This window comes from Aeromonas sp. R1-2 (assembly GCF_040908505.1).
Lineage (GTDB): Bacteria > Pseudomonadota > Gammaproteobacteria > Enterobacterales > Aeromonadaceae > Aeromonas > Aeromonas veronii.
The window spans coordinates 1-41561 of record NZ_JBFODU010000022.1; the positions used below are offsets into that span (position 1 = coordinate 1).

Annotated in this window: 38 protein-coding genes, 1 rRNA gene, 2 pseudogenes and 1 riboswitch; of the genes and pseudogenes, 22 read left to right on the top strand and 19 right to left on the bottom strand. The window is 59.6% G+C overall.

What is annotated here, in order from left to right:
• A pseudogene (locus AB5Y76_RS08675) lies at positions 1–389 on the bottom strand (IS3 family transposase); the annotation flags it as partial.
• A gap of 100 nt (positions 390–489) precedes the next feature.
• Complete coding sequence (yfbV, locus tag AB5Y76_RS08680; protein ID WP_005339116.1) at positions 490–930, bottom strand: terminus macrodomain insulation protein YfbV; 441 nt, start codon at positions 928–930, stop codon at positions 490–492.
• 304 nt (positions 931–1234) lie between these two features.
• Here yfbV and AB5Y76_RS08685 point away from each other — a divergent pair, with 304 nt between their 5' ends.
• The 5 genes from AB5Y76_RS08685 (at position 1235) to AB5Y76_RS08705 (ending at position 7990) form a co-directional block, all read left to right on the top strand.
• A complete protein-coding gene (locus tag AB5Y76_RS08685; protein WP_263718355.1) occupies positions 1235–2437 on the top strand; it encodes an acetate kinase in 1203 nt (400 codons plus the stop codon).
• A 54-nt stretch (positions 2438–2491) separates the two neighbouring features.
• The gene (pta, locus tag AB5Y76_RS08690) at positions 2492–4672 is read left to right on the top strand and encodes a phosphate acetyltransferase (protein ID WP_005339119.1); all 2181 of its coding nucleotides are present in this window, start codon (positions 2492–2494) and stop codon (positions 4670–4672) included.
• 378 nt (positions 4673–5050) lie between these two features.
• A complete protein-coding gene (locus AB5Y76_RS08695; protein WP_076495364.1) occupies positions 5051–5371 on the top strand; it encodes a ComEA family DNA-binding protein in 321 nt (106 codons plus the stop codon).
• A gap of 96 nt (positions 5372–5467) precedes the next feature.
• Entirely contained in the window at positions 5468–6379 is a 912-nt protein-coding gene (gene galU, locus AB5Y76_RS08700; protein ID WP_167570525.1) for a UTP--glucose-1-phosphate uridylyltransferase GalU, read from the top strand.
• Positions 6380–6592: 213 nt separating this feature from the next.
• The gene (locus AB5Y76_RS08705; RefSeq protein WP_005339123.1) at positions 6593–7990 is read left to right on the top strand and encodes a peptide MFS transporter; all 1398 of its coding nucleotides are present in this window, start codon (positions 6593–6595) and stop codon (positions 7988–7990) included.
• A 74-nt stretch (positions 7991–8064) separates the two neighbouring features.
• Here AB5Y76_RS08705 and AB5Y76_RS08710 read toward each other — a convergent pair whose 3' ends face one another.
• On the bottom strand, positions 8065–9036 hold the full coding sequence (locus AB5Y76_RS08710) for a response regulator (protein ID WP_263718354.1): 972 nt from the start codon (positions 9034–9036) through the stop codon (positions 8065–8067).
• 238 nt (positions 9037–9274) lie between these two features.
• On the opposite strand from AB5Y76_RS08710, the gene AB5Y76_RS08715 reads away from it, so the two are divergent.
• From AB5Y76_RS08715 to AB5Y76_RS08725, 3 genes are all read left to right on the top strand, one after another.
• Positions 9275–9973 carry a DnaT-like ssDNA-binding domain-containing protein gene (locus AB5Y76_RS08715; protein ID WP_263718353.1) on the top strand — a complete coding sequence of 233 codons (699 nt, stop codon included), beginning with the start codon at positions 9275–9277 and terminating at the stop codon, positions 9971–9973.
• A 71-nt stretch (positions 9974–10044) separates the two neighbouring features.
• A complete protein-coding gene (locus AB5Y76_RS08720; protein WP_019445022.1) occupies positions 10045–10899 on the top strand; it encodes a DnaA/Hda family protein in 855 nt (284 codons plus the stop codon).
• A gap of 133 nt (positions 10900–11032) precedes the next feature.
• Entirely contained in the window at positions 11033–11668 is a 636-nt protein-coding gene (locus tag AB5Y76_RS08725) for an NAD(P)-dependent oxidoreductase (protein WP_263718352.1), read from the top strand.
• Positions 11669–11778: 110 nt separating this feature from the next.
• Here AB5Y76_RS08725 and AB5Y76_RS08730 read toward each other — a convergent pair whose 3' ends face one another.
• The 4 genes from AB5Y76_RS08730 to AB5Y76_RS08745 form a co-directional block, all read right to left on the bottom strand.
• Entirely contained in the window at positions 11779–12975 is a 1197-nt protein-coding gene (locus AB5Y76_RS08730; RefSeq protein WP_263718351.1) for an ABC transporter permease, read from the bottom strand.
• Positions 12975–14129, bottom strand: coding sequence for an ABC transporter permease (locus tag AB5Y76_RS08735; protein ID WP_263718350.1), 1155 nt, complete (start codon positions 14127–14129; stop codon positions 12975–12977). Before AB5Y76_RS08735 ends, AB5Y76_RS08730 begins: the two co-directional genes overlap by 1 nt.
• A complete protein-coding gene (locus AB5Y76_RS08740) occupies positions 14129–15133 on the bottom strand; it encodes an HlyD family secretion protein (RefSeq protein WP_263718349.1) in 1005 nt (334 codons plus the stop codon). Before AB5Y76_RS08740 ends, AB5Y76_RS08735 begins: the two co-directional genes overlap by 1 nt.
• A gap of 73 nt (positions 15134–15206) precedes the next feature.
• Positions 15207–16622, bottom strand: coding sequence for a TolC family protein (locus AB5Y76_RS08745; protein ID WP_236372487.1), 1416 nt, complete (start codon positions 16620–16622; stop codon positions 15207–15209).
• Positions 16623–16914: 292 nt separating this feature from the next.
• On the opposite strand from AB5Y76_RS08745, the gene dusB reads away from it, so the two are divergent.
• The 6 genes from dusB (at position 16915) to AB5Y76_RS08775 (ending at position 21901) form a co-directional block, all read left to right on the top strand.
• Positions 16915–17880, top strand: coding sequence for a tRNA dihydrouridine synthase DusB (gene dusB / locus AB5Y76_RS08750; RefSeq protein ID WP_019445016.1), 966 nt, complete (start codon positions 16915–16917; stop codon positions 17878–17880).
• Between the two features lie 26 nt (positions 17881–17906).
• Positions 17907–18203, top strand: coding sequence for a DNA-binding transcriptional regulator Fis (fis, locus tag AB5Y76_RS08755; protein ID WP_005309538.1), 297 nt, complete (start codon positions 17907–17909; stop codon positions 18201–18203).
• A gap of 112 nt (positions 18204–18315) precedes the next feature.
• Positions 18316–19197, top strand: a complete 882-nt coding sequence (locus tag AB5Y76_RS08760; RefSeq protein ID WP_069526611.1) for a DMT family transporter — start codon at positions 18316–18318, stop codon at positions 19195–19197.
• Between the two features lie 258 nt (positions 19198–19455).
• The gene (locus AB5Y76_RS08765) at positions 19456–20274 is read left to right on the top strand and encodes a DUF3100 domain-containing protein (protein WP_005339140.1); all 819 of its coding nucleotides are present in this window, start codon (positions 19456–19458) and stop codon (positions 20272–20274) included.
• Positions 20271–20720, top strand: coding sequence for a hypothetical protein (locus tag AB5Y76_RS08770; RefSeq protein WP_033114935.1), 450 nt, complete (start codon positions 20271–20273; stop codon positions 20718–20720). Before AB5Y76_RS08765 ends, AB5Y76_RS08770 begins: the two co-directional genes overlap by 4 nt.
• On the top strand, positions 20720–21901 hold the full coding sequence (locus AB5Y76_RS08775; protein ID WP_368177711.1) for a M20 family metallopeptidase: 1182 nt from the start codon (positions 20720–20722) through the stop codon (positions 21899–21901). Before AB5Y76_RS08770 ends, AB5Y76_RS08775 begins: the two co-directional genes overlap by 1 nt.
• Before the next feature lie 90 nt (positions 21902–21991).
• Here AB5Y76_RS08775 and AB5Y76_RS08780 read toward each other — a convergent pair whose 3' ends face one another.
• The 8 genes from AB5Y76_RS08780 to AB5Y76_RS08815 all read right to left on the bottom strand — a co-directional run bounded on the left by AB5Y76_RS08780 (position 21992) and on the right by AB5Y76_RS08815 (position 28967).
• A complete protein-coding gene (locus tag AB5Y76_RS08780) occupies positions 21992–22951 on the bottom strand; it encodes a LysR substrate-binding domain-containing protein (RefSeq protein WP_204419595.1) in 960 nt (319 codons plus the stop codon).
• Between the two features lie 135 nt (positions 22952–23086).
• The gene (locus AB5Y76_RS08785) at positions 23087–23713 is read right to left on the bottom strand and encodes a LysE family translocator (protein ID WP_263718347.1); all 627 of its coding nucleotides are present in this window, start codon (positions 23711–23713) and stop codon (positions 23087–23089) included.
• 104 nt (positions 23714–23817) lie between these two features.
• Positions 23818–24312, bottom strand: a complete 495-nt coding sequence (gene ilvN, locus AB5Y76_RS08790; RefSeq protein ID WP_005311605.1) for an acetolactate synthase small subunit — start codon at positions 24310–24312, stop codon at positions 23818–23820.
• Positions 24312–26030 (bottom strand): acetolactate synthase 3 large subunit, encoded by a 1719-nt coding sequence (locus AB5Y76_RS08795; protein WP_043823044.1) that lies wholly within the window; start codon positions 26028–26030, stop codon positions 24312–24314. Before AB5Y76_RS08795 ends, ilvN begins: the two co-directional genes overlap by 1 nt.
• A gap of 390 nt (positions 26031–26420) precedes the next feature.
• The gene (locus AB5Y76_RS08800) at positions 26421–26573 is read right to left on the bottom strand and encodes a hypothetical protein (protein WP_005339147.1); all 153 of its coding nucleotides are present in this window, start codon (positions 26571–26573) and stop codon (positions 26421–26423) included.
• Positions 26574–26610: 37 nt separating this feature from the next.
• Positions 26611–27720 (bottom strand): MJ1255/VC2487 family glycosyltransferase, encoded by a 1110-nt coding sequence (locus tag AB5Y76_RS08805; RefSeq protein ID WP_263718345.1) that lies wholly within the window; start codon positions 27718–27720, stop codon positions 26611–26613.
• A complete protein-coding gene (locus tag AB5Y76_RS08810) occupies positions 27717–28220 on the bottom strand; it encodes a phosphatase PAP2 family protein (RefSeq protein WP_263718344.1) in 504 nt (167 codons plus the stop codon). Before AB5Y76_RS08810 ends, AB5Y76_RS08805 begins: the two co-directional genes overlap by 4 nt.
• Before the next feature lie 126 nt (positions 28221–28346).
• The gene (locus AB5Y76_RS08815; RefSeq protein WP_005349170.1) at positions 28347–28967 is read right to left on the bottom strand and encodes a TetR/AcrR family transcriptional regulator; all 621 of its coding nucleotides are present in this window, start codon (positions 28965–28967) and stop codon (positions 28347–28349) included.
• 408 nt (positions 28968–29375) lie between these two features.
• Here AB5Y76_RS08815 and leuA point away from each other — a divergent pair, with 408 nt between their 5' ends.
• The 5 genes from leuA (at position 29376) to AB5Y76_RS08840 (ending at position 35306) form a co-directional block, all read left to right on the top strand.
• Positions 29376–30938, top strand: coding sequence for a 2-isopropylmalate synthase (gene leuA / locus AB5Y76_RS08820; RefSeq protein ID WP_058057212.1), 1563 nt, complete (start codon positions 29376–29378; stop codon positions 30936–30938).
• Positions 30939–31130: 192 nt separating this feature from the next.
• Positions 31131–32216, top strand: a complete 1086-nt coding sequence (gene leuB / locus AB5Y76_RS08825) for a 3-isopropylmalate dehydrogenase (RefSeq protein ID WP_263718343.1) — start codon at positions 31131–31133, stop codon at positions 32214–32216.
• Between the two features lie 33 nt (positions 32217–32249).
• Complete coding sequence (gene leuC, locus AB5Y76_RS08830) at positions 32250–33647, top strand: 3-isopropylmalate dehydratase large subunit (RefSeq protein ID WP_263718342.1); 1398 nt, start codon at positions 32250–32252, stop codon at positions 33645–33647.
• Positions 33648–33659: 12 nt separating this feature from the next.
• Entirely contained in the window at positions 33660–34259 is a 600-nt protein-coding gene (gene leuD / locus AB5Y76_RS08835) for a 3-isopropylmalate dehydratase small subunit (protein ID WP_139493761.1), read from the top strand.
• Between the two features lie 117 nt (positions 34260–34376).
• Positions 34377–35306 carry a transglutaminase domain-containing protein gene (locus AB5Y76_RS08840; RefSeq protein ID WP_129504711.1) on the top strand — a complete coding sequence of 310 codons (930 nt, stop codon included), beginning with the start codon at positions 34377–34379 and terminating at the stop codon, positions 35304–35306.
• A 30-nt stretch (positions 35307–35336) separates the two neighbouring features.
• Here AB5Y76_RS08840 and AB5Y76_RS08845 read toward each other — a convergent pair whose 3' ends face one another.
• Entirely contained in the window at positions 35337–35627 is a 291-nt protein-coding gene (locus tag AB5Y76_RS08845; RefSeq protein ID WP_005339160.1) for a PilZ domain-containing protein, read from the bottom strand.
• A gap of 89 nt (positions 35628–35716) precedes the next feature.
• Positions 35717–35807, top strand: a riboswitch (TPP riboswitch).
• A gap of 60 nt (positions 35808–35867) precedes the next feature.
• Between AB5Y76_RS08845 and thiB the strand changes: the two genes are divergently transcribed.
• Genes thiB through thiQ form a run of 3 tightly spaced genes read left to right on the top strand, consistent with a single transcriptional unit; the run spans position 35868 to position 39146 of the window.
• The gene (gene thiB, locus AB5Y76_RS08850) at positions 35868–36848 is read left to right on the top strand and encodes a thiamine ABC transporter substrate binding subunit (RefSeq protein ID WP_263718341.1); all 981 of its coding nucleotides are present in this window, start codon (positions 35868–35870) and stop codon (positions 36846–36848) included.
• A complete protein-coding gene (gene thiP, locus AB5Y76_RS08855) occupies positions 36845–38464 on the top strand; it encodes a thiamine/thiamine pyrophosphate ABC transporter permease (RefSeq protein ID WP_263718407.1) in 1620 nt (539 codons plus the stop codon). Before thiB ends, thiP begins: the two co-directional genes overlap by 4 nt.
• Positions 38451–39146 carry a thiamine ABC transporter ATP-binding protein gene (gene thiQ / locus AB5Y76_RS08860; RefSeq protein WP_263718340.1) on the top strand — a complete coding sequence of 232 codons (696 nt, stop codon included), beginning with the start codon at positions 38451–38453 and terminating at the stop codon, positions 39144–39146. Before thiP ends, thiQ begins: the two co-directional genes overlap by 14 nt.
• Before the next feature lie 80 nt (positions 39147–39226).
• On the opposite strand, the gene AB5Y76_RS08865 is transcribed toward thiQ, so the two are convergent.
• The 3 genes and pseudogenes from AB5Y76_RS08865 to rrf all read right to left on the bottom strand — a co-directional run bounded on the left by AB5Y76_RS08865 (position 39227) and on the right by rrf (position 41561).
• Complete coding sequence (locus tag AB5Y76_RS08865) at positions 39227–40597, bottom strand: PhoH family protein (RefSeq protein WP_005358170.1); 1371 nt, start codon at positions 40595–40597, stop codon at positions 39227–39229.
• A 428-nt stretch (positions 40598–41025) separates the two neighbouring features.
• A pseudogene (locus AB5Y76_RS08870) lies at positions 41026–41286 on the bottom strand (NrdJb); the annotation flags it as partial.
• 170 nt (positions 41287–41456) lie between these two features.
• Positions 41457–41561, bottom strand: a 5S ribosomal RNA gene (gene rrf, locus AB5Y76_RS08875).

A 41561-nucleotide genomic window follows, 5' to 3' on the forward strand; every position in this document is an offset into this window, starting at 1 on the left:
GACTTGCCGCTGCGAGAGGACTTGCCGGGTCGCTTTTTTACGATGGAGACGCCGTAGTCATTCTTCAGTACATCGACGACGGCCTCAAAGAACTGTGCTTTCTGACTCATCAGCGCCAGCTGTTGCTCGAGTTCCTTGATACGCTGTTCGGGCGTCTGGTTGTCGGGGTCAGGCATGGTGATGCTCCTGCCGGCACGCACAGAAGCCCCCTTGCTCCAATCTTGCCGACCATGTTTACGCAACCATACCAGAACAGTGGAGCGGCCCTGAATGCCATAACGCACCTGAGCCTGTTTGTAGGTGAGCTCGCCTTTTTCAATCTGCTCGACCAGTGCCAGTTTAAAAGTCAGCGAGTAATCGCGCTGTGTCCGTTTCACATCTTGTCCCATCGGGTTCTCCATTTATTGGGGGAAAGGTGTAAACCATATTCAGGACGGGACAACCGCAACAAAAAAGGCGCCACTGGCGCCTTTTTGCATCTGAAACGGGTTATTCGTAGAGAAAGGATTTATCGAGCTGCTGAAACGCAGCCTTGAGGGTATCGGCCAGCTCTTCATAGCGCGGCTGAGACACCAGCTGACGACGGCCACCCTGCTCGTTCATCTTGCCGTTGATCTCCCGATACCAGCTCGCCAGCGACGGCGGCAAGCGGGTGTCGGCACGCTGGCCGAGCCAGTAGTAACCTTGCAGCGGCAAACTGAGCAGAAACAGCACGGAAGTGATGACGGAGGGCCAGTAGTGCAGCTCGCCAAACTGGAACTGCAGCATCACGCTCAACACCGCCAGCGCGGGGATCACCTTGAGGGCGAACTCGGTCGCCTTGATCACCCGATTTTCAGGAAACATCGAATTGAGCTCGGGACGGCGCGGCCAAAGCGTCATATAATGGCGGCCTTGCTGTAACTTAGTTCCAAAAATGTTCATGCTCATACTACCTCCGAGCGCTTTTTGAACGTACTAACGGCAAAACCTCGACAAAATTTGATGCAAAGTAACAAAGGTTGAGGATGACTTTGTTATTTTTCAACAATCGGGTTATCCTTTGTACGCCCATTTTTGCGTCAAAAGCTTCTTGCTATTGACCTGTCAGGGACGTCTGGATTTCGGGTCTTGTATCACTATACAAGGGGCAAGCAACAGATTGCCAACCCTCATAAGGATAAGTTGAAAGTTTTTGGCCGCACCGCGTCCAACGCATCCGCCTACACAACCCAATCTGCGATAGGATTTATTCATGAGTAAGCTGGTTCTTGTTCTTAACTGTGGCAGCTCTTCCCTGAAGTTTGCCGTCATTGACGCAACCACCGGTGATGACCTGCTGTCCGGCCTGGCCGAGTGCTTCAACCTCGACGACGCCCGCATCAAGTGGAAACTGAATGGCGAGAAAGGCAGTGCCGATATGGGCGCGGGTGCCGCTCACCAGGAAGCGCTGGACTTCATCGTCAACAAGATCCTGCCGCTCAATCCGGAACTGTCCAAGAACCTGATCGCCATCGGTCACCGTGTTGTTCACGGTGGCGAGCGCTTCACCTCTTCCGTTGTCATCTGCGAAGACGTGATCGCCGGCATCGAAGCTGCTGTTCCGTACGCACCGCTGCACAACCCGGCTCACCTGATCGGTATCCGTGAAGCTCGCCGCGTATTCCCGGCGCTGGCTGACAAGAACGTGGCCGTATTCGATACCGCGTTCCACCAGACCATGCCGGAAGAAGCCTTCCTGTACGCCCTGCCGTACAAGCTCTACAAAGAGAACGGCATCCGTCGCTACGGCGCTCACGGCACCAGCCACTACTACATCAGCCTGGAAGCTGCCAAGCAGCTGAACAAGCCGGTTGAAGAGCTGAACATCATCAACTGCCACCTGGGCAACGGCGGTTCCGTCTGCGCCATCAAGAACGGCAAATCCGTTGATACCTCAATGGGCCTGACTCCGCTGGAAGGTCTGGTGATGGGTACCCGTTCCGGTGATCTGGATCCGGCCATCATCTTCTTCCTGCACGACAAGCTGGGCATGAGCGTTGCCGATATCAACACCATGCTGACCAAAGAGTCCGGCCTGCAGGGTCTGACCGAAGTGACCTCCGACTGCCGTTTCGTTGAAGACAACTACGACAGCAAAGAAGAAGCCAAGCGTGCTATGGACGTTTACTGCTATCGCCTGGCCAAGTACATCGGCGCCTACGCTGCCGCCATGGACGGTCGTCTGGACGCCGTTGTTTTCACCGGTGGTATCGGTGAAAACTCTGCCCCGATCCGTGAAATCACCCTGAACAAGCTGGGTCTGCTGGGCTTTGACGTTGATCACGACGCCAACCTGAAGGCTCGTTTCGGCAAGGGTGGCGAGATCACCAAGGCTGGATCTACCAAGGCCCTGGTTATCCCGACCAACGAAGAGTGGGTTATCGCCCACGACGCGCTGGAACTGGTCGGCGCTTAATTGACGCAGTAACTCGAGGCCGCCCACAGGGCGGCCTTTTCCTGATCCCAAAAAATGAACAAGGGGTATAAAGTGGCACGCACTATTATGCTTATCCCGGTCGGCACTGGTGTCGGCGTAACTTCCGTGAGTCTGGGCGTTGTTCGCGCCATGGAGCGTCACGGTGTCAATGTCAGCTTCTTCAAACCGGTTGCCCAGCCGCGTCCGGGTGAAACCGGTGCCGAGCGCTCAACCGCCGTTATCCGCGCTGCTGCCAACATCAACCCGCCCGAGCCGTTCACCCTCTCCTACGCCGAGAACATGATCAGCTCAAGCAACACCGACATCCTGCTGGAAGAGATCGTTGCCCGCTTCGAAGAGCACGTAAAATCCAGTGGTGCCGAAGTGCTGGTTGTCGAAGGTATGGTGCCGACCGACAAGCAGCCCTTTGCCAACAAGCTGAACTACGACGTTGCCAAGGCGCTGGACGCTGACATGGTATTCGTGACCCACCCGGGCCATGACTCCAGCCAGAAACTGAAAGAGCGCATCGAACTGGCCTGCTCCAACTTCGGTGGTGTCAACAACCCCCGCATCGTTGGCTGCGTGATCAACAAGGTGGGCGCGCCGGTTGACGAGCATGGCGTAACCCGCCCTGACCTGACCGAGATGTTCGAAGCCCATCACCACGCTTCTGACGCGGCCCACAACCTGGAAGTGCTGCAGGTATTCGGCAAGAGCCCGCTGCGCATCCTGGGTTGCATCCCCTGGAACACCCAGCTGATCGCCCCGCGCGCCAAGGATCTCGCCAAGCATCTGGCTGCCAAGATCCTGCACAAGGGTGAGCTGGACAGCCGCCGTCTACAGACCGTGACCTTCTGTGCCCGCTCCATCCACAACATGGTCGAGCACTTCCGTCCGGGCAGCCTGCTGGTGACCTCCGGCGACCGCTCTGACGTCATCGTCTCTGCCTGCCTCTCCGCCATGAACGGCGTCAAGCTGGGCGCCCTGCTGCTGACCGGTAACTATCATCCGGAGCCGCAAGTCATGGCGCTGTGCCAACAGGCGATGGCCACCGGCCTGCCGATCATGATGACCGGCACCAACACCTGGCAGACCGCCGTCAGCCTGCAGAACTTCAACGTCGATATTCCGGAAGATGACCGCGAGCGTATCGAGCTGGTGCAGGACTATGTGGCTGGCCACATCGACAAACACTGGATCGAGTCGCTGACCGTCAGCTCTACCCGTTCCCGTCGCCTGAGCCCGCCGGCATTCCGTTATCAACTGACCGAGCTGGCGCGTCAGGCCAACAAGCGTGTCGTGCTGCCGGAAGGCGACGAGCCACGCACCATCAAGGCTGCCGCCATCTGTGCCGAGCGTGGCATTGCCCGTCCGGTACTGCTGGGTAACCCGGAAGAGATCCGTCGCGTTGCCGAACAGCAGGGTGTGGTACTGACCGATCGCGTCGAGATCATCGATCCGGCCGTTGTTCGCGAGCGCTATGTGCCGCGTCTGGTCGAGCTGCGCAAGAACAAGGGCATGACCGAAGTGGTTGCCCGCGAGCAGCTGGAAGACAACGTGGTACTGGGTACCATGATGCTGGAGCGCAATGAAGTTGACGGCCTGGTATCCGGCGCGGTGCACACCACTGCCAACACCATCCGTCCGCCGATGCAGATCATCAAGACCGCTCCGGGCTCTTCCCTGATCTCCTCCATCTTCTTCATGCTGCTGCCTGACCAGGTGCTGGTCTACGGTGACTGCGCGATCAACCCGGATCCGACTGCCGAGCAGCTGGCCGAAATCGCCATCCAGTCCGCCGACTCTGCTGCCGCGTTCGGCATTGAGCCGCGCGTAGCCATGATCTCCTACTCTACCGGTACCTCTGGCGCCGGTGCCGATGTAGAGAAAGTGCGTGAAGCGACCGAGCTGGCCAAGGCCAAGCGCCCCGATCTCATCATCGACGGCCCGCTGCAGTACGACGCGGCCATCATGGAGAACGTGGCCAAGTCCAAGGCACCGAACTCACCGGTTGCCGGTAAAGCTACTGTGTTCGTCTTCCCTGACCTGAACACCGGTAACACCACCTACAAGGCGGTACAGCGTTCCGCTGACCTGGTCTCCATCGGCCCGATGCTGCAAGGCATGCGCAAGCCGGTCAACGACCTCTCCCGTGGCGCCCTGGTTGACGACATCGTCTACACCATCGCCCTGACCGGTATCCAGGCTGCCCAGGCTGACGAACAAGCCTAATCAGTGCCTGTCTGAAAAAACCGATCACAAAGGCTGCTCACCCCAGGTGAGCAGCCTTTTTTATTGATTCTCTCTTTGAAGACCAGTGAAACATGCCATCCGCACCTTGTTGCGCAGAATAATGCCATCCGGCACCTCCACAACAGTTTGAGCAGAGCATCTCGGGGAGGTCTGCTCGTCAAATCAAAGATGCATCTGAAATACATTCCAGATCATAAGGTTGGCTATACGGCGGCATTCATGGCTAAGCGCTTATAGCAAATCCGCCACCATCGGCATGAGAATTTGACCTGTTAGAAATAGCAGTGAAAAAGACCCGTTCGATACGCTATTCATCAATGTGCCACTCGGCAATATCCACATCATGGAGGAATGGAAATGCTGATGAAGAAGCTCTCTGCAATCATGCTGTTAGCCTGCTTGCCCCTGTTCAGCCAACCCGTGCTGGCCGCAGATAAGGCAGCACCCAAGCAAACAACCACAGCCGAGGTCGCCAAGGAGTCCGGCAAGCTGAATATCAATACGGCCACCCTTGCCGAACTCACCAGCCTGAAAGGGATTGGCGACAAGAAGGCACAAGCCATCGTCGACTATCGGGAAAAACAGGGAAAGTTCACCTCGGTCGATCAGCTGGCAGATGTCAATGGCATTGGTCCGGCCACGCTGGAAGCCAACCGTGACATGATCATCGTCAAATAACGTCCGAGCTCTGCATATACGAATGGGGTAGCCTGTGGCTGCCCCATTTTTCTTGGAGTATCATGGCCGCACTTTAATCCCGCTGGATAGTTTTCCATGAAAAAGACTCCTCTGACAGTTCGCAAGGCCGTGCTCCCGGTAGCCGGTCTGGGTACCCGTATGCTGCCAGCCACCAAGGCCATCCCGAAAGAGATGCTGCCGGTGGTCGACAAACCGCTGATCCAGTACGTAGTGCGCGAAGCCATCGCCGCCGGTATCAAAGAGATCGTGCTGGTCACCCACTCGAGCAAGAACTCCATCGAAAACCACTTCGACAAGAGTTTCGAACTGGAAGCGACCCTAGAGAAGCGGGTCAAGCGTCAGCTGCTGGAAGAGGTGCAACAGATCTGCCCGAAAGACGTCACCATCATGCACGTCCGCCAGGGCGAGGCCAAAGGTCTGGGCCACGCGGTGCTCTGCGCACGCCCGCTGATCGGTGACAACCCGTTTGCCGTGCTGCTGCCGGATGTACTGATTGATGAAGTAGCCAGCGACCCGAAAAAAGACAACCTGGCCGAGATGGTGCACATGTTCGAAGAGAACCAGATCAGCCAGATCATGGTGGAAGCGGTTCCGGAGAGCGAAGTGGACAAGTACGGCATCGCCGACATCAAGGGCGAGGCCCTGAGCGAGGGGATGTCCCTGCCGATGCAGGCCATTGTCGAGAAGCCGCCCCGTGACGAAGCCCCCTCCAATCTGGCGGTGGTGGGTCGTTACGTCCTCTCCTCCAATATCTGGCCGCTGCTGGAGAAGACCCCGGCCGGTGCCGGTGACGAGATCCAGCTGACCGATGCCATCGCCATGCTGATGGAGCAGGAGCAGGTCAACGCCTACTTCATGAAGGGCAAGAGCCACGATTGCGGCAGCAAGCTGGGCTACATGAAAGCCAATGTGGAATATGCCGTGCGCCATCACGAACTGAATGGTGAATTTATCGGTTGGCTGAAGCAGTTCGTCAAGCAGTTGTAATCGCTGATAAATCTGTTTTTTATAGACGTATTTAAGGGGCATCAAATGATGCTCCTTTTTCATTTTTGCAACAAAAAATCAATCAAGAGTAAATAAAATCTCAGCAAATCATAATGTTGTAATTTATTCACACATGCTCTATAAGGATTGAGGCGTGTTTCTCGCCCTTGCATAAAAAACTCAAAAAAATATAAGACACAGGTGGAAGTTCCAATGAATAACCCGTCAAAAGGGACCTTTTTAGGTCACCCTAAAGGGCTTTTTTTGCTCTTTAGTACCGAACTGTGGGAGAGATTCTCCTATTACGGCATGCGTGCCGTACTGGTGCTCTATCTGACCGACCTGACTGCCAACGGCGGTCTGGGCTGGAGTCAGGCAGATGCCCTCAAACTCTACGGTATCTATACCGGTCTGGTTTATATCACTCCGCTGATCGGCGGCTGGCTGGCTGACACCTTCCTGGGTCAACGTCGCGCCATCCTGATCGGTGCCGTGCTGATGGCCGCAGGTCAGTTCACTCTGGCACTGCCCCACGCCATGTTCCCTGATATGGTCAACACCATGTTCTACGCGGGCCTCGCGTTGCTGATCGTGGGTAACGGCCTGTTCAAACCGAACATCTCCACCATGGTGGGTGACCTCTATGAAGAGGGCGATCACCGCCGTGATGGTGCTTTCACCATCTTCTACATGGGTATCAACCTGGGTTCCCTGCTGGCAGGCGTGATCTGTGGTGCTGCCGCTACGGCCTACGGCTGGCAAGCAGCCTTCGTCGGCGCCGGTATCGGTATGCTGCTCTCTCTGGTGATCCAGGCCACCATGGCCCAGCGTTTCCTGGGTGACATCGGTCGTGTCACTGCTGCCCAGCGCGCAGCAGCCCTGCGTACTACCGAGCAGAAAGCACCGCTGACCAAGCAGGAAGTGGATCGCATCAAGGTTATCCTGGTACTGGGTCTGTTCACCATCATCTTCTGGGCTGGTTTCGAACAGGCCGGTGGTCTGATGAACCTCTACACCCAGGAGTATACCGACCGCATGATCGGTAGCTTCGAAGTGCCGACCGCCTGGTTCCAGTCCCTGAACCCCTTCTTCATTATCACCCTAGCACCGGTCGTTGCGGCCATCTGGATCAAGCTCGGCAAGAAAGAGCCGAACTCTCCGGTGAAATTCGCCATGGGTCTGCTGTTCCTGGCTATCGGCTTCCTGTTCATGGTCGGTGCCGTGCTGCAGCAGGGTGGTGACAACACCGTCAAGACCTCCATGTTCTGGCTGGTAGGTGCTTACCTGTTCCACACCCTGGGCGAGCTCTGCCTCTCCCCGATCGGCCTCTCCATGGTGACCAAGCTGGCTCCGCTGCGTCTGGCCTCCCTGATGATGGGTGCCTGGTTTGGCTTCGTTGCCCTGGCCAACTACGCTGCGGGCTTTATCGGCTCCTTCGTAGGTGAAGCCGGTCCGATCGCCATCTTCGGTGGCATCGCACTGGCTGCGATACTGAGCGCCCTGATCCTGCTGACCATGGCCAACCGCCTGGTTTACTGGATGCACGGTGCCGAAGGCCCGGCCAAAGAGCCGCAAGCTCAAGAGAAAAAACTGCATTCCGCCACAGTCTAAACGGTCAGGATTGCAAACAACAAACAGGGCGCCCATCGGCGCCCTGTTTGTTTTAGCCTGTTTATCAGGCGGCATCAGTGATGACGAACCTGCACATCCAGCGAGCCGCCGCTGTCGCTGCGAAACTGCAGGGCGAACGGTTCATGCCAGCTACGTTTGTGCAGGGCGTAGTGGCTACTGCGCATCAGGCCAAGGGGCAAGCCACCGGAGCGCATCAGCCAATGGGGAGAAGTGAGCCCTGCGTTGGCAAACACCAGCCCATCATGCTGATCAAACAGCAGCGCCGCCATGGCAAAAGAGTGGCGAAGCCCGGACGCCATCAACTGATGGTTGAGGTAGTCGAGCAACCGGTGCGGCTGGCTCAGCAACCGGCTCTCGTTCTGCTGAAACTGTCGGTAGGGGACATTCATCAAGGATCGCACCAGCGCACCACAAAATGCCGCATCCGTCCCCATGATCGGCAGCTCCATCACCAGCACCAGCAGTTTGTCTTCCACCTTGAAGGTATCGGGAATAAACAGCTGCCCCAGCCCCTTGAACGTGACCTGCCAGGGGCCCCACTCCTGCAAGCCCGGCGGCTTGAGCCCCGCCAGCAGACGGCTGGCTGCCTTGTCGTGGACACTGAAATAGTCGATGTGATCCATCAGCTCCAGCTGCTGCGCCCGGTTGGCGCTGCCGTTGAGACACTGTTCGATACTGCGCTCGACCAGCGCATAATCCTCGAGGGGTTTGAGCAGATAGTCCCGCGCACCGGCACGCAAGGCGCTGGCGACCGCCTCCATGGTGCTCTGGGCCGAAATAACGATCACCGGGATATGGGGATAGCGTGCAGAGAGGCAGGCGATCACCTCGTGGCCATCCATATTGGGCATATTGAGATCGCAGAGCACCACATCGGGATGGTAAAGGGCCGCCGCCGATAGCCCCTCAATACCATCTTCGGCCTGAAACACCGTTGCCCCGTCCCGTGCGAGGTAACTCACTAACGAGTGGCGAAAAACAGCTTCGTCCTCCACCATCAGGATCCGTAGCCCGGCTCTTAACATCTTGATAAAGCTCTTATTAGTCAATTGGTTATTTAGGTATTAAGACTAGTTCAAAAGTCCGGTATCCGCGGAAACGATGTGTCAAAAATAGACCTTGGTCAGATTCTGAAATACAGATAGCTCTATTAACAACCACATAGCAGTGCCGTATCTCCTCGTTATGTCGCAACCCCATCCGAATTGTGCAAGTTGGCGCCATAAGGGATAATGCCCCCCACTCCAGCTCGTGAAGAAGACCATGACCCCAGCCGAATACAGCGCCCTTGCCCACCCAAGATTGTCCCATCCGGCTCGCAGTCTCTATACCCTGCAGCTGCGCCGACTGGTGCTGGAAAATCAGGCGGCCCGGCTCAACTATCCCGAGCTGGGCCGGGCGCTGGCAGTGGTCGATCCGGGAGATCCCTGCGGCTTTTCGTTTCAGGTCAATGCCCGCCAGCTCACCGAGCTGTTCGATGAACTGATGGAGGCGGGCCTGCTGCAAGTCGAGGCTCAGCCCGAGAGTGAGCACTACCATCAGTGCCCGTTCCAGTTGCCGCTGCTGACCCAGAAATTGCGCAGCCCGCTGCCGGAGCGCCCCTTCCAGATGCATCTGCAATGGCGACCGGACGAGGAGCTGCCCGCCCTCGCCCGTCTGTGCGGGGTGATCGATGCCAGCTATAGCGAAGAAGATCTGGGGGAGTTTATCGCCTACTGGCTGGGGCGCCCCGAGGTGTTCGACTCCCAGCATCAATGGATGCTCAAGTTCATTCGCGCCCTCAAGACCCGCCGCTATACCCGTCGCAAACCGATGGAGGTGCAGGGCTACCAGCAGGTGACGCCGGCACCGGCAGAGTCGGGCCCCAGCAAACGGGCCCAACAGATGATTGAAGAGGCCAAGCGACTGACCCAACAGCAGACGCAAGAACCCGCAGCGCAGCAGGAGCCGGATAATGATTGATAGCGGCCCCCGCCTGCAGGCAGAATCAATCCCCTGTCTACCCATCCCTGATCGAGCAGAAGGAGCATTCCATGACTGACCCGCAAGATCCCCTGCGCCAGGAGCTGGAAGAGATCGAAGCCAAGCGCCAGAAGATCGCCAAGGCCAAGCAGGATCACCGTATTCACGACCCGGAATTGAGCCGCCATGTGGGTGGCCTGCTGGAGCGCATTCGTCGCCTGCAGCAAGAGACCGGCGGCGGCCAATATGACTACGAGACCCTGCGCAAGGAGTATGACGCCAAGGCCAACGCCGAGGTGCGCGAGTTGCAGAAGGCAGCCCGTCAGGAGCGGATCCAGAAGCTGATCGCCCAGGCCGACCTCAACCCTGACTGGGTATTTGACAAAATGGATGCCACAGATCCGGCGCTGCAATATCCCATCGAGACCGCCCGTTACTTTATCAGCGGTTTCGAGCACTGGGAGAAGAGCGGTGGCGGCTGCATGCTGATCTACGGCGACTACGGCACCGGCAAGTCGACCCTGGCGGGGGCGGTAGCGCATGAGCTGATCGCCCGTCACCAGAAATCGGTGATCTTCCAGCAGTGGGCCTCCATCGTCGATCGGCTGTTCTTCAACGTGATCCCCGATCAGGACGAGCGCAACCAGTACCGCCGCGCGCTGGAAGAGGTGGATCTGCTGATCATCGATGAGGTATCGGCCAACCGCGCCAAAATGGCGGAGAGCCAGTCCAGCTTCCTCGGCCACCTGCTGCGCCGTCGTCGCAACCTGTCAAAGAGCGTCATCATCATCACCAACCACACGCCTCAGACCCTGCATCAGGCGATCGGTGATTTCAGCTATGAGGCGATCAAGGCGTTCAATCCGGTGGATATCCACCTGAGCGGCCCAAGCCGTCGCCCCAGCATCGGCAACTACAACGGCTGATGCCTCTCAAAGAGTGCGAGTCGCTGACGGCTCGCACCTTCTCCTCCTTGCTGCCTCACAAATAGAAACAACTCTCATTTACAGCAGGCGAACAAGCCACTAGGCTAGCCCCTTTTGCTAAGGGAACTCAGCTATGCCAACCACACTGATTTTCGGAGCCAGCCGCGGGCTGGGCCGCGCCTTTACTCATCACGCCCTGAGCCAGGGTCACCGGGTCGTTGCGCTGGTACGCAGCCCCGAGATGGCCACGGAACTGGGGGAGCTGGGAGTCGAGGTGATCGAAGGGGATGCGCTTGATCCGGCTGCGGTGCAGCAGGCATGTGTTCTGGCGGGGCAAGATGCACAAGTCGTCTCTACCCTCGGCAGCTTCCGTCAAGCCGCGCCGGTGGACTATCAGGGCAACCGCCATGTAATCGATGCCATGGAGCAGGCAGGCCTGAAACGGCTGCTGCTGGTCACCTCCCTCGGCTGCGGCGACAGCTGGCAATATCTGCCGGAGCGGGCACGCGCCGCCTTCGGTCACGAGGTACGTCTCAAGAGTCTGGCGGAGAGCTGGCTGCAGACCAGCGTCCTCGCATGGACCATTCTGCGCCCGGCGGGCCTGCAGGATGGCGATGCCACCGGCCGCGCCGAGCTAAGTCAGAACAAGGAGGTGCACGGACTGGTACGCCGCGCCGATGTGGCCGCCCAAGGGCTGCGCCTGCTGGCGGATGAGACAGCGGTGGGACAGATCTACGCCATCGGGGATCCCGAACTCCAGCGTGGCTAAAGCAGCAGTAAAACCGCTTAACCCCACCACATAACAAAACGGTCAGCCCAAGGGCTGACTGTTTTCGCTTTACCGCACACGCCATCTCACGGGCGCTTGCCCTATCCCGCTTAACCGGCGGTTGTTTCACCCTGCACGACTGACGGGCGAGCAACCGGCAGCGACTGCTGCCGCCAACGCAGCAGCAGGCAGGCCAGCGCGCCGTAGAGCAGCGCCAGTCCCCACAGCTGCCACCAGTAGCGGGAGACCTGCGCGAAGTCTGCCCCCATCTGGTTGAGGCGCAGAAAACCTTCGATGGCGGGGATAGTGGGCACCCACTGAGCCAGCCAGTTGAGAGGCGTCGGGATCAGCTCAAGCGGCCAGATAAAGCCCGCCAGAAAGACCAGCGGCAGGGAGGATATGAGTACCACCTGAGTGGGCAGATCCCGCCGGGTAAATATCGCGCCCAGCACAATCCCGAACCAGCAGGTCGCCAGCAGGAACGGCAGGGTAAACAGCCAAAGCTGCACCGGGTCGGCATGACGAGCGATATTGTAGTGATCGAAGCAGAAGCCGAGGAAGTAGCTCACCGGCAGCAGGAACAACCCCGCCAGCACCAGGGTTCTGGCCAGCAGCAGCGGCAACACCGGCGCGCTTTGCCAGTAACCATGCTCGCCGCGGCAACTGCGCTGGTTCTGGGTCGCCCCCAGGATCCCCGCCCCCATCAGCAACACCTGATGGAGGATCAGCACGAACACCGCCGGCACCACGTAATTCACATAGCCCATGGTGGGGTTGAACACCGGCACCACGTTGAGGGCCACCGCATTCCAGCCCATGGCTGCTTGTGGCAGTGCCTCGCCGTGGCTCAACAGCCGCGCCACCTTCACCTGCGCGGCGAGAGTGCCACCGGCCTGCGCCAGCCCTTCGGCAATGGTGCCGTAGATCAGAAAGTAGGAGGCATCACCGGCATAGCTCAGGGTGACGCTCTTGCCCAGCATCAGATCCCGATAGAAGTGGTTGGGGATATGCAGGATGCCGCTCGCCTCCCCGGCCATCATCAACTGACGCGCCTCGGCCAGCGAATTGGCTCGCGCCACCAGCTTTACCTGCGGCGTGGCATCGGCCATAAACTCCAGCTGACGCGACAGCTGACTGCCATCGTCGTTGACCACCACCACCGCCTCTTCCCGCGGCAGCTGATGCAGATAGGGCTGGGGATAGAGAAACGAGTAGAAGATCACCCCGCCAAACAGGGTGAGCATGATGGCGCGATCCGCCAGCAGGGCGCGCAGCTCTAGGCGCAACAGATCGACAAATCCCAGCATCACTCAGGCTCCTTTTCGGCAACGGCCACTACGGCTGATTGACGGGCCAGCTCGGCCTGCTGCTTGTAACGACGTACCACCAGCAGCAGGGGGAGCAGGAACAGCAGCAGCGCCCCCAGTTGCGGCAGCGCCGATGCGAGGGGCAGACCGTAGTTGCTCTGGCCAATTTGCAGCTCCACATAGTGAGAGACCGGCAACAGACTGCGCCAGAAGCGGGCGAAATCCCCCATGGCGCTCACCGGAAAGGTGACCCCCATAAAGGCAAAACCGGGCGCCGTGTAAGCCCCCGCCAGCGACAGGGCGCGGGCCGGATCCCGAATGATGCCGTAAAAGAAGGCCCCCATGGTGACGCAGGCGGCCGAGGCGAGTCCCAGCCCCACCAGCAATACCAGCCAGTTGCCGTGCATGGGGTAGGAGAAGCCCTTGAACAGCAGCAGCGTCCAGACAATCCCCCAGCCCCAGCCAACCAGCACGTGGGGCAGCAGGGTGCGCCAGAGACCAAACCAGACACCGCGAGTGGTCCAGTCCAGCCCCAGCCGATCGGTACGGGCCAGCGCATTGAGGCCGAACAGCACCACCAGGATCTGCCACACAGCAGGCAGAATGGCGCTCAACAGAAATTGGGCGTAGCTGGAGTTGAGGTTATAGAGCGCCGTCACCTGACTGCTGATGGGCACCGACTGCCCGAGCGCACCGGGCAGCGCCTTGCCATCGGCCATCGCCTCCAGCACACCCACCTGACCGTTAAGAGTGCCTACCACCTGCGCCAGCGCCGAGTTGACCAGCTTGGCGATGAGAATGAACTGGCCGTTGTTGAACACCGTCACCTGCGGCTGGGTGCCCTGACGGGCATCCCGCTCCAGATGGTTGGGGATCACCACCAGCGCATAAATGTCGCCGCCGCGCAGGGCGTGGGCACCGGCATCGATGGAGTCAAACTGTTGCGCCACCTTGAGCCCGGCCGAGCCATCCAGCGAAAAGGCGAGCTGACGCGAGAGCATGCTGTGGTCGAGATCCACCAGCCCCACCTTGAGGTCGCGGGCCAGCCCTGCCGAGAAGATCCAGCAGAGGATCCCCATCAGCAGCAGCGGCACCCAGCTCATCAGGGCACGACTGAAGGGATCCTGCCACAGCAGCCGAAATTCACGTCCCATCAGAGTTCAACCAGCACACTCATGCCAACCCGCAGCCCCTCAACCGGTTGCAGCGGGCGAGCCTCCACCTGGAAGCTCTTCATATCGAAGCCCTGGCGGGTATCGGTGGCGCGCCAGGTGGCAAAATCCCCCATCACGGCCACATGGGTCACCTTGAAGCGCACCATCTGATCGCCAAGACCCGGGATGCGGGCATCAAACTCGGTACCGACCGGGAAGCGGGGCAGCAGATCCTCGCGAACGTGGAACTGGGCCCAGGCATCACTCATATCAAGCAGGGTCACCACCGGGAAACCTTGTGGCGCCAGCTCGCCGCTGCGCAGCAGCACCTGACTCACTTCACCATTGTGGGGGCTGGTGATGCGGGTATCGGCCAGATAGGCCTCAACCTCGGCAACAGAACCCGCCGCCATCTTGGCCTTCTCGCGAGCGGCGATCTTGGTCTCTTCCCGCGCCCCTTCCAACGCCATCTGGTACTGTTGCCACGCCATCCCTTCGCTGTAGCGTGCAGCTTGCCAGGCCGTCCACGCCTCGTCGCGTTTTTGCAGCGGCATTACGCCATCGCGGTGCAGACTGGCCACCCGCTCATAGGTCTTGCCACGCAGCTGGGCGGCAGCCTTGGCTTTTTGCCACTGATCCTTGGCAGCGGCGATCTGCTGGGCTCGGGCCCCTTTCTCGGCCTCTTGCGCCATGGCGCCCGCAGCGGCCTCACCGGCCTTGGCCTGGCTCAGCTTGGCTTCGATCTCGGGGCTCGCCAGGGTAAAGACCAGCTGATCCTTGGCCAGCTGATCGCCCTTTTTCACCAGCACCTCGTCGATGCGACCCGGCACCTTGGAGGAGACCGAATACTGCTGTGCCTCAATCTGCCCTTGCAGATGCACCGGCTCGGGTTGATAGGCGAGCCAGAAGCGCCAGCCGAGCCAGACCACCAGGATCACCAGCACCAGCGGCAACAACAGCGGTTTACCCTGGCTCATCTTCTTTTTGATGGGGGGATGGCTCATCACTTCACCTCGACAAACGGGCGACCCTTGGCGGTCGAAACAGAGATAGAAAAAGGAACAGACAGGACCGGGATCATGAGTTCACCTCGATCACCTGACCATGCTGATATTGATTGAAACTGTTCATCTGGCCGGAGAGCGCCAGCAGGCGGGCCAGCGACACTACATATTGATAGGCCGCCGCCGCGCGCTGAGTCTTCACCCCCGCCAGCTGGTTTTGGGCATCCACCACATCGAGGGAAGTAGAGAGCCCCTGCCCGAAGGCCTTGTCCCGCAGCAGCACGTTCTCCTCTGCCAACGCCTGGGTGGAAGAGAGGGATTGATACTCCTCCAGCCCCTGCGCCGCTTCGCGCCAGGTCTTCTCGACCAGCAACTCCAGATCCTGACGGGTCTTGGCTTGCAGCAGATTGACCTGCAACTCGGCACTCTTGGCGGCCTGCACCGTCTCGGAGCGGCCATCACGGCTCACCAGCGGCATGCTGACCCCCACCCCCACCAGCCAGTCCGGCGCGGTCTTGGAGGCGAGCGAATCATCTTCATAGAGGTTGTAGTTGCCGAACAGGAACACCTCAGGGGCATATTTGCCCTGCTCGACCCGGATCAGCCCCTTGGCCTGCTCCTTCTTGGCAGTGAGCAGCTTGAGACCGGGGTGCACCTCCAGGGTCTGGCTCACCAACCCCTCGAGGCGCGGCAGCTCCTTGTTGACGAACAGGCCGCTGCCCGGCTGGGCATTTGGCAACTTCAGCATGCGGCCAAGGGCCAGCTCGGCGATCTCGAGGCTGCGGCGCGCCTTCTGGGTATCGATGCGCGCTCTGTCATAGGCCGACTGGGCGGAGAGACGCTCCACCCTGGCGATCTGGCCCTGCACTTCGAGCTTCTTGGCGTGATCCAGATGGTGGGCGAGCCCCTCTTCGATCTCCTGTTTGGTCTGCACCACCTGAGCAGCCAGCACCACGCCGAAATAGGTCTGGGAGAGGCTCTCGAAGGTGGATTGCTGCTTGAGCACCAGCAACTGCTGCGCCTCGCTCACCTGCGCCTGGCGGATATCCTGCGCCGCATCGATGCGACCACCGGCAAACAACGGCCAGAGCATCTTGACCGAGCTGCTCACCACATTCTGTTTGGTCAGGGGGGTAACGAAGTCATTGGGGGTAAGATGCGGGATCGGCAAGCCGCCCAGGAGCTGCTGCAGCGCCTTGAGCATCTCCGGATGGTTGGCGATGGGGTTGAGATCCATCATGTCGAGTTCAATCGGCTGATCAAGATGGGTATAGCTGGCCCCCAGATCCACTTTGGGCAGATACATGTCCTTGGCCGCCTCACGCAGCTGTTTGGCCCGATCGACCCCAGCCTGCTCGGCAGCCAGCCCTTCATCCTGCTGGATGACCCGGGTCCAGGCTTCGCCAAAACTGATGGTTTGCGCCTGCGCCGACCCCAGCACGGCCCCCATCAGACACGGCCAGAGTGATTTAATGAACCTTGACGTCATAGATCCCCAATCCGCTTTTGTTGCATAAATGTTTGGAGCATTTGCTCGATTTAAGCCAGCTATCATAACGCAAAGCGGGCCTGCAAGTGGACTGACAATTATGCAGGCGTCCGACCCGAATGGTACAGCGCTCACTCTCCGGCAATCTGGCCGTTTTTCAATAACTCCAGAATTTGCAAGCCTTGGCGCGACGTTTTTTTCAGAAAAAAATGGCTGACGCTCAAATACTAACCTTTTCTCCTGCCTAAAAAATGCGTAATATACGCCGCCCTAAGCCGATGGTAACCGTGGAATGCAGATAGGTCCCCACACGCTTGAAACTCCCTTGATTGTGGCTCCCATGGCCGGTGTAACTGACCGACCATTCCGTGAACTTTGTTTGCGATTGGGGGCTGGCATGGCCGTTTCCGAGATGCTGCTGGCCAACCCGGATGTCTGGGATACCCAGAAAACCCGGATGAGGATGGATCACTCTGCAGAAGGCGGATTGCGATCGGTCCAGATTGCCGGAGCCGACCCCGAGATGATGGCGTTTGCTGCCCGCTACAACGTGGAGCAGGGCGCACAGATCGTCGACATCAACATGGGATGTCCGGCAAAAAAAGTGAATAAGAAGTTGGCAGGTTCCGCCCTGCTGCGTGCCCCCGATCAGGTCAAAGCAATTTGCCGGGCCGTGGTGGATGCAGTGGAGGTACCTGTCACCTTGAAGATCCGCACAGGATGGGATCCGGATAACCGCAATGGCGTGGAGATCGCCCGAATCGCCGAAGATTGCGGTATCGCGGCCCTCGCCGTGCATGGTCGTACCCGAGCCTGCCTCTACAAGGGCGAAGCGGAGTACGACACGATCAGGGCGATTAAGCAGGCCGTATCGATTCCTGTTGTCGCCAATGGTGACATCAACAGCCCGGAGAAAGCCCGGTATGTCCTCGACTATACCGGTGTTGACGCCGTGATGATCGGCCGAGCTGCGCAAGGACGACCCTGGATTTTCCGGGAAATCCGTCATTTTCTTGAGACGGGCACCAAGCTGCCGCCTCCCGAGAGGGAAGAGGTCCGCACCCTGATGAACGAGCATGTAACCAACCTGCACCGGTTTTATGGTGCATATCTGGGAGCGCGCATAGCCCGTAAACACGTGGGCTGGTATCTGGATGAAGAAGAGACGGGCCGAGAATTCCGTAAGCACTTCAATGCCCTGGATTGCGCAGACGCGCAACTTGAGGCACTCGAAGCGTATTTCGATGGATTAGGTTAACAAGATAACTAAAGAGCCGACCGAATATGTTCGAACAAACCCTGACTTCTGATGCATTGGTAACAACTACTCACAATCACGCTGCCGAGCCGACCCAGCGCCCCCTGCGTGACTCTGTGCAACAGGCCCTGCGTAACTACCTGGCCCAGTTGAACGGTCAGGAAGTGATTGATCTGTACGATATGGTTCTCTCCGAAGTCGAAGCGCCGATGCTGGACGTGATCATGCAGTACACCCGTGGTAACCAGACTCGCGCTGCCGTGATGATGGGTATCAACCGTGGCACCCTGCGCAAGAAGCTCAAGCGTTACGGCATGAACTGATTGCTGGCCGCGAGCCGCGACGGCGGTTCAAGGCAGATGCGAAAGGCGCCAGGTAGCAATACCTGGCGCCTTTCCTTTATGCTCTCCCCTCCATTTCACCATGACGACCCCGATGAACCGCACTCCCCTGCTGCTGATGGTACTGGTCACCCTGCTGGCCGCTGCCGGCTGGCTCTTCTCGAAAGAGGCGATCCGCGAACTGCCCCCTGCCGCCTTTATCGGCAGCCGCTTTCTGCTGGCGGCGCTGCTTTTGCTGCCCTTGGCCTGGTTGCGCGAGCCACCGCCGACTCGCGCCCAACTGCTGCGCGCCGCCGGCTGCGGCACATTGCTCGGCGCCAGCCTGTTGCTGTGGGTCACCGCCATCAGCCAGAGCGATGCGCTGGGCAGCGGCGCCTTTATCATGAGCGTCGCGACCCTGATGGCCCCGCTGGCCGCCTGGGGAGCCTTTCAGGCCAAACCCGGCCGCCACTACTGGCTCACCCTACCCATCGCCATCGCCGGTTTGCTGCTGCTCTCCAGCAGTACCCACTGGGGCGTGTCACTCTCGCTGTTCTGGTTTCTGGCGGCGGCCACCACTCTCGGCATCCAGCTTGCCGTCCATCGCCACTTCGCCCAATCCATTGCCCCTACCTGGCTCACCTGTATCCAGCTGGCGATGACCGGCCTGCTCGGCACCCTGCTCTCCCTGCTGACCGAGCAGTGGCCAGAGGCTGGAGTCAGCCACGGCATCTGGGGCTGGTTTGCAGCGAGCGTCTTGATCGCCACCACATTGCGCTACTGGCTGCTCACCCACGCATTGAGCAAGATGACTACCGCCCACGCCGCCCTGATGATGCTGCTGGAACCGGTCTGGACTCTGCTCCTGAGCACCCTCTTCTACAACGAACCCCTCGGCGGCGCCAAACTGGCCGGAGCCGGACTGGTGCTCGGCGCCCTGGTGCTCTACCAACTGCCCCTGCTGCTGCGCAGTGCCCGCCTCAAAACGCCAGCCTGATACGCGTCACCGCCCTGCGGGGCGGTGTCACCATTTCCCTCCTGTTTGCTTATCTTGTCCTGCCAATGCTGACGTTCTGTTAACGGCATTTAACCCTTGGTATCCATAGGGTTAAAGGGCATACCCCATGAAAAAATGCCATATGGCCAGCTTGATGAAGGTCACATTCCTCCCCCGCGACCCTCCCTATCATGCCCCCATCATCGGTCTGGACAATCCTGACGATGGCCACACATGGGAATAACAAGAGAAAAAACTATGCAGCAAACCAGCCCCCTCAAGACGGTCACGGTCAGCATATTGGCAACCGCCATGCTGATCTTTGTGGCCCAGTACCTGATAGGCAAACAGGAGATCAAGATCGGCATCGCCATCATCCCGATCCTGCCGATGCTCTTTGCCGTCATCATCGGCATGATTGTCTCCGCCAAACCGGTCAAGGATCGCATCCCCGGCTGGAAACAGCTCTTCACCGAAAAAGAAGAGGGTTTCTGCGGCAAGATGGTGGGCTTCAGCCTGCTGATCCTAGGTACCCAGTACGCGGGGATGATCATCCCCAACCTGAAGATGATCCTGAGCGTCGGCGTGCCGTTGTTCCTGCAGGAGATCGGCAACCTGCTGCCAATCCTGATCGCCATTCCACTGGCAGTGAAGTTCGGCTTTGGCCGTCGCGCCATCGGGGCCTGCTCCTCCATCAGCCGTGAGCCGTCGGTCGCGGTGATTCAGGGCAAGTTCGGCACCGGCTCCCAGGAGTACATCGGCGTGCTGGCTATCTACCTGTGCGGCTCCGTCATCGGCACCCTCTGGTTCAGCGTGCTGGGCAGTATCGCCCCGCTCACCGGTCTACACCCGCTGGCGCTGGCTGCAGGCTCTGGTGTGGGCTCTGGCTCCATGCTGAGTGCCGCCTCCGGCGCCCTGATCAACGGTCTCGATGAGGCGCTGGCCCAGCAGGTGCTGAGTATCGCAGCTGCCTCGAACCTGCTCTCGTCTGCCCTAGGGGCGCTGTCCCTCACCTATCTGGGTCTGCCGCTCGCTGAAAAAATCTATGCCCTGACTGCCAAAGGAGAGAAAGCATGAAAAGCATCGTAATGGATATGCGGTTTGTCTTTCTGGCGATCCTGCTGGCCATGTTCACCCAGACCCTGACCACCGGCACCCCGCTCTGGCTGATGGGTGACAGCTTCATCGCCATGTCACTGGTGGTGTTCGCTTCGCTGATTGCCAAGCGCTACCTGCCCTCATCCCTGCCGGCATTTGCCTATGCCACCATCATCGGCATTCTGATCTGCCTGCCGGAGACCCCGGTACGCGGCCTCTTTATCGACGCCGTCGCCAAGATCTCCTTCCTCTCCTGCTGCGTACCGCTGCTGGCCTTTGCCGGTCTCTCGGTGGGCGGTCAGCTGGAAGAGCTGAAGAAGATGTCCTGGAAAGTCATTCTGATCTTCATGATCGTCTCCACCTGCTGCTTCTTCGGCGCCTCGCTGGTGGCCCAACTCGGCTTCTCCATTCAAGGGATCATCTGATGAACAACATTCACATTGAACCGGCCCTGCTGGCCCTGCGCGACTTCAGTCAGGAAGTGCGCCACCATCTGCACACCATTCCGGAGGCCTCCGGCGTCGAGTTCAAGACCTCGGCCTACTGCCGCGAGCTGATGGCAGGCTTTGGCTACCGCCTCACCGACTACCCGGGCTTCACCGGTTTTCACGGCGATCTGGTGGTTGATCCTGTGCTGCCGACCATCGCCTTCCGGGCCGACATGGATGGCCTCGAGATGCACGACATGAGCGACGTTGCGTTCAAGTCAACCCATGAGGGAATGGCTCACAACTGCGGTCACGACTCCCATATGGCGATCGCTCTGACCGCAGCCAAGTTTCTGGCCGCCAACCGCGATCGCCTGCAGTACAACGTCCGCTTTATCTTCCAGATGGCGGAAGAGGACATGCGGGTACCGGGCGCCGAGAAGATGGTGGAGCTGGGCTGCATGAAGGGGGTGGACGAGGTCTATGCCCTCCATAACGACGGCACCATGGAGACCGGCACCATCAAGTTCAACCACGGTGTCATGTCCTCCTGGGGCTCTGCCTGGACGCTGGATGTGCACGGTATCTCCGCCCACGGCTCGACCCCCCACAAGGGGCTGGATGCCATCCGCGAAGCGGTGCGGATCATCGAGGATATGGACTACATCGTCGCCAAGCGCACCAGCCCGTTCAGCCCGGCGGTATTCGGCTGCGGCATGATCAACGGCGGCACCATCCCCAACGCCATCGCCGACCATGTGCAGGCGCGCGGCACCATCCGTGCCATGGATGCCGAGACCGACCAGATCCTGAAGAACAGCTTCAAGGAGATCGTGGCCCAGAGCAAACTGCGCGGCTTCAAGACCAAGATGGTCTATGCCGGGTATCCGGCTGTCGAAAACCACGCCGATGCCTACGCCCGTCTGCTGCAAGCGGCCGCCGATGTATTGCCCTCCGAGGGGATCAACGCTCAGGGGCAGCCGATGACCGGCAGCGAAGATTTCAGCTACATGGTTAACGCCTGCCGTGGCCGCAAGGGGGCCATGTTCTTCCTCGGCAGCGGCTGTCAGGCCAAAGGGATCTGCAACTACCTGCATGCGAATCCCTACTACCTCGATGACGACTGCCTGCTGGTCGGAGCCCAGATCTTTATCAATCTGGCGACCCGCAGCGCTTAATCCCGCATACCGATAAAACCAGAAGAGAGGCCAAGGCCTCTCTTTTTTTGTCTCTGTATTTTTGCTCTGTGTACGACAAACAACCCGCGGTTAGAGCCACGGCAACTCCGCCATATTGGCAGCGGGCGGCTGGTTGATAAGGTGCAGCTGCACCGTCTCCCGGCTGATATGGGGGGCGTAGAGGTGGATAAAGTCGTACATGTAGTCACGCAAATGGGCATGTTTGCGCAGGCAGATGTGGGTGGCACTCGAGGCGATCAGGTGGTCGATGTTGAGGCTCACCAGAGCCTCCCTATCCCCCTCGTCAAAGGCTACGCTTGCAATCACCCCGACCCCCATGCCGAGCCGGACGTAGTGCTTGATCACGTCGGTGTCGGTGGCGGTCAGCACGGTTTTCGGCGAGAGGCCGTGACGGCTGAAGGCCTTGTCCATCTTGGAGCGGCCGGTAAAGCCGAACACATAGGTGATGAGGGGATAGCGGGCCAGATCGGCCATCGACAACGGCTGGCAGTCGATCAGTGGATGACCGTGGGGCACCACCACACTGCGCCCCCAACGATAACAGGGGACGGCGGCCAGCTCGTCGAACAGATACATGGACTCGGTGGCGATCGCCATATCCACATCGCCGCTTTGCACCATCTGGGCCAGTTGGGCAGGTGCCCCCTGATGAAGCTGGATCGCCACATCGGGATAACGACGGCTGAACTCGGTGATCACCGCTGGCAGCTTGTAGCGCGCCTGGGTGTGGGTAGTGGCGATACGCAGCCCCCCGCTGGTGGCCAGTTGCTCCCCGAGCGAGAGCTGGTTGATCTGCTCCACCTGCGCCACTACCCCCTTGGCCAACTCCATCACCTGCTCGCCTGCGCTGGTCAAGCCGACCAGACTCTTCCCCTTGCGAGTAAAGAGGGAGAGTCCCAGCTCATCTTCCAGCATCTTCATCTGCTTGCTGAGGGTGGGCTGGGAGGTGTAGAGCTTCTCCGCCGTCGCCGAGATGTTGAAGTTATTCTTCACTATCTCGGTAAAGTTCTTGAGCCGGGCGATGTTCATCTGGGCAAGGGATCTCGCTGCTGCGGCCAGTGGGGCTGGCCTGAAAAAGAGAGAGCGGGGCTGGCCCCGCAGCTAACCGCCGACCATACCACAGCGCGGCACACGATAATCTGCCCCAGGTCAGAAAGCGGCGAGCTAGTCGCTGGCGAGCTTGATCCCGAGTCCGACAAACAGGGTGCCAATGCCCCGGTTGAGCCAGCGACCGAGGCGCTGCGACAACCGTACCTTGTGGCTGGCATAGACGGTGGTAAAGACCAGCAGGTGACACCAGATGATGCCGCCCAGATTGAAGATGCAGCCGAGCAGGATAAAGGCGAGCGCCTTGTCGGGGGCATCCGGAGCGATGAACTGGGGCACGAAGGCGAGGAAAAAGAGTGCGACCTTGGGGTTGAGCACATTGGTCAGCACCCCTTGCCGGTAAATCTGGCCATAGGAGAGGGCGGGTAAAGTAGCCCCTCTCTCCATTGCACCCGTCGTTTGCTGGCGCAGCAGAGAGAACCCCAGATAGATGAGGTAAATGGCACCGGCCAGCTTGATAAGGGCAAACAACTCGGCCGACGCGCTGAGCAGAGCCGACAGACCGAGGGCCGCCGCCAGCACATGCACCATGACACCGGTGCCGATGCCAAGGGCCGCGACCGAACCGGCACGCCACCCTTGCGAGCCACTGCGCAGCATGACCAGCAGAGAGTCGGGCCCCGGCATGATATTGAGCAGCAACCCCGAGACCATAAACAGTGCAAGATCATGAATACCGAACATTCCCCCTCCCCTCGTAAAGAAAAACCAAACAAAGAGGGCTCCGCAGAGCCCTCTTTTCTTTCACTCTGCGGCAGCTGACGTGTCATCAGCTGTCCCGCCAGCCATCAGGGCCGCAGCGCCTTGTCCGCCCGGGAGATACCGCAGACGCCGGAGCGCACCACTTCGATGATCTCGTTGGTCTGGGCCGCAGTCTTGATAAAGGCATCCAGCTTCTCGCTGGTACCCACCAGCTGAACCGTGTACTGCTCCGGGGTGACATCGACGATCTGGCCACGGAAGATATCCGCCAGCCGTTTCAGCTCGTCACGGGCCCCACCGGCGGCGCGCGCCTTGACCAGCGCGATCTCCCGCTCGATATGCTCCCCTTCACTCAGGTCGCACACCTTGAGCACATCCACCAGCTTGTGCAGCTGCTTCTGGATCTGCTCCAGTACCCGCTCGTCACCCATGGTGACGATAGTCATGCGCGACAGGGTGGGATCCTCGGTGGGCGCCACCGTCAGGGTCTCGATGTTGTAGCCGCGCTGGGAAAAGAGGCCCACCACGCGGCTCAGGGCGCCGGATTCGTTCTCCAGCAGAACGGAAATTATATGTCTCATCAGGTTCTCTCCGTCTTGCTCAGCCACATCTCATCCATGGCACCAAACTTGATCTGCATCGGATAGACGTGCTCATCCGGGTCGACCGAGATATCCATGAACACCAGCCGATCCTTCATGGCGAAGGCTTTCTCCATGGCGCTCTCCAGCTCCGCCGGATCGCTCACCGCGATGCCGACGTGGCCGTAGGCTTCCGCCAGTTTGACGAAGTCCGGCAGGGACTCCATGTAGGAGTGGCTGTGACGGCCGCCGTAGAACATCTTCTGCCACTGCTTGACCATGCCCAGCGCACGGTTGTTGATGGAGATGATCTTGATGGGCACCCCGTACTGCATGCAGGTCGAGAGCTCCTGAATGTTCATCTGCACCGAGCCGTCACCGGTGACGCAGCAGACCACCGCATCCGGGTTGGCAAACTGGGCCCCCATGGCGGCCGGAATACCAAAGCCCATGGTGCCGAGGCCCCCTGAGTTGATCCACTGGCGCGGTTTGGCAAACGGGTAGTAGAGGGCAGCAAACATCTGGTGCTGGCCCACGTCGGAGGCAACGAATGCCTGACCCTGAGTCACCTTGTAGAGAGTCTCGATAACCTGTTGCGGCTTGATCTGGGTGGCCGACTTTTCGTAGGCCAGACAGTGACGGGAGCGCCACTGGTTGATCTGGCTCCACCAGTCCGCCAGCGCCTCCTTGTCGTTATCGAAGCCACACTCGCGGATCACTTCCAGCATCTGCTCCAACACGGTTTCCACCGAGCCGACGATGGGCACATGGGCCTGCACCGTTTTGGAGATGGAGGTGGGGTCGATATCGATATGAACCACGGTCGCATTGGGGCAGAACTTGGCCACGTTGTTGGTGACGCGGTCATCGAAGCGGGCACCGACGGCGAAGATGAGATCCGCGTTGTGCATGGTTTTGTTGGCTTCGAAGGTGCCGTGCATCCCCAGCATGCCGATAAATTGCGGATGGACACCGGAGAAGGCCCCCAGCCCCATCAGGGTGGTGGTCACCGGCAGATTCAGCAGCTCCGCCAGCTTGGTCACCAGATGGTCCGCATTGGCGTTGATGGCGCCGCCGCCCACGTACATCACCGGGCGCTGGGCATCCACCAGCAGCTTGGCTGCCCGCTTGATCTGCCCTTTATGGCCAGACTTGGTCGGGTTGTAGGAGCGCAGGGAGACTGTCTCGGGATACTGGTAGGGGAATTTTTCTTTCGGGTTCTGCACATCTTTGGGCAGATCCACCACCACCGGCCCCGGGCGGCCGCTGGCGGCAATGTAGTAGGCCTTCTTGATGGCCTCGGGAATATCGCTCGCCTTCTTGCACAGGAAGCTGTGCTTCACCACCGGGCGGGAGATACCGATCATGTCGGTCTCCTGGAACGCATCCTCACCGATCATGCTGGTCGGCACCTGGCCGGAGAGGATCACCAGCGGAATGGAATCCATATAGGCGGTGGCAATACCGGTAATGCAGTTGGTCGCTCCCGGGCCTGACGTTACCAGCACAGTCCCCACCTTGCCGGTGGAACGGGCGTAACCGTCAGCCATGTGAACCGCGGCTTGCTCGTGCCGCACCAAGACATGCTCCATCTTGCCGTTTTCGAAGAGAGCGTCATAGATGTCGAGCACTGAGCCACCAGGGTAGCCGAAGACGTGCTCAACTCCCTGATCTTCCAGCGCTCTAACCACCATCTGGGCGCCTGATAACATCTCCATGATAAAGCCCTCCAGGCTTTGCTCCGTTTAGCGAATCCCGCCGACGATGCCGTGCTTCCCGGCACGGCCCGATCCGTTTCTTGTTGTTATCTGAATGCAGATCGGTCCAATTCAGCCCCGTCGACAGTAGAAAAAAAGGATTTTTCCGTCATTCACCCGAAAATAGGGTGAAAAACCAACTTAACCCGCTTCATAACGCTTGTCCACGGCTTTATCTGACCAGAACAGTCATACATTTCAACCGGCTATTAACATTCAATGACTTGCCGTAGCGACCATGAGACAAAAGGGAAGGAAGTCGGGGAATGGCCAGCGGATCATTCCGCTGAGGGGAAAAACAGCCACAAAAAAGCCCACCGCTCAGCGGTGGGCTTGATGCCGAATGATGACTCAGTTCTCCTGATCCGGCTCCGCCAGCCAGATCTGCTGATCCGGATCGGTCTCTTCACTGACCGAGATGCTGACACCCATATCGAGCAACTCGTGCAGGGTGAGATTGTCAGCCAGGTTCATGACTTCGCCGTTTTCATTGGTAAAGCGCATTTGCTCCGTCCTCTCCTTGGTGGGATCGCCTTTCAGTCTAGTCAACAACGCTCACTTGCGATAACCAGCAACTGGATAAACAGTCGCCCCCATCCAGCTCGCTCAGGCGATCACTCACCTCCTCCGGAAACAGGGTGCGCGCCCAGAGCCGCCGCGACAGAGAGGCCACGCTCTCGTCAGCGCCCGCCGCCAGCCAGCGGGCCAGCTCCCCTGCTACATCGGGGTAACAGACCGCCCCGGGCGAGGCGCTGTCGAGCCAGGTGCGCACCAGATTGGCATCGAGCACATCCATCAGGGTCGCCAGTCCCATCATCTCGAGGGTCTTGCCGTTGGTCAGCTGCTCGAACTGGCCGCCGAGGGGTTTGACCAGCAGCTTCTTGCCGAGAGTGAGCGCCTCGGAAGCCAGCTCGAAACCTGCGTTGGAGATTACGCCGCGACAACCGGCCAGCACGGCGATAAACCCATGTCGCGACGGCGGCTCGAAGCGCAGATTGCGCCATTGGCTCGGGGTGCGAATGGCGGGGTGAAAGCAGACGAAGCGCTGCTGACCAAAGCGCGACAACAGGGCGGCGATCGCCTCGGTCTGCTCGAATGGCAGATAGACCAGGATCTCGCCGTTATCCGGCGCAGCGGCGATGGGGTCGATCACCGGCGGCAACAAGGGGTGACCAAAGTGAAACCAGTGCAGCCCGAGCGGCTGATCCACCGGAGCAAAGTGGCGCATCAGCTGACGGCTGACCCCATCCTCCCCCCAACGCGGAATGGGCCAGTTGAAGCTGGCCTGATGGCTGACGGTGAGGCTCGGCTTGCCATAGCGGCGGGCAGCGTGGGCGGTCAGCGGCTCAAAATCGCTCACCACCAGATCGTATTCGCTGCAATCGAGAGACCGCAGATCCCGCCAGAAGGTGAGTGGCGAGGCGGCTTGCAGGGTGCGCCACGGAGAAACTCGCCCCTCGTGACTGACAAAAGTGAGGCCGGGAAAGGCGCGGTAGGCGCCGAACTCCTCCATGTCGAAGTAGAGGTCGGCAGGGCGGCCGCTGAAGAGATAATCCACCTCGACCCCTGCCGTGCGCAGCGCCCGCGCCAGGGTGCGACTGCGACTGATATGACCGTTGCCGGTGCCTTGCACCCCGAACAGTATCCTCATGAGTGGCTCCAGCCGAGCGCCAGCACGGCGCAACCGCCACCCAGCAGGGCACCGGCAACCAGATCGCTCAGGTAGTGTACCCCGAGCAGCAACCGGGATGCCCCCACCAGCGCCGCCCAGCCAAACAGCAGGGGCGCCCAGAGCGGAAAGCCGGTGGCCAGTATGGTGGCCATCAGAAAAGCGGCGGCGGTGTGGCCGGAGGGGAGACTGTAACGATCGGAAGGAGTGATAAAGACCGGCAAGCCGACCGGCCGTTGTCGTTTCAGGCTGTTTTTCAGCAGCAGATAGAGGGGCAGTTCGATGGCGAAGGCTAACAGCGCCAGTCGCACCATCTCCCGCTCTGCCTCCCCCTGCCACCAGAGCAGGGCGGCCAGCACAGCGTAAAGCGGGCCATCGCCGGTGCGGGAAATGAGACGACTCACCCTCGCCTGCTGCCGGTTGTAGCCGTGAAGCAGGCAGACCCGGCACACCTGCAGGTCCCATTGCTGGATCTTGTTCATATCCCCTCCTTCCCTGAATTCTGCTTGCAGAGTAAGAAAGCGGGATGACGTTACGTTGAACAAGGGATAACAGATTTATGAAAAAAGGGCCGAATGGCCCTTTTTAATCTCGATGTTGCGGCAAAATCAGTGGCTGCCGCGCAGACCGGTCTCCATCAGACGGCAATTGTGGTCCGCCAGACGGGCCATGAAGTGCTCATCCACTTTCAGACCAAACACCTGCTCGTAGAGATCTTTCATCACGAACGGCTGCCACATCATGCTGAGGAAGGAGATCTTAAGCATGTCGGGATCCAGGTTGTCACCCAGCTCACCGTTGGACTTCATGGTTTCCAGCAGGGCATCGAACTGCGGCAGCTGACGTTCCAGCAGGCGGTTCAGCACAAAATCCCGGCCCGGGCTTTTCTCGGTCGACAATGCGCTGGAGATGGCAGAGGTCAGCTCGCTGTTGGGCGCCATCACCTGATAGTAGGTGTTGAGCAGCTCGTTGAGGCTGTGATTGCTGTGTTCATCTTGCCAGGCATGGTCGAGGGGCTCGGCCACATCGCCCAGCACCGCTTTGTAAAGACCCTCTTTACTGCCGAAGTAGTAGTGGATCATTGCCAGATTGGAGCCAGCAAGCTCCGCGATTTCGCGTGTAGTTACCTTGCTATAGGGAGTATTGAGAAAACGCTCACGGGCGGCAGCAAGCAACTTGTCACGAATGTCAGAACGTCCGACCGGACGACCAGGTCTACGTTTTTCCATTTAACACCTCGGATAATTCAGCCAATGCTGATAAGTCGATCTGGTTGTGCAGAGAATAGAGCACAGCAGGAATGACCAGATAATCGGTCATGGGCCGAATATGGGACAAGGAAATTTGCAATCCTTTACAATCCGATTAAATACGTCAGCAGATTGCCCCTGACCTTCCGTGTTGACACAGCATAAAAATCTCGATATTGGTAAAAGCGTTATCGACTGGAAGGAATAACAACGTCATGCGTATCGCCACCCCGCTACTACTAATCTCCCTAATCGCGTTAACTCGCGCGGGATCCTTGTAGCCGGGCTAAGGCATAGCCGGAATTTACAAAAACCCGTGCACCCTGCACGGGTTTTTTTATGCCGCCGCAGGATGCACGTTACCGAACTTAGGAAGAGGGAAGTCACATGTCAGATCGGGTCATCATATTCGACACCACCTTGCGTGATGGTGAGCAGGCCCTGGCGGCCAGTTTGACAGTCAAGGAGAAGCTGCAGATCGCCCAGGCACTGGAGCGGCTCGGTGTCGACGTCATGGAGGTGGGCTTCCCGGTCTCTTCCCCCGGCGATTTTCAATCGGTGCAGACCATCGCCCGCCACATCAAGAACAGCCGGGTCTGCGCCCTCGCCCGCGCCCTGCCCAAGGATATCGATGCCGCCGGCGAAGCCTTGCGGGTCGCCGAGGCGTTTCGCATCCACACCTTTATCTCCACCTCCTCCATCCATGTGGAGAGCAAGCTGAAAAAGAGCTTCGAAGATGTGCTGGAGATGGGGGTCGGCGCCATCAAGCACGCCCTGCGCTACACCGATGATGTGGAGTTCTCCTGCGAGGATGCAGGCCGCACGCCGATTGATAATCTCTGCCGCATGGTGGAGGCCGCTATCAAGGCGGGCGCCCGCACCATCAATATCCCGGACACCGTGGGCTACACGGTGCCGACCGAGTTCTCCGGCATCATCCACACCCTGTTCAACCGGGTACCCAACATCGACAAGGCCATCATCTCGGTCCACTGCCACGACGATCTGGGGCTCTCGGTGGCCAACTCCATCGGCGCGGTGCAGATGGGGGCCCGCCAGATCGAGTGTACCATCAACGGCATCGGCGAACGGGCGGGCAACTGCTCGCTGGAAGAGGTGGCGATGATCCTCAAAACCCGCGCCGACCTGCTCGGGGTACAAACAAATATCCGCCACAGCGAAATTCATCGCACCAGCACGCTGGTCAGCCAGCTGTGCAACATGCCGGTGCAGCCCAACAAGGCGATCGTCGGGGCCAACGCCTTCTCCCACAGCTCCGGCATCCATCAGGATGGGGTGCTCAAGGCGAAAAATACCTACGAAATCATCACTCCCGAGAGCATCGGCCTGACCCAGAACAACCTCAACATGACCTCCCGCTCCGGCCGCCATGTCATCAAGCACCGGATGGAGTCCATGGGTTATGCCGAGAGCAGCTACGACCTCGACCACCTCTACGGCAAGTTCCTGACCCTGGCCGACAAGAAGGGGCAGGTATTCGACTACGACCTCGAAGCGCTGGCCTTCTTCAGCCAGATCCACGAAGAGCCGGAGCACTTCAAGCTGGAGTACCTCGGGGTGCAGAGCGGCAGCTCGGTGCTGGCCACCGCCTCGGTCAAATTGAAGGTGGGACAGGATCTGATCTGTGAAGCGGCCACCGGCAATGGCCCGGTGGATGCGGTCTACCAGTGCATCAACCGCATCACCGGCTATGAGATCCGCATCGACAAATATGCCCTCAAGAGCAAGGGCGAAGGGGAAGATGCCCTCGGTCAGGTCGATATCGTCGCCGAGTACAAGGGGCGCAAATTTCACGGCATGGGGCTGGCCACCGACATCATCGAATCCTCAGCCCACGCCCTGCTCCATGTGATCAACAGCATCTGGCGCGCCGATCAGGTGGCCGAGCAGATGGAACGCAATAACAGCATCAAATCAGAAACCGTCTGAACAGGGCTCAGAACCAAACAGACGGAATGGAATGACAGCATCACATCGGAAACCGTCTGAGCAGGACTCACAGCCACACAGACGGCATGGAATGACAACATCAGAACGGGGAACGTCTGAACCGGTAACCGCGCGCAGCGTCGGGGAAACCGGACAGAGGGATCTCAAAGACAATATCAGGATGGAGAGTGTATGAGCAGTTATCGGATCGCAGTATTGCCGGGTGACGGCATTGGCCCGGAAGTGATGGCCGAGGCCGTCAAGGTGCTGGAAAAGGTGCAAGCCAGGTTCGGCCTCGCCTTCGAGTATGATCGCCATGACGTGGGCGGTATCGCCATCGACAACCACGGCACCCCGCTGCCGCAAAGCACCATCAAAGGCTGTGAAGCGGCCGATGCTGTGCTGTTTGGCTCGGTGGGCGGCCCGAAATGGGAACATCTGCCCCCCAACGATCAGCCTGAGCGTGGCGCCCTGCTGCCCCTGCGTGCCCACTTCAAACTGTTCTGCAACCTGCGCCCGGCCCGCATCTACACCGGTCTGGAACAGTTCTCCCCGCTGCGTGCCGACATCTCCGATCGCGGCTTCGACATCGCCTGCGTGCGCGAGCTGACCGGCGGCATCTATTTCGGCCAGCCCAAGGGGCGCGAGGGAGAAGGGGCGAACGAAAAGGCGTTCGACACCGAGGTGTACCATCGCTTCGAGATTGAGCGCATCGCCAAGATAGCGTTCGAGTCAGCACGCGTGCGCAAGTCCAAGGTCACCTCCATCGACAAGGCCAACGTGCTCGCCTCCTCCATTCTGTGGCGTGAGGTGGTGACGCAAGTCGCCAAGTCCTATCCGGATGTGGCGCTGAGCCATATGTATATCGACAACGCCACCATGCAGCTCATCAAGGATCCGTCCCAGTTCGATGTGCTGCTCTGCTCCAACCTGTTTGGTGACATCCTCTCCGACGAGTGCGCCATGATCACCGGTTCCATGGGCCTGCTCCCCTCAGCCAGCCTTAACGAATCGGGTTTCGGCCTGTTCGAACCGGCCGGTGGTTCGGCCCCGGATATCGCCGGCAAAGGGATTGCCAACCCCATCGCCCAGATCCTCTCCGCCGCCCTGATGCTGCGTTACAGCCTGGGTCAGGAGGCTGCCGCCCAGGCCATTGAGCAGGCCGTGGCCCAGACCCTGGCCGAGGGTTACTTCACCGCCGACCTGCATCAGGCCAGCGCCCGCCATCCGGTGCAGAGCACGTCCGAGATGGGTAGCCAGATCGCAGCCCGGATCTGAGCCGCATAACAGAGAACAAGGAAGAGAGAAGCAATGGCCAAGACCCTCTATCAGAAAGTATTCGACGCCCACGTGGTACGGGAAGTGGAAGGGGAGACCCCCCTCATCTACATCGATCGCCATCTGGTGCATGAAGTGACCAGCCCGCAGGCATTCGACGGCCTGCGCGCCATGAATCGCCAGCTGCGCCGCCCGGACCTGACCTGGGCTACCATGGATCACAACGTCTCCACCACCACCAAGGACATCGCCGCCTCCGGCGAGATGGCCCGCATCCAGATGGAGACGCTGGCGGACAACTGCAAGGAGTTCGGGGTTCGCCTCTACGATCTCAACCACAAATATCAGGGGATCGTCCATGTGATGGGCCCCGAGCTCGGCATAACCCTGCCCGGCACCACCATCGTCTGCGGTGACTCTCACACCGCCACCCACGGCGCCTTCGGCTCGCTGGCATTCGGCATCGGTACTTCCGAAGTGGAACATGTGATGGCGACCCAGACCCTGAAACAGGGGCGCGCCAGGACCATGCGCATTTCGGTCAACGGCAAGCTGGCCGAGGGCATCAGTGCCAAGGACGTGGTGCTGGCCATCATCGGTCAGGTCGGCCACGCCGGTGGTACTGGCTACGTGGTGGAGTTCGCTGGCGAAGCCATCGAAGGGCTCACCATGGAAGGGCGGATGACGGTGTGCAACATGGCCATCGAGCTGGGCGCCAAGGCCGGCATGATCGCCCCCGACCAGACCACCATCGACTACATCCGTGGCAAGGAGTTTGCCCCCAAGGGCGAGGCGCTGGAGCAGGCCATCGCCTACTGGCAGAGCCTCAAGAGCGATGCCGATGCCAAGTTTGATGCTGAAGTGGTGCTGGACGCCGCTGATATCGCTCCCCAGGTCACCTGGGGGACCAACCCGGGCCAGGTGATCGCCGTCAATGAACCGATTCCGGCACCGGAATCCTTCAACGACCTGATGGAACAACAGTCCGCCCGCAAGGCGCTCGCCTACATGGATTTGCAACCGGGCCAGAAGCTCTCCGACGTTGCCATCGACAAGGTGTTTATCGGATCGTGCACTAACAGCCGCATTGAGGATCTGCGTGCTGCCGCCGCCATCGCCCGCGGTCGCAAGGTGGCCGCTGGCGTGCAGGCGCTGGTGGTGCCGGGCTCCGAGCAGGTGAAGGCGCAGGCCGAAGCCGAGGGGCTGGACAAGATCTTCATCGAGGCCGGTTTTGAGTGGCGCCTGCCCGGCTGCTCCATGTGTCTGGCCATGAACAACGACCGGCTGCAACCGGGAGAGCGCTGCGCCTCCACCAGCAACCGCAACTTCGAAGGGCGTCAGGGCCGCGCCGGCCGCACCCATCTGGTGAGCCCGGCCATGGCCGCCGCCGCCGCCGTCACCGGCCGCTTCGCCGACATTCGCGCACTGTAAGAGGACATTTCGATGACAGGATTCAAACAGCATAAAGGGATCGTCGTCCCCCTCGACAGCGCCAACGTCGACACCGACGCCATTATTCCGAAGCAGTTTTTGCAGAAGGTAAACCGCATCGGTTTTGGCAAGCACCTGTTCCACGACTGGCGCTTCCTCGACGATGCCGGCCAGCAGCCCAACCCCGAGTTTGTGCTCAACCAGCCGCAATTCGCCGGTGCCAGCATTCTGCTGGCCCGCGAGAACTTCGGCTGCGGCTCGAGTCGTGAGCACGCCCCCTGGGCGCTGGCCGACTACGGCTTCAAGACCATCATAGCCCCGAGCTTTGCCGACATTTTCTACGGCAACGCCATCAACAACGGCATGTTGCCGGTGCGCCTGAAGGAGGAGGAGGTCGATGCCCTGTTCCAGCTGGTGGCCGCCAAACCGGGCATCGAGATCGAGGTGGATCTGGAGGCCAATCAGGTGCGCGCAGGTGAGCTCAGCTTCGGTTTCGAGATAGATGAGTTCCGCCGTTACTGCCTGCTCAACGGCTTGGATGCCATCGGTCTGACCCTGCAGCACGAGGCCGCCATCAGCGCCTTTGAGGCGAAGCAGCCGAGCTGGATTTAACGCGCCAGTTGCAAAAAAACGAGTAGAATCAACAGGGAGCTTCGGCTCCCTGTTTTACTATCCGCGACGCTTCCCACTTTGGGCCACCGGAACTGGCCCGTGCCACAGGAAAGGATGATGAAGAGACCGACGGCAATTCCTCTGCTCTGTGCCCTGCTGCTTGCCCTACCTGCGGTGGCCAGCCAAACCAGCTTCAACAACAGCCTCGGCCAGATCAGCGTCGGCTGGCAGGATAGCGAAGGCAAACCCCAACAGCTCACCTACCGGCTCGAACAGGGCAAGTTGCCGCCCCTTATCGCCTATCGTCCGGCGAGAATGCAGGAGGAGGTGTTGCAGGTGTTGCTGCGGGAGGTGCGCCAGAACTACCCCGAGGTGCAGTTCACCCTCGCCCGTCCCTCGCTGGAGCTGCATCTGAAAAGCCGCAATCAGGACAAGGCGCGCGAGGCGATGGCCTTTCTGCAGTCCAAGCGGAGCAAAGAGGAGCAGGCGTGGCTGACCAAACACTACTTCCAGTACTTCAACACCCCCGACGGGCAGCTGGCGGTGAAGCAGGATCATGTGCGCATCGCGCTGGAGAGTCGCAGCGGGCTGGCTCCGCTGGCGGATCAACTAAAGCAGCAGGGCAGCACCGAAACGGAAGCGCGCCAGAAAACCGTGGCCCATATGCTCACCTTTATCCAGAGCATCCCCTATCAGCAGCTCGACAGCCTGAACGGCAGGCAGGGCAAGGGATTTCTATCTCCCCGTCAGGTGCTGGAGCAGAACCGGGGTGATTGCGACAGCAAGGTAACCCTGATGGCCGCCATGCTGGCCCAGCTCTTTCCGGAGCTGAAACAGGCCATGGTGTTCGTCCCCGGCCATGCCCTGCTGGCCGTTGACCTGCCCGCCAAGCCGGGGGATGTGACCCTCAACTGGCAGGGGCAGAACTACCTGCTGCTCGAACCTACCGGTCCCGCCACCTTGCCTGCGGGCCAAATAGCATCGACCAGCAAAACGCTGGTCGATAGCAAACAGTTGAGTGTGCAGCCGGTTCAGGAAAAAGGCTAATCCCCTCCCTCTGCCGATGGGGAGAGAGGATTAACCCTGAGGTAGAAACTCTACCGCCAGCAGCAACCCGCTCTCCTCCTCCAGCACCCGGATAATACGGGCATGGGCTTCAAAGGGAGGCAACAGGTTGTTGTTGGTGGCAAGACTGATCCGGATGGGCTGATTGATGTCGAGCTGGTGTTCAGAGACCGCAATCCCCATGCCGTTGGCACTGAGATCCCGGCAGATCCCCTCCAGCACCAGCTGCTGCTGATAGACGGTGACCGGAGCATTGATGACCATGCGCGCAAAGGCACGCCTTTCCTTGGTATTGGTAAGCACGCGAACATCCTCTGTTGGGTGGGCGTCATCTCATGGGCATTGCACAATTGTGCTGGTCTACCCAAAAGAACGTTAATACAATGCGGTTCGTTTCTCAAACGGGGTGCGGTTTACCGCTGAGATTATACCCGTGTACCTGATCCAGATAATGCTGGCGGAGGAATTTGAGGCATGGCGCTCATTTTTTGCGCCCTCACCCGCTGGCACCTCGTTATTAACAAGTAATAGGGAGTGCCACCCATGAAGACCCTGCTGCTGATCACCACCGGCCTGCTGTCGGCCAATGTGTTCGCCGCCGACACCCTCACCGTCTACACCTACAGCTCCTTCACTGCAGAATGGGGTCCGGGGCCCAAGATCAAACAGGCCTTCGAGAAAGCGTGCGACTGCACCCTCAATCTGGTTCCCCTCGAAGATGGGGTCGCCATCCTCAACCGGCTGCGGCTGGAGGGCAACCACAGCAAGGCCGATCTGGTGCTGGGGCTGGATGATGCACTCATCAGTGAAGCCAAGCAGAGCGGTCTGTTCGCCCCCCATCCCGCCAAGCTCGACAGCATCAAGGTGCCGGGTGGCTGGCAGGATGACACCTTCGTACCCTACGACTACGGCTACTTTGCCTTCGTCTATGACAAGGACAAACTCAAGCAGCCGCCCAAGAGCCTGAAAGAGCTGGTGGAGCGTCCCGACCTCAAAGTGATCTATCAGGATCCCCGCACCTCGACCCCGGGGCAGGGGCTGATGCTGTGGATGAAGTCTGTCTACGGCGACAAGGCGCCTGCCGCCTGGGCCGAGCTTGCCAAAAAGACGGTCACCGTCACCAAGGGGTGGTCAGAGGCCTATGGCATGTTCCTCGATGGTGAAGCGGACATGGTGCTCTCCTACACCACCTCTCCGGCCTATCACCTGATTGCCGAGAGCAAGCCCCAGTATCAGGCTGCCGCCTTCGAAGAGGGTCACTACCGTCAGGTAGAAGTGGCAGCCAAGCTGAAGAGCGCCAAGCAGGAGAAGCTGGCTGACCAGTTCCTGCAATTTATGGTGAGCCCCGCCTTCCAGAACGAGATCCCGACCGGCAACTGGATGTATCCCGTTATCGACACACCGCTGCCCAAGGGCTTCGAGCAGATGATCACCGTAGCCAAGCCGCTCGCCTTCAGCAGCGATGAGGTGGCCGCCAATCGCAAAGGGTGGATCCGCGAGTGGCTGCAAGCCGTCACCCAGTGAGCCGTTATCTGAAACCACAGGCTCGTCCCCTCTGGTGGTTGCCGGGCAGTGCAGCCACCCTGTTGATCCTGCTGTTATCCCTCGGGCCGCTCGCGGCCCTGTTGTGGCAGGCCGGTTCGCTGGCCCCGCGCACTTTGCTGGCAGACCCCTATCTGCGCCATGTGCTGGGCTTCAGTCTGGGGCAGGCACTGCTCTCCACCCTGCTCAGTCTCGGGCTGGCCATTCCGGTGGCCCGCGCACTGGCGCGGCGGCGCTTCATTGGCCGAACCCTGCTGATCAAGTTGTTTGGTCTCTCGCTGGTGCTGCCGGTCATCATCGCCATCTTCGGCATAGTAGCGGTACACGGTAAGCAGGGGTGGCTGCCGCAGCTGCTGCGCACCTTGGGGCTGGATCCCGGCAATTATCTCTACGGCCTGTTCGGTATCCTGCTGGCCCACGTCTTCTTCAATATGCCGCTGGCGGCACGCCTGATGCTGCAGAGCATAGAGAGCATCCCCGAATCGAGCTGGCGCCTTGCCAGCCAGCTCGGCATGCGCTCATCCCACATCTTCCGGCTGCTGGAGTGGCCGCTTATTCGCGGCATATTGCCGGGGCTGGCCAGCCTCATCTTTATGCTCTGCTTCACCAGCTTCACTACCGTACTGGCGCTGGGCGGCGGCCCCAAATCCACCACCCTGGAGGTGGCTGTCTATCAGGCGCTGCGCTTTGACTTCGATCTCGCCACCGCGGGCGGGCTGGCGCTGGTGCAGCTCATCCTGACCGCCGCTCTGCTCGCTCTGCAGCAAAAGCTGCAGAGCACCCCGGCCAGCAGGGTGGCCCCCCGTCGCCCCTGCCTGCGGCCGGACCGTCATCAGCCGGGCACGGCGGTGGTGGATCTGCTCTCGCTCGGCATCGGGCTCGCCATCTTTCTGCCACCGTTGCTTGCCATCGTGGTGGCAGGCCTTCACCCCGGCCTGCTGATGGCGCTCACGTCCAGCAAGCTGTGGCAGGCGAGCGGCCAGTCACTGCTGATTGCGCTGGCTGCGGGCACCCTTGCAACCCTGCTCGGCAGCGGCCTGTTGCTCACCAGCCGTCACCTCAAGGTGCGCACCCGCCAGCGGCGCGCTGCGGCCCTGTGGGAGGCCAGCGGCTCGGTGATCCTGATGATCCCGGCAGTGGTGCTCTCCACCGGTCTCTTCATCCTGTTTATGCCGTTCTCCGATGTATTCGCACTCGGCCCCTGGCTGGTGGTGCTGGTCAACGCCCTGATGGCGCTACCCTATGTGCTGCGCACTCTCTCCGCCCCCATGCAGCTGGTGGTGCGCCAGTATGACCGGCTGGCGGACAGTCTGGGGGTACGTGGCCTACATCGCCTGCGACTGGTGGAGTGGCCACTGTTGCGCCGCCCGCTGGCACTGGCGATGGCATTGTCGATGATCCTCTCGCTGGGGGATCTCGGCGCCATCGCCATGTTTGGCAGTCAGGAGCTCACCACTCTGCCCTGGCTGCTCTACCAACAGCTCGGCAGCTACCGATTGACCGAGGCGGCCGCCACCGCTCTGCTGCTGCTGACACTCTGTTTCTCCCTGTTCTGGCTGGTGGAGCGGGGTCTTGGAGGAAAATATGCTGAACATTGATACGCTGGTGACCAGCTACCCCGACTGGCGCGTCAGCTTCAGCGCGACCCTGCCCAAGGGAGAGATCACCGCGCTGATTGGCCCAAGCGGCGCGGGCAAGTCGACCCTGCTCGGGATGATCGCCGGATTCGTGCCGGTGGAGTCGGGCCGCCTCAGCTTCGATGGCGAAGATTTGCTGCCGCTGGGCCCCGCCGAGCGCCCGGTCACCACCCTGTTTCAGGATCACAACCTGTTTCTCCATCTGTCGGTATTCGATAATATCGCCATCGGTCTGCACCCGGGCCTACGTCTAAGTGCAACCCAACGGGCACAGGTTATCGATGCAGCCGCACGGGTTGGTCTTGGCGAGATGTTAAACCGCCAGCCTGAACAGCTCTCCGGCGGCCAGCAGCAGCGAGTCGGGCTGGCTCGCGCGCTGGTGCGCGGCAAACCGCTGCTGCTGCTGGATGAGCCCTTCTCCGCCCTCGATCCCGCCCTGCGTCGGGAGATGCTGGCGGAAGTGGCGAGGCTAGCCTGCGAACAGGGCATTACCGTGCTGATGGTTTCCCACAATCCGGAGGATGCCCAGCTTATCGCCGATCAGGTGCTGTTTGTCGACGAAGGGCGCATCGCCCTGCAAGGCAAGCCGGATATTCTGCAAAATAGCGACCACCCGGGGCTGCTGCGCTACCTTGGCCAATAGCCCTTGGGAGTAAAGACTGCGCCATGATCAAAAAAGGAGGCCGATTGGCCTCCCTTTGTATCTGGAAATATTCATTTAAATCAGAGGTTTTCCTCGGCGAACGAAGCCAGTCGGCTGCGCACCACGCCATTGAGGAAAATGTTGGCACTGCCGTCAAAATCCTTGAAACGCTCGACGATGTAGGTGAGACCCGAGGTCACAGGGCTCAGATAGTTGGAGTCGATCTGGGCCAGGTTACCGGAGCAGACGATCTTGGTACCCTCGCCGCAGCGGGTGATGATGGTCTTGATCTGGGACGCGGTCAGGTTCTGGCACTCATCCAGCAGCACGAAGGTGTTCTGGATGCTGCGCCCGCGCATGAAGTTGACCGATTTGAACTGGATGTTGGCCTTCTCCATGATGTAGCTGAGCGAGCCGCTCATGTTCTCGTCCTGCTTGTGCAGCACCTCCAGGGTGTCGGTCACCGCCGCCAGCCAGGGCATCATCTTTTCCTCTTCGGTGCCGGGCAGGAAGCCGATGCTTTCGGCAATTTCCGGGGTATTCCGGGTGACGATCACCTTCTCGTAAATGCCCTTCTCAATCACCAACTCCAGCGCAGCAGCCATGGCCAGCAAGGTCTTGCCGCAACCCGCCGGGCCGGTCAGGATAACCAGATCGATGTGCGGATCGAGCAGTGCATCCAAAGCCATTCCCTGATAGACGTTCTTGGGATGGACACCCCACGCCTTGCGGGACATCAGCCGCTCGCGGCCCAGATCCTTGATGCGGATCTTGTTGCCATCGTGGCTGAGCACCCGGGCTGCGAAGAAATTCTCCTCATCCACCAGATACTGGTTTACGTGAACCCCTTCCAGCAGATTGGCATCGATCACATGGATGGTGTCGCGGCCATGGGTCTCGCTCTCGCACTCGCCAACCCGCTCCCAAAAGCTGCCGGGCACCACCTGAAAGCCTTTAGCCAGCAGGCGGATATCATCGATCAGCTGGTCACTACGGTAATCTTCAACGTGAGCAAGCCCGGCTCCCTTGGCCTTGAGGCGCATGTTGATGTCTTTGGTGACCAGCACCACCTGGCGCTTCAACTCATGCTTTTGCAGATAGAGGGCCGCGTTGATGATACGGTTGTCGGCCTCCTTGTCGGTAAAGACCTCGGCATCCTGTGGCAGATGGTGATCGCTGAAGATGCAGATATTGCCGCTCGCTTCGCCAGCCAGCGGCACGCCCTGGGTGATCTGATCCGGGGTTGCATCGCGGAACACATCTTCCAGCGCACGAATGGCCACCCGCGCGTCGCGGCTGACATCCTTGTTGCGATCCTTGATGTTATCGAGCTCTTCCAGCACCGTCATGGGGATGAGCACGTCGTGCTCTTTGAAGGAGTAGATAGCGAGGGGTTCGTGAAGCAGAACGTTGGTATCCAGGATAAACAGCTTTCGGTCCGTATTGTCCATAAGCATCCTCCTTGGCACTGAAGGGCCACGTGTGTGAATCTCAGATGTCATTGAAACCACACGGCCGTGACAGTTTTATTACCCTCAACGCTACGCCCGATTTTACTATCGCGCAACAAATCACTGGGCCGCCTGATTTGATTGCGCATAAAAACAGCAATAAAAAGACCGGCACTGTGGCCTAATGCCAGTCAGTTAAGCACTTTTATGACTAATTATTCGAGATATTGAATATCAAAAGTAGCTCCATGATTAAAGAGTCAATTTGGCTCCAACCCTTGCCCTGACAGGCATGCAATAAAAAGAGGGAGGCATCATGCCTCCCTCACTCTATACCACGCGGGTTGGGACTCAAATTCTCTTAACTGACTTGCATTAGGCACTGTGGCCAGTCTTTTTTCTATCGTTCAACTACTTGGGCATGTCTGTCAGCCGCACTTGGAGTCGCCACAGTTGAGGCAGGTCATGCAGCCATCCTTCAGCACCAGCGCCTTGGTATGGCACTTGTAGCAGAGCGCGGCATTGGCCGGAAAACCATTGCTCGCCTGCTGCTCTTCAGCCTCCTGAGCGGCTTTCAACTCGGCCTGCTTCTCGGCCAGAAATGCCTGCTGATACTCGTCCAACCCCGGCGCCTTGAGCATGCCTATCTCGGTGAGATGGCTCTCGATCACGTTGCCAATTTCGGCGATCCAACCCATTGAACCAGTAAGCAAATATCGAACAGAAAAAGAGGTCTTTTTGGGGCTTTAGAAGGGTAATCAATGAATGACAAGAAGGGGAAAGTCTAATAATCCGGTGACGTGCTGAATTGCAGGCAATAAAAAACCCCGCTCATTGAGCGGGGTTTCTTGTATTGGGTGCCTGGCAGTGTCCTACTCTCGCATGGCGAATGCCACACTACCATCGGCGCTACCGCGTTTCACTTCTGAGTTCGGCATGGGATCAGGTGGTTCCACGGCGCTAT

Coding starts and splice junctions, on each gene's coding strand:
- ilvN (WP_005311605.1), bottom strand. CDS start 24,312: ATGAGACATATAATTTCCGTTCTGCTGGAGAACGAATCCGGCGCCCTG.
- AB5Y76_RS08815 (WP_005349170.1), bottom strand. CDS start 28,967: ATGGAAAAACGTAGACCTGGTCGTCCGGTCGGACGTTCTGACATTCGT.
- AB5Y76_RS08785 (WP_263718347.1), bottom strand. CDS start 23,713: ATGTTCGGTATTCATGATCTTGCACTGTTTATGGTCTCGGGGTTGCTG.
- AB5Y76_RS08715 (WP_263718353.1), top strand. CDS start 9,275: ATGACCCCAGCCGAATACAGCGCCCTTGCCCACCCAAGATTGTCCCAT.
- fis (WP_005309538.1), top strand. CDS start 17,907: ATGTTCGAACAAACCCTGACTTCTGATGCATTGGTAACAACTACTCAC.
- AB5Y76_RS08705 (WP_005339123.1), top strand. CDS start 6,593: ATGAATAACCCGTCAAAAGGGACCTTTTTAGGTCACCCTAAAGGGCTT.
- leuC (WP_263718342.1), top strand. CDS start 32,250: ATGGCCAAGACCCTCTATCAGAAAGTATTCGACGCCCACGTGGTACGG.
- AB5Y76_RS08725 (WP_263718352.1), top strand. CDS start 11,033: ATGCCAACCACACTGATTTTCGGAGCCAGCCGCGGGCTGGGCCGCGCC.
- AB5Y76_RS08760 (WP_069526611.1), top strand. CDS start 18,316: ATGAACCGCACTCCCCTGCTGCTGATGGTACTGGTCACCCTGCTGGCC.
- AB5Y76_RS08840 (WP_129504711.1), top strand. CDS start 34,377: ATGAAGAGACCGACGGCAATTCCTCTGCTCTGTGCCCTGCTGCTTGCC.
- AB5Y76_RS08795 (WP_043823044.1), bottom strand. CDS start 26,030: ATGGAGATGTTATCAGGCGCCCAGATGGTGGTTAGAGCGCTGGAAGAT.
- AB5Y76_RS08770 (WP_033114935.1), top strand. CDS start 20,271: ATGAAAAGCATCGTAATGGATATGCGGTTTGTCTTTCTGGCGATCCTG.
- AB5Y76_RS08775 (WP_368177711.1), top strand. CDS start 20,720: ATGAACAACATTCACATTGAACCGGCCCTGCTGGCCCTGCGCGACTTC.
- leuA (WP_058057212.1), top strand. CDS start 29,376: ATGTCAGATCGGGTCATCATATTCGACACCACCTTGCGTGATGGTGAG.
- AB5Y76_RS08865 (WP_005358170.1), bottom strand. CDS start 40,597: ATGGACAATACGGACCGAAAGCTGTTTATCCTGGATACCAACGTTCTG.
- AB5Y76_RS08735 (WP_263718350.1), bottom strand. CDS start 14,129: ATGGGACGTGAATTTCGGCTGCTGTGGCAGGATCCCTTCAGTCGTGCC.
- thiQ (WP_263718340.1), top strand. CDS start 38,451: ATGCTGAACATTGATACGCTGGTGACCAGCTACCCCGACTGGCGCGTC.
- galU (WP_167570525.1), top strand. CDS start 5,468: ATGAAAAAGACTCCTCTGACAGTTCGCAAGGCCGTGCTCCCGGTAGCC.
- AB5Y76_RS08810 (WP_263718344.1), bottom strand. CDS start 28,220: ATGAACAAGATCCAGCAATGGGACCTGCAGGTGTGCCGGGTCTGCCTG.
- leuB (WP_263718343.1), top strand. CDS start 31,131: ATGAGCAGTTATCGGATCGCAGTATTGCCGGGTGACGGCATTGGCCCG.
- AB5Y76_RS08745 (WP_236372487.1), bottom strand. CDS start 16,622: ATGACGTCAAGGTTCATTAAATCACTCTGGCCGTGTCTGATGGGGGCC.
- AB5Y76_RS08780 (WP_204419595.1), bottom strand. CDS start 22,951: ATGAACATCGCCCGGCTCAAGAACTTTACCGAGATAGTGAAGAATAAC.
- leuD (WP_139493761.1), top strand. CDS start 33,660: ATGACAGGATTCAAACAGCATAAAGGGATCGTCGTCCCCCTCGACAGC.
- AB5Y76_RS08720 (WP_019445022.1), top strand. CDS start 10,045: ATGACTGACCCGCAAGATCCCCTGCGCCAGGAGCTGGAAGAGATCGAA.
- thiB (WP_263718341.1), top strand. CDS start 35,868: ATGAAGACCCTGCTGCTGATCACCACCGGCCTGCTGTCGGCCAATGTG.
- dusB (WP_019445016.1), top strand. CDS start 16,915: ATGCAGATAGGTCCCCACACGCTTGAAACTCCCTTGATTGTGGCTCCC.
- AB5Y76_RS08730 (WP_263718351.1), bottom strand. CDS start 12,975: ATGCTGGGATTTGTCGATCTGTTGCGCCTAGAGCTGCGCGCCCTGCTG.
- pta (WP_005339119.1), top strand. CDS start 2,492: ATGAACAAGGGGTATAAAGTGGCACGCACTATTATGCTTATCCCGGTC.
- AB5Y76_RS08710 (WP_263718354.1), bottom strand. CDS start 9,036: ATGTTAAGAGCCGGGCTACGGATCCTGATGGTGGAGGACGAAGCTGTT.
- AB5Y76_RS08695 (WP_076495364.1), top strand. CDS start 5,051: ATGCTGATGAAGAAGCTCTCTGCAATCATGCTGTTAGCCTGCTTGCCC.
- yfbV (WP_005339116.1), bottom strand. CDS start 930: ATGAGCATGAACATTTTTGGAACTAAGTTACAGCAAGGCCGCCATTAT.
- AB5Y76_RS08685 (WP_263718355.1), top strand. CDS start 1,235: ATGAGTAAGCTGGTTCTTGTTCTTAACTGTGGCAGCTCTTCCCTGAAG.
- AB5Y76_RS08800 (WP_005339147.1), bottom strand. CDS start 26,573: ATGCGCTTTACCAATGAAAACGGCGAAGTCATGAACCTGGCTGACAAT.
- AB5Y76_RS08740 (WP_263718349.1), bottom strand. CDS start 15,133: ATGAGCCATCCCCCCATCAAAAAGAAGATGAGCCAGGGTAAACCGCTG.
- AB5Y76_RS08765 (WP_005339140.1), top strand. CDS start 19,456: ATGCAGCAAACCAGCCCCCTCAAGACGGTCACGGTCAGCATATTGGCA.
- AB5Y76_RS08805 (WP_263718345.1), bottom strand. CDS start 27,720: ATGAGGATACTGTTCGGGGTGCAAGGCACCGGCAACGGTCATATCAGT.